Annotated in this window: 52 protein-coding genes (1 of these 52 only partly in view); 30 read left to right on the top strand and 22 right to left on the bottom strand. The window is 68.5% G+C overall.

All coding sequences use genetic code 11. The features are described 5' to 3' along the window. Window positions 1-975: the 3' portion of a type I glutamate--ammonia ligase gene (gene glnA, locus ACWICD_RS12455; protein ID WP_376126117.1), read on the top strand. The gene continues 363 nt to the left of window position 1, outside the view; 975 of the gene's 1,338 nt are visible here — the last part of the coding sequence; the start codon falls outside the window, past its left edge; its stop codon occupies window positions 973-975. Window positions 976-985: 10 nt separating this feature from the next. Next, window positions 986-4,009: a bifunctional [glutamine synthetase] adenylyltransferase/[glutamine synthetase]-adenylyl-L-tyrosine phosphorylase gene (locus ACWICD_RS12450; protein ID WP_454140355.1), complete on the top strand. Its 3,024-nt coding sequence runs from the start codon at window positions 986-988 to the stop codon at window positions 4,007-4,009. On the opposite strand, the gene ACWICD_RS12445 is transcribed toward ACWICD_RS12450, so the two are convergent. After that, window positions 4,000-5,055 carry an alpha/beta hydrolase gene (locus ACWICD_RS12445; protein WP_454140354.1) on the bottom strand — a complete coding sequence of 352 codons (1,056 nt, stop codon included), beginning with the start codon at window positions 5,053-5,055 and terminating at the stop codon, window positions 4,000-4,002. The two genes, ACWICD_RS12450 and ACWICD_RS12445, sit on opposite strands and share 10 nt — an antisense overlap. A gap of 98 nt (window positions 5,056-5,153) precedes the next feature. Further along, window positions 5,154-6,578: a type I glutamate--ammonia ligase gene (gene glnA / locus ACWICD_RS12440; protein WP_376125738.1), complete on the bottom strand. Its 1,425-nt coding sequence runs from the start codon at window positions 6,576-6,578 to the stop codon at window positions 5,154-5,156. 134 nt (window positions 6,579-6,712) lie between these two features. Between glnA (ACWICD_RS12440) and ACWICD_RS12435 the strand changes: the two genes are divergently transcribed. Then, on the top strand, window positions 6,713-7,147 hold the full coding sequence (locus ACWICD_RS12435; protein WP_454140353.1) for an RDD family protein: 435 nt from the start codon (window positions 6,713-6,715) through the stop codon (window positions 7,145-7,147). A gap of 6 nt (window positions 7,148-7,153) precedes the next feature. Here the strand turns inward: ACWICD_RS12435 and ACWICD_RS12430 are convergent, their stop codons facing one another. Further along, window positions 7,154-7,861, bottom strand: coding sequence for a DUF4191 domain-containing protein (locus ACWICD_RS12430; protein WP_376125747.1), 708 nt, complete (start codon window positions 7,859-7,861; stop codon window positions 7,154-7,156). Between the two features lie 122 nt (window positions 7,862-7,983). On the opposite strand from ACWICD_RS12430, the gene ACWICD_RS12425 reads away from it, so the two are divergent. Further along, window positions 7,984-9,327, top strand: a complete 1,344-nt coding sequence (locus ACWICD_RS12425; protein WP_376125750.1) for a hypothetical protein — start codon at window positions 7,984-7,986, stop codon at window positions 9,325-9,327. 12 nt (window positions 9,328-9,339) lie between these two features. Here the strand turns inward: ACWICD_RS12425 and sucB are convergent, their stop codons facing one another. From sucB to ACWICD_RS12410, 3 genes are all read right to left on the bottom strand, one after another. Then, the gene (gene sucB / locus ACWICD_RS12420; RefSeq protein ID WP_454140352.1) at window positions 9,340-11,031 is read right to left on the bottom strand and encodes a 2-oxoglutarate dehydrogenase, E2 component, dihydrolipoamide succinyltransferase; all 1,692 of its coding nucleotides are present in this window, start codon (window positions 11,029-11,031) and stop codon (window positions 9,340-9,342) included. Between the two features lie 64 nt (window positions 11,032-11,095). Next, complete coding sequence (gene lpdA, locus ACWICD_RS12415) at window positions 11,096-12,469, bottom strand: dihydrolipoyl dehydrogenase (protein WP_376125755.1); 1,374 nt, start codon at window positions 12,467-12,469, stop codon at window positions 11,096-11,098. Continuing rightward, window positions 12,466-13,938: a leucyl aminopeptidase gene (locus ACWICD_RS12410; protein ID WP_454140351.1), complete on the bottom strand. Its 1,473-nt coding sequence runs from the start codon at window positions 13,936-13,938 to the stop codon at window positions 12,466-12,468. Before ACWICD_RS12410 ends, lpdA begins: the two co-directional genes overlap by 4 nt. Before the next feature lie 84 nt (window positions 13,939-14,022). Between ACWICD_RS12410 and ACWICD_RS12405 the strand changes: the two genes are divergently transcribed. The 4 genes from ACWICD_RS12405 to ACWICD_RS12390 all read left to right on the top strand — a co-directional run bounded on the left by ACWICD_RS12405 (window position 14,023) and on the right by ACWICD_RS12390 (window position 18,568). Next, complete coding sequence (locus ACWICD_RS12405) at window positions 14,023-14,943, top strand: proteasome assembly chaperone family protein (protein WP_376125760.1); 921 nt, start codon at window positions 14,023-14,025, stop codon at window positions 14,941-14,943. A gap of 231 nt (window positions 14,944-15,174) precedes the next feature. Beyond that, complete coding sequence (locus ACWICD_RS12400; RefSeq protein WP_454140350.1) at window positions 15,175-16,512, top strand: RNA polymerase sigma factor; 1,338 nt, start codon at window positions 15,175-15,177, stop codon at window positions 16,510-16,512. After that, window positions 16,509-17,816 (top strand): MurT ligase domain-containing protein, encoded by a 1,308-nt coding sequence (locus tag ACWICD_RS12395; RefSeq protein WP_376125766.1) that lies wholly within the window; start codon window positions 16,509-16,511, stop codon window positions 17,814-17,816. Before ACWICD_RS12400 ends, ACWICD_RS12395 begins: the two co-directional genes overlap by 4 nt. After that, window positions 17,813-18,568, top strand: a complete 756-nt coding sequence (locus tag ACWICD_RS12390) for a type 1 glutamine amidotransferase (protein WP_454140349.1) — start codon at window positions 17,813-17,815, stop codon at window positions 18,566-18,568. Before ACWICD_RS12395 ends, ACWICD_RS12390 begins: the two co-directional genes overlap by 4 nt. A 13-nt stretch (window positions 18,569-18,581) precedes the next feature. On the opposite strand, the gene ACWICD_RS12385 is transcribed toward ACWICD_RS12390, so the two are convergent. Continuing rightward, a complete protein-coding gene (locus ACWICD_RS12385; protein WP_376125771.1) occupies window positions 18,582-18,806 on the bottom strand; it encodes a DUF7455 domain-containing protein in 225 nt (74 codons plus the stop codon). 169 nt (window positions 18,807-18,975) lie between these two features. On the opposite strand from ACWICD_RS12385, the gene ACWICD_RS12380 reads away from it, so the two are divergent. Beyond that, window positions 18,976-21,069 (top strand): DNA gyrase/topoisomerase IV subunit B, encoded by a 2,094-nt coding sequence (locus ACWICD_RS12380; protein WP_454140348.1) that lies wholly within the window; start codon window positions 18,976-18,978, stop codon window positions 21,067-21,069. Between the two features lie 305 nt (window positions 21,070-21,374). After that, window positions 21,375-21,665 (top strand): GIY-YIG nuclease family protein, encoded by a 291-nt coding sequence (locus ACWICD_RS12375; RefSeq protein ID WP_454140347.1) that lies wholly within the window; start codon window positions 21,375-21,377, stop codon window positions 21,663-21,665. Between the two features lie 543 nt (window positions 21,666-22,208). Here ACWICD_RS12375 and ACWICD_RS12370 read toward each other — a convergent pair. After that, a complete protein-coding gene (locus ACWICD_RS12370; RefSeq protein WP_376125780.1) occupies window positions 22,209-24,668 on the bottom strand; it encodes a DNA gyrase/topoisomerase IV subunit A in 2,460 nt (819 codons plus the stop codon). A gap of 69 nt (window positions 24,669-24,737) precedes the next feature. On the opposite strand from ACWICD_RS12370, the gene ACWICD_RS12365 reads away from it, so the two are divergent. Then, the gene (locus tag ACWICD_RS12365) at window positions 24,738-25,856 is read left to right on the top strand and encodes an alkaline phosphatase family protein (RefSeq protein ID WP_376125782.1); all 1,119 of its coding nucleotides are present in this window, start codon (window positions 24,738-24,740) and stop codon (window positions 25,854-25,856) included. Between the two features lies 1 nt (window position 25,857). Here ACWICD_RS12365 and sepH read toward each other — a convergent pair whose 3' ends face one another. Then, window positions 25,858-26,898, bottom strand: coding sequence for a septation protein SepH (gene sepH / locus ACWICD_RS12360; RefSeq protein WP_454140346.1), 1,041 nt, complete (start codon window positions 26,896-26,898; stop codon window positions 25,858-25,860). A gap of 210 nt (window positions 26,899-27,108) precedes the next feature. Here sepH and ACWICD_RS12355 point away from each other — a divergent pair, with 210 nt between their 5' ends. Beyond that, complete coding sequence (locus ACWICD_RS12355; protein WP_376125788.1) at window positions 27,109-27,402, top strand: DUF4193 domain-containing protein; 294 nt, start codon at window positions 27,109-27,111, stop codon at window positions 27,400-27,402. A 34-nt stretch (window positions 27,403-27,436) separates the two neighbouring features. Here ACWICD_RS12355 and ACWICD_RS12350 read toward each other — a convergent pair whose 3' ends face one another. Further along, window positions 27,437-27,922: a DUF3093 domain-containing protein gene (locus ACWICD_RS12350; protein ID WP_376125791.1), complete on the bottom strand. Its 486-nt coding sequence runs from the start codon at window positions 27,920-27,922 to the stop codon at window positions 27,437-27,439. An 18-nt stretch (window positions 27,923-27,940) separates the two neighbouring features. On the opposite strand from ACWICD_RS12350, the gene dut reads away from it, so the two are divergent. From dut to dxs, 5 genes are all read left to right on the top strand, one after another. Continuing rightward, on the top strand, window positions 27,941-28,390 hold the full coding sequence (gene dut / locus ACWICD_RS12345) for a dUTP diphosphatase (RefSeq protein ID WP_376125793.1): 450 nt from the start codon (window positions 27,941-27,943) through the stop codon (window positions 28,388-28,390). Beyond that, on the top strand, window positions 28,387-28,992 hold the full coding sequence (locus ACWICD_RS12340; RefSeq protein WP_454140345.1) for a DUF3710 domain-containing protein: 606 nt from the start codon (window positions 28,387-28,389) through the stop codon (window positions 28,990-28,992). The genes dut and ACWICD_RS12340 overlap by 4 nt, the downstream gene beginning before the upstream one ends. Beyond that, entirely contained in the window at window positions 28,989-29,771 is a 783-nt protein-coding gene (locus ACWICD_RS12335) for a DUF3159 domain-containing protein (protein ID WP_454140344.1), read from the top strand. The genes ACWICD_RS12340 and ACWICD_RS12335 overlap by 4 nt, the downstream gene beginning before the upstream one ends. 134 nt (window positions 29,772-29,905) lie before the next feature. Then, complete coding sequence (locus ACWICD_RS12330) at window positions 29,906-32,758, top strand: aconitate hydratase (protein ID WP_376125801.1); 2,853 nt, start codon at window positions 29,906-29,908, stop codon at window positions 32,756-32,758. 123 nt (window positions 32,759-32,881) lie between these two features. Next, a complete protein-coding gene (gene dxs, locus ACWICD_RS12325) occupies window positions 32,882-34,831 on the top strand; it encodes a 1-deoxy-D-xylulose-5-phosphate synthase (protein WP_376125804.1) in 1,950 nt (649 codons plus the stop codon). A gap of 71 nt (window positions 34,832-34,902) precedes the next feature. Here the strand turns inward: dxs and ACWICD_RS12320 are convergent, their stop codons facing one another. The 4 genes from ACWICD_RS12320 to ACWICD_RS12305 form a co-directional block, all read right to left on the bottom strand. Next, entirely contained in the window at window positions 34,903-37,047 is a 2,145-nt protein-coding gene (locus tag ACWICD_RS12320; RefSeq protein ID WP_454140343.1) for a 3-hydroxyacyl-CoA dehydrogenase NAD-binding domain-containing protein, read from the bottom strand. A gap of 13 nt (window positions 37,048-37,060) precedes the next feature. Beyond that, on the bottom strand, window positions 37,061-38,266 hold the full coding sequence (locus tag ACWICD_RS12315; RefSeq protein ID WP_454140342.1) for a thiolase family protein: 1,206 nt from the start codon (window positions 38,264-38,266) through the stop codon (window positions 37,061-37,063). A 77-nt stretch (window positions 38,267-38,343) separates the two neighbouring features. Next, window positions 38,344-39,543: a ribonuclease D gene (locus ACWICD_RS12310; protein ID WP_454140341.1), complete on the bottom strand. Its 1,200-nt coding sequence runs from the start codon at window positions 39,541-39,543 to the stop codon at window positions 38,344-38,346. Next, window positions 39,536-40,126 carry a DUF3000 domain-containing protein gene (locus ACWICD_RS12305; RefSeq protein WP_376125814.1) on the bottom strand — a complete coding sequence of 197 codons (591 nt, stop codon included), beginning with the start codon at window positions 40,124-40,126 and terminating at the stop codon, window positions 39,536-39,538. The genes ACWICD_RS12310 and ACWICD_RS12305 overlap by 8 nt, the downstream gene beginning before the upstream one ends. Window positions 40,127-40,151: 25 nt before the next feature. Here ACWICD_RS12305 and ACWICD_RS12300 point away from each other — a divergent pair, with 25 nt between their 5' ends. Further along, a complete protein-coding gene (locus ACWICD_RS12300; RefSeq protein ID WP_454140340.1) occupies window positions 40,152-41,363 on the top strand; it encodes an alpha/beta hydrolase family protein in 1,212 nt (403 codons plus the stop codon). A gap of 7 nt (window positions 41,364-41,370) precedes the next feature. On the opposite strand, the gene ACWICD_RS12295 is transcribed toward ACWICD_RS12300, so the two are convergent. After that, a complete protein-coding gene (locus ACWICD_RS12295; protein ID WP_454140339.1) occupies window positions 41,371-41,814 on the bottom strand; it encodes a SufE family protein in 444 nt (147 codons plus the stop codon). After that, entirely contained in the window at window positions 41,811-42,716 is a 906-nt protein-coding gene (locus tag ACWICD_RS12290) for a sulfurtransferase (RefSeq protein WP_454140338.1), read from the bottom strand. Before ACWICD_RS12290 ends, ACWICD_RS12295 begins: the two co-directional genes overlap by 4 nt. A 118-nt stretch (window positions 42,717-42,834) precedes the next feature. Here ACWICD_RS12290 and zapE point away from each other — a divergent pair, with 118 nt between their 5' ends. The 3 genes from zapE to ACWICD_RS12275 all read left to right on the top strand — a co-directional run bounded on the left by zapE (window position 42,835) and on the right by ACWICD_RS12275 (window position 45,843). Further along, window positions 42,835-43,863, top strand: coding sequence for a cell division protein ZapE (gene zapE, locus ACWICD_RS12285; RefSeq protein WP_454140337.1), 1,029 nt, complete (start codon window positions 42,835-42,837; stop codon window positions 43,861-43,863). Window positions 43,864-44,026: 163 nt separating this feature from the next. Then, complete coding sequence (locus ACWICD_RS12280) at window positions 44,027-45,268, top strand: ammonium transporter (RefSeq protein ID WP_376125827.1); 1,242 nt, start codon at window positions 44,027-44,029, stop codon at window positions 45,266-45,268. A 26-nt stretch (window positions 45,269-45,294) separates the two neighbouring features. Then, the gene (locus tag ACWICD_RS12275) at window positions 45,295-45,843 is read left to right on the top strand and encodes a type II toxin-antitoxin system PemK/MazF family toxin (RefSeq protein ID WP_454140336.1); all 549 of its coding nucleotides are present in this window, start codon (window positions 45,295-45,297) and stop codon (window positions 45,841-45,843) included. Between the two features lie 31 nt (window positions 45,844-45,874). Here ACWICD_RS12275 and ACWICD_RS12270 read toward each other — a convergent pair whose 3' ends face one another. The 3 genes from ACWICD_RS12270 to ACWICD_RS12260 form a co-directional block, all read right to left on the bottom strand. Further along, window positions 45,875-47,251: a CoA transferase gene (locus ACWICD_RS12270; protein WP_454140335.1), complete on the bottom strand. Its 1,377-nt coding sequence runs from the start codon at window positions 47,249-47,251 to the stop codon at window positions 45,875-45,877. Beyond that, window positions 47,248-47,484 carry a PLDc N-terminal domain-containing protein gene (locus ACWICD_RS12265; protein WP_454140334.1) on the bottom strand — a complete coding sequence of 79 codons (237 nt, stop codon included), beginning with the start codon at window positions 47,482-47,484 and terminating at the stop codon, window positions 47,248-47,250. The genes ACWICD_RS12270 and ACWICD_RS12265 overlap by 4 nt, the downstream gene beginning before the upstream one ends. Before the next feature lie 64 nt (window positions 47,485-47,548). Next, complete coding sequence (locus ACWICD_RS12260) at window positions 47,549-48,286, bottom strand: thermonuclease family protein (RefSeq protein WP_454140333.1); 738 nt, start codon at window positions 48,284-48,286, stop codon at window positions 47,549-47,551. Between the two features lie 63 nt (window positions 48,287-48,349). Between ACWICD_RS12260 and ACWICD_RS12255 the strand changes: the two genes are divergently transcribed. The 5 genes from ACWICD_RS12255 to ACWICD_RS12235 all read left to right on the top strand — a co-directional run bounded on the left by ACWICD_RS12255 (window position 48,350) and on the right by ACWICD_RS12235 (window position 52,319). Continuing rightward, entirely contained in the window at window positions 48,350-48,991 is a 642-nt protein-coding gene (locus ACWICD_RS12255; RefSeq protein WP_454140332.1) for a nitroreductase family protein, read from the top strand. Window positions 48,992-49,062: 71 nt separating this feature from the next. Next, window positions 49,063-49,332 (top strand): hypothetical protein, encoded by a 270-nt coding sequence (locus tag ACWICD_RS12250; protein WP_454140331.1) that lies wholly within the window; start codon window positions 49,063-49,065, stop codon window positions 49,330-49,332. A 197-nt stretch (window positions 49,333-49,529) separates the two neighbouring features. Further along, on the top strand, window positions 49,530-51,158 hold the full coding sequence (locus ACWICD_RS12245; RefSeq protein ID WP_454140330.1) for an ABC-F family ATP-binding cassette domain-containing protein: 1,629 nt from the start codon (window positions 49,530-49,532) through the stop codon (window positions 51,156-51,158). Window positions 51,159-51,459: 301 nt separating this feature from the next. Continuing rightward, window positions 51,460-51,714, top strand: coding sequence for a hypothetical protein (locus ACWICD_RS12240; RefSeq protein WP_454140329.1), 255 nt, complete (start codon window positions 51,460-51,462; stop codon window positions 51,712-51,714). A 35-nt stretch (window positions 51,715-51,749) separates the two neighbouring features. Next, on the top strand, window positions 51,750-52,319 hold the full coding sequence (locus ACWICD_RS12235) for a hypothetical protein (protein WP_454140328.1): 570 nt from the start codon (window positions 51,750-51,752) through the stop codon (window positions 52,317-52,319). Window positions 52,320-52,329: 10 nt separating this feature from the next. Here ACWICD_RS12235 and ACWICD_RS12230 read toward each other — a convergent pair whose 3' ends face one another. Continuing rightward, entirely contained in the window at window positions 52,330-52,488 is a 159-nt protein-coding gene (locus tag ACWICD_RS12230; RefSeq protein WP_454140327.1) for a hypothetical protein, read from the bottom strand. 108 nt (window positions 52,489-52,596) lie between these two features. On the opposite strand from ACWICD_RS12230, the gene ACWICD_RS12225 reads away from it, so the two are divergent. From ACWICD_RS12225 to ACWICD_RS12210, 4 genes are all read left to right on the top strand, one after another. Further along, complete coding sequence (locus ACWICD_RS12225) at window positions 52,597-53,091, top strand: hypothetical protein (protein ID WP_454140326.1); 495 nt, start codon at window positions 52,597-52,599, stop codon at window positions 53,089-53,091. A gap of 50 nt (window positions 53,092-53,141) precedes the next feature. Next, complete coding sequence (locus ACWICD_RS12220; RefSeq protein ID WP_454140325.1) at window positions 53,142-53,768, top strand: hypothetical protein; 627 nt, start codon at window positions 53,142-53,144, stop codon at window positions 53,766-53,768. A gap of 87 nt (window positions 53,769-53,855) precedes the next feature. Beyond that, the gene (locus tag ACWICD_RS12215) at window positions 53,856-54,347 is read left to right on the top strand and encodes a DUF6932 family protein (RefSeq protein ID WP_454140324.1); all 492 of its coding nucleotides are present in this window, start codon (window positions 53,856-53,858) and stop codon (window positions 54,345-54,347) included. Then, on the top strand, window positions 54,344-55,300 hold the full coding sequence (locus ACWICD_RS12210) for a hypothetical protein (RefSeq protein ID WP_454140323.1): 957 nt from the start codon (window positions 54,344-54,346) through the stop codon (window positions 55,298-55,300). The genes ACWICD_RS12215 and ACWICD_RS12210 overlap by 4 nt, the downstream gene beginning before the upstream one ends. Window positions 55,301-55,314: 14 nt before the next feature. On the opposite strand, the gene ACWICD_RS12205 is transcribed toward ACWICD_RS12210, so the two are convergent. Next, window positions 55,315-55,908 (bottom strand): hypothetical protein, encoded by a 594-nt coding sequence (locus ACWICD_RS12205; protein ID WP_454140322.1) that lies wholly within the window; start codon window positions 55,906-55,908, stop codon window positions 55,315-55,317. A 143-nt stretch (window positions 55,909-56,051) separates the two neighbouring features. Then, a complete protein-coding gene (locus ACWICD_RS12200) occupies window positions 56,052-56,723 on the bottom strand; it encodes a protein NO VEIN domain-containing protein (protein WP_454140321.1) in 672 nt (223 codons plus the stop codon). Between the last annotated feature and the right edge of the window lie 295 nt (window positions 56,724-57,018).

Raw genomic sequence — 57,018 nt, 5'->3', positions numbered from 1 at the left:
GGCTTCACCTTCTACACGCACCCCGAGATCGAGTTCTACCTGCTGAAGTCCTCGTCCTTCGGGCCGGAGGGACCGGTTCCCGTCGACTCGGCGGGCTACTTCGACAACGTCCCCGGCGGCACGGCGCACGATTTCCGTCGCCGCTCCGTGCGCATGCTCGAAGACCTCGGCATCTCGGTGGAGTTCAGTCACCACGAGGGCGGCCCCGGCCAGAACGAGATCGATCTGCGCTATGCCGATGCCCTCGCGACCGCCGACAACATCATGACTTTCCGCACCGTCGTGAAAGAGGTCGCGATCGAGCAGGGCGTCTACGCGACGTTCATGCCGAAGCCCCTCGGCGGCAAGCCCGGCAGCGGCATGCACACGCACATGTCGCTGTTCGAGGGAGACCAGAACGCCTTCTACGAAGAGGGAGCGCAGTACCAGCTCTCCCAGGTCGGCCGACAGTTCATCGCGGGCCTGCTGCGTCACGCCAACGAGATCTCCGCCGTGACCAACCAGTTCGTCAACTCGTACAAGCGGCTGTGGGGCGGTGACGAAGCGCCGAGCTTCATCTGCTGGGGTCACAACAACCGGTCCGCACTCGTGCGGGTGCCGATGTACAAGCCGAACAAGGGTCAGTCCTCGCGCGTGGAGTATCGCGCGCTCGATTCGGCGGCGAACCCGTACCTCGCGTACGCGCTGCTGCTGGCCGCCGGACTCAAGGGCATCGAAGAGGGATACGACCTTCCGCCCGAGGCCGAAGACAACGTGTGGTCGCTGACGGACGCCGAGCGACGCGCGCTCGGATTCGCGCCGCTGCCGCAGAGTCTCGACCACGCCCTCAGCTACATGGAGGAGTCCGAGCTCGTCGCCGAGACGCTCGGCGAGCAGGTGTTCACCTACGTGCTTCTCAACAAGCGCAGGGAATGGCAGGAGTATCGCGCCCAGGTGACGCCGTTCGAGCTCAAGAACAACCTCGAGATGCTCTGACCGGTCACGCATGTCCGCGAGCGCACGCACATCGTCTCTGACCGCTCTCGCCCGGCAGGGGTTCGCTCGGCTCGCCGAGACGGATGCGCTGCTGCGCGAACTGCAGGCCGAGACGGGTCTCACGCGCGACGCGCTCACCTCGGCGGCGTCCGCCGCGGCCGATCCGGACGCCGCGCTCGCGGCGATCGCGAGCATCGGGCGCCGTGATCCCGACTCGGTGCGCGCGCTCATCGTCGACGAACCCGGCTGGCGTGCGCTGTGGGCGGTCGTCGGGGCGTCCGCGGGCTTCGGGGACTTCTTCTTCCGGCATCCCGAAGAGATCCTCCACCTGGCCGGGGGCGCATCCGCTCTGCCGACGGCGGGCGAGCTGCGTGCGGATCTGCTCGATTCCGTCGGAGACGTCGACGGCTTCGCGGCCGACGGCGACGAGGCGTCGTGGGTCGCGCTGCGCGTGCGCTACCGCCGGCAGCTCGCCCGGATCGCCGCATTCGATCTGCTCGACGAGAGCCCCGTCGATGCGGTTCCGGCGGTCGCGGCGACGCTGGCGGATGCCGCGGGTGCAGCGCTCGAAGCATCACTGTCCGTTGCCCGCACGCGGATCTCGACGGGGATCGCCGGTGCCGGGCTCTTTCCGCGCGAGCAGGTCGCCGCGACAGCGCTCGCGATCATCGGCATGGGCAAGGCCGGTGCGCGTGAGCTGAACTACGTGAGCGACGTCGATGTCATCTTCGTCGGCGGTGCCGACGACGACACGCTCGCCGAAGCGGGGGAGAGCCGCGTCGTCGACATCGCGACGCGGCTGGCCGTGCAGACGATGCGCGGCATCTCGGGCTTCGAGATGGAGCCGCCCCTGTGGGAGGTCGACGCCAATCTGCGCCCCGAGGGCAAGCAGGGGGCACTCGTGCGCACGCTCGAGTCCCACCTGTCGTACTACGACCGCTGGGCCAAGAGCTGGGAGTTCCAGGCCCTTCTGAAGGCACGCCCACTCGCGGGCGACGCGACGCTGGGCCAGGCCTACGTCGACGCCGTGCTGCCGAAGGTGTGGACGAGCGCTGCGCGCGAGAACTTCGTCGACAGCGTGCAGCGCATGCGCGAGCGCGTGACCGAGCACATCCCGCCCGCCGAAGTGCCTTTTCAGCTCAAGCTCGGGCCCGGCGGCATCCGCGATATCGAGTTCACGGTGCAGCTGCTGCAGCTCGTGCACGGGCTTGCGGATGATCGCATCCGCCAGCGCGGCACGCTCGAGGCGCTCGAGGCCCTCGTCACGGAGGGCTACATCGGCCGGGCCGAGGCCGCCGCGTTCTCTCGCGACTATCGCGAGCTGCGCTTGCTCGAGCACCGCATGCAGCTGCGCCAGCTGAGCCGCACGCACCTCATGCCCGATGACCCCGACGATCTGCGCATCCTGGCACGATCATCACGCCTGGCCGCGAGCGGTGACGCGCTGTGGAAGCGCTGGGAGGCCATCAAGCGCGAAGTGCGCGACATCCACGTGCGGTTGTTCTACCGGCCGCTGCTCTCGGCCGTCGCCGCACTGCCGGCAGACGAGCGGATGCTGCCCGAAGAAGGGCGCGCACTCTCGATCTCCCAAGCACACGACCGTCTTGCCGCGATCGGCTTCGCCGACCCCGCGAGTGCCCTCCGCCACATCACGGCGCTCACGAGCGGGCTCAGCCGCAAGGCGACGATCCAGCGTCACCTCATGCCCGTCATGATCCGGTGGTTCGCCGACGGCGTCGACCCCGATTACGGCCTGCTCGCTTTCCGGCGCCTGAGCGAAAGACTCGGGTCCACGCACTGGTTCCTGCGGATGCTGCGCGACTCATCGGGGGCGGCAGAGCATCTCACACACGTGCTCTCGGGATCGCGCTACGTGGCCGACCTCATGGAGTGGATACCGGAGTCCGCCGCGTGGCTGGACGACGCCGCTCTGCTGCGCCCGCGTTCGGCAGCGGTGCTCTTCGAGGAGGCGCGAGCGATCCAGACGCGACACGGCACGATCGCTGCCGCGATGCGCGCCGTCCGGGCGCTCCGCCGCCGAGAGCTGCTGCGCACCGCGATGGGCGCTCTCCGAGCCGATTCCGACGTCGCCGACGTCGCCGCGGCGCTCACGAACATCACCGACGTGACGATCCAGGCGACCTTGCGCGCCGTCCGTCGCGAGGTCGTGTCCGACGAGGACGACGCGTTCGAGTTCGCCGTCATCGGGATGGGACGCTTCGGCGGGGGTGAGCTCGGCTTCGGCTCCGACGCCGACATCATGTACGTCTACCGGGCCAACGGCGTCGACCCGCAACGCGCCCAGTCCCTGGCCGTGCGGATCGTCACGGCGCTGCGTGAGCACTCCGAGGATCACCGCATGCCCCTCGATCTCGACGCGGGCCTGCGACCGGAGGGGCGCAAGGGGCCCGTCGCGCGCTCCCTCGACTCGTACGCCGAGTACTACCGGCGCTGGTCGCTGTCGTGGGAGGCCCAGGCCCTCCTGCGCGCGCGCGGTGTGGCAGGCAGTCCCGACCTGCTGGCGGACTTCATGACGCTGGCCGACGACGTCCGGTATCCGGCATCCGCGGATCCGCAGGGTATGCGCGAGATCAAGCGGATCAAGGCGCGCGTCGAAAGCGAGCGGCTGCCTCAGGGAGCCGACCCCGCGCGGCATCTCAAGCTCGGTCCCGGCTCGCTAAGCGATGTCGAGTGGCTCGTCCAGCTGTTGCAGCTCGAGCACGCGCATGCCGTTCCCGGCATGCAGACGACGTCGACGCTCGGGGCGCTCTCTGCGGCGCGAGAGGCCGGTCTCGTGAGCGCGGTCGCCGCAGAACGACTCACTGCGGCCTGGCGACTGGCGAGCCGCCTGCGCTCGGCGAACACGCTGCTGTCAGGACACACGAGCGATCTGCTCCCGACCGACCGCAAGAAGCTCGACGGGATCGGCCGTCTGCTCGGCTACCCGCCCCGCGCGGCGACCGAGGTCGAAGAGGACTACCTGGGCGTCACGCGCCGCGCGCGCCGTATCTTCGAGAAGCTCTTCTACGGCTGATCCGACGCCGTGAGCTTGGCGAGCCACGCGATCGTGTCATCCAGCGCCTGCTGCGCCTCGGGCATGTCGAGATGGAACTGGTACTCGTGGGGGAGCGCCGGAGTGTGATCGGCGGGCCAGAACAGCTCGGTGACCTCGACACCGGCATCCTGCAGTGCCGTCGACATCGGGATCGACTGCAGCCACGTGAGGCCGTCGCCGTTGCCTCCGCTGATGTACGTCGGCGGAAAGTCCTCGGTGACGAAATCGATCGTCGACATCGTGGCGCCTTCGTAGGTCGCCGACCAGCTCTTCGTGCCCGTGTAGGCCCATAGGGAGACCTGCAGGCCCCACGCGATCAAGCCGTCGAGCTCGGCCATCGCCGGCATGTCATAGACGCCGCAGTTCAGGATGACCCCGATCAGCTGCGACGCGTCGAGCGAGGGCTCGATGCCCAGCAGCTGGGCATAGCGGTCGTTCGTCGTGAGCGTCGTGAGCTGGCTCGCGAGCTGGGCGCCGGCGGAGTCACCGGCCAGAATGATGCGGTCGGGATCGATCCGCAGCTCGGCCGCGTGCTCGTCGAGGTAGGCGAGCGCGTCATTGAGCTGCCTCACGGCCGTGGGGTAGGTCGCCTCCGGGCCGAGCCCGTAGTTCAGGGCGACGGCCGTGTAGCCCTCGTCGGCGAGGATGCGCAGGTAGGGGTCGACGTTCGCGGAGGATCCCGAGATCCATGCGCCACCGTGGATCCAGACGATCGTGGGAAGGGCCTCGCCTTCAGCCGCGACCGTGAAGACGTCGAGTGTCGTCGTCTCATCGCCCGGCTCGCCGTAGTGGATGTCGAGTGTCTCGTCGACGGGGCCGACGGGCTGGTGCCGCTCCATCTCTGCCGCGGTCGCTGTCCCGCCGCGCTCGAACACGGCGCGGATCAGCATGGCCGAGGGCCACGGTGTGATGGAGCCGACGACGCCGACGACGACAGCGATCCCGACGATGACCGAGAGCGTGATGAGGACGATGCGTCGGCCCCGCCTGCGTGGACGCGTCGGGGCAGCGGCGACGTCTGTCATTGTTCCTCCGGAGTAGGCTCCGGTCAGTCTGGCAGAGCCGAACGCACGAACCCGCCTTCCCCGGCCGTGTCAGGCGGGAAAGGCGGGTTCGATGACGTTCAGACGCCGAAGTACAGTTCGAACTCGAACGGGTGCGGCCGCGCGCTGATCGGGCGGATCTCGTTCTCGATCTTGTATTCGATCCACGTCTCGATGAGCTCGGGCGTGAAGACGTTGCCCCGCGTCAGGAATTCGTGGTCGGCGCGCAGCGCCTCGAGCGAGTCCAGCAGCGAGTTCGGCACCTGCGGGATGTTGACGGCCTCCTCGGGCGGGAGCTCGTAGAGGTCCTTGTCGACCGGCTCGTGCGGCTCGATGCGGTTCAGGATGCCGTCGAGACCGGCCATGAGCTGTGCCGCGAAGGCGAGGTAGGGGTTGCTCGACGCGTCGGGCGCGCGGAACTCCACGCGCTTGGCCTTCGGGTTCGCACCCGTGATCGGGATGCGGATCGCGGCGGAGCGGTTGCCGGCGGAGTACACGAGGTTGACGGGGGCTTCGTAGCCCTTCACGAGTCGCTTGTACGAGTTGAGCGTCGGGTTCGTGAACGCCAGCACCGCGGGTGCGTGCGCGAGCAGGCCGCCGATGTACCAGCGAGCCGTGTCCGAGAGCCCTGCGTAGCCCTTCTCGTCGTAGAACAGCGGCTTGCCCTCGAGCCACAGCGACTGGTGCGTGTGCATGCCCGAGCCGTTGTCACCGAACAGGGGCTTGGGCATGAAGGTCGCGACCTTGCCCCATTCGAGCGCCGTGTTCTTGACGATGTACTTGAACTTGAGGATGTCATCCGCCGAGCTGACCATCGTGTCGAACCGGTAGTTGATCTCGGCCTGACCACCCGTGCCGACCTCGTGGTGTGCGCGCTCCAGGTGCAGACCGGCGTCGATGAGGCGCAGGCTGATGTCGTCGCGCAGATCCGCCTGCTTGTCGACGGGGGACACGGGGAAGTACCCGCCCTTGTAGGGGGTCTTGTTCGCGAGGTTGCCCCCCTCTTCGACGCGGCCGGTGTTCCACGCACCCTCTTCGGAGTCGACGTGGTAGAAGCTCTGGTTCGCCGTCACGTCGTAGCGCACGTCGTCGAAGATGTAGAACTCCGCTTCAGGTGCGAAGAATGCCGTGTCGGCGATACCGGTCGATGCGAGGTACTTCTCCGCCTTCTTGGCCACCTGACGCGGATCCTTGCCGTACACCTCGCCCGTGCGCGGGTTGTAGATGTCGAAGACCATGATGAGCGTCTTCGCCTCGCGGAACGGGTCGAGGTACGCGGTCCCGACGTCCGGGATCAGCTGCATGTCCGACTCATGGATGCTGGCGAAGCCGCGGATCGACGAGCCGTCGAACAGCTGCCCCTCGGTGAAGAACTCCTCATCCACCGTCGAAGCGGGGATGTTGAAGTGCTGCTGCACACCCGGGAGATCCGTGAAACGGATGTCGAGGAACTTGACGTCCTCATCCTTGATGAAAGTCAGGACCTCGGATGGATCTTTGAACATTGACGCTCCAGAGTTAGGGCTTCGTTTCGTACCGCGAACGGGCCGGGCACGTCTGGCACGGTACCGCGCAGGAGTTGCCCTGCCATGACACCGGTGTTTCCGGCATGTTACGCGGTGCTCGGTAGGCTGGGGGCATGCCCGACGCACTTCCTGCCACTTCCTACCCCGGCGAAAGGCTCGGTCTTCCCGCCACCGGGCCCGGCAGTATCGCCAAGCTCGGTCGCCGCGTTCTCGCGCTTCTCATCGATTACGTCACGGCGACGATCATCGCCATCGCGTTCTTCGGATACGACCAGTTCGCACTGCCCGCCGAAGCCGGACTCACGATGTTCGCCCCCATGATCGTCTTCGCCGCCGTGCAGGTGCTGTTCATCCCCACGATCGGCGGCAGTCCCGGACACCGACTGCTGGGCATGCGCCTTCAGCTCGCGACGGGCGGGTGGACCGGACTGTGGCGTCCCATCGTGCGCACGCTGCTGCTGCTGCTGGTCATCCCGGCAGCGATCTGGGATGCCGACAATCGCGGGTTGCATGACAAAGCAGCGGGCACGGTGCTGGTCCGCGCCTGACGCTCGTCAGCGCGGGCGCGGCGCCCGGGCCTTCGTGGGGTCGATCCCCTTGGGGATCGGCAGCGAGGCGAGCGACTGCGACACCGAATCGACACGCTTGATGACAGCGGCCATCGTCGCTCGATCGATCGACTTCGGCAGCGACTTGATGGTCGGCGCCAGCTTGCTGATGGGCACTTCGTCTTCACCGTGGCCCACGTAGAGCACCGTGATCGGCACGCCCGAGGCGACGCGCTGCACCTTCATGCGCTCGTCGTTCACAAGGCGCGTGAGGCGCCCGCGGGCACCTTCGCCGATGATGACGACGCCTCCGCGGCCGATCGCGCGGAACACGGCCTCCTGCGTCTTCGGGTTCACTCCGACGGGCATCTCGCTGGCCTGCCACTTGCGCCCGAGCGACGTCGAGATGACGTGGCCCGCGGCCCCCGGCATCCCGTCGAGTCGCGTGTACATCGCGCGTGTCGACAACCGCGTCATCACCATGAGCGAGCCCAGGATGCCGAACATGAGTCCCGTGACACCCCACAGGATGACACTCCAGACTGCCGTCGGAGGGATGAGGAGTCCGACGGTGACGCCGATTCCGATGCCCACCAGCAGAATGCCGACGAGGAGGAAGGGAAGCCACCGGAACGCCTTCTGTGTGAAGACGTAGAGGGTGCGGATCTGCGAGAAGAAGCCGGGCCGCTTCTCGGGAGCGGTACTGCGGGCCATGAGACCCAGCCTACCTTTTCCGCTCCTGTGACCGTTCCTCCCCAACCCGATCGACCGGCGCATCACCCACAGATGCTCCGCTCGCCCCTCGGCGTCATCCGATCGCAGGACACACTTCTCGTATGCCGACCGCCGCGAACGAGCGCCTGCTCGAGCCCTACCGCGTCGTGCGACGTGTGACGGCGGGCGTGGACGCGCCGTGGCCGGGTACCCTCGTGCGTCTTGCCGACGGACGATCGCGCGTGCTCACCGATGCCTCGGTGTTCGACGACTCGTGGCCGGGGTGGCATGCCTCGGAAGGCGGTCACGTGCTCGCCTGCCTCGATATCGCGCGCCGCACGGATGGCCATGACGTCGTCCTTCCGGCGTGCCCGCGCCGCGTGGCGGACGCGCTTCGTCGCCGACGCGAAGCACGTGTCGAGCTCACGAACGGCGAGCGGGTGACGATCGCCGTCAGCGTGCTGCGCGGTATCGCCGAGCTTGCTCGGATCCCTCGCACGCTCGACGAAGCGTCGGTGACAGGGGAGTGGTGGCTGACCGACGCCGGCAGGCCCGTGCTGGCGACCGGGCTCTCCTCCGACGACGCGGTCGAGGCCTCGACCCGACTGCTCGACGAGCTCGCCGAGCCGTCGTCCCCCGTCTGGCACGACCTGATCGAGACCATCACCACCCGCGCGCTCACCGATCCCGCCGTCGCACGGCTCGAAGACGAGCTGTTCGCACTGGCCCGACCCGAGCCGCTCGGCGACGCGGTCCTCGCTGCGCCGTCCGCGTCGTGGCGTTCGGAAGCGTCATCGACAGCGCGCGAGCGCTCCGTCACGACACCGGCCGAGGCACGTGAGCGAGGCACCCTCTTCGACAGTCTCGCCCGACACGTCGACGCCGACGTCTCCGACCTCGTGTCGCGCACGACGACGCGAGTATGGCGGCGATGGCGCGAACGCGGCACCCGCACGCACGGGCGGCCGTGGGCCGTTGCCGCCGGCGTCGCGGGCCTTGTCATCGCCGTCGGTGCCTTCTGGCCCGGTGACGCCGAGCCCGTCGCGGCGAACACGCCCGCGGCAGAGATGGCCGACGTCATCGAGACGGGCGAGGTCGTCGAGACGGCCGATACGGGCGAAGCCCCGTCTCTCGAGAGCGCGCCGCCGTCAGAAGAGAGCACATCACCGCCCGAGAGCGCGGGCGACGATCACGCCTCGGTCCTGGCCCGCCTTCTGACCGCGCGCGACGCCTGCGGCTCGTCGGTGGAATGCCTCACCGAGGTGCAGACGGATCCGCGCGCGACGTTCTCCGCCGGGCCCATCGACCGCAACGCGAGCGATCGCAGCGTCACGCTGCTCGACGACTTCGGAGGTGTGGCCGTGCTGAGAGTCGACGCACCGGACGAGGCGTCTCAGCTCGTGGTCATCCAGCGCACAGACGACTCATGGCTGTTGCGCGACGTCTACGCCGCGCAACAGCCATGAGGATGCGTCAGATCAGGCGCCGAGCTGGCCCTCGAAGTCCGCCGCCTCGAGCCGGGACTTGACGGCCCCGAGGAAGCGGGCGGCGTCGGCTCCGTCGATGATGCGGTGGTCGTACGACAGCGCGAGGTAGACGTACGAGCGGATCGCGATCGCGTCCTTGCCGTCGACCGTCACAAGGCCGGGGCGCTTGACGACGATTCCGGTGCCGAGGATCGCGGACTGCGGAAGGAACACGACGGGCGTGTCGAAGAGCGCCCCGCGCGATCCCGTGTTCGTCAGCGTGAATGTGCCGCCGGCGAGCTCGTCGGGCTTGAGCTTGTTCTCGCGCGTGCGGGCTGCGAGATCGGCGATCTCACGAGCGATCTGCGCGATGTTCTTGCTCGCGGCGTCGCGCACGACGGGCGTGAGCAGGCCCCGCTCGGTGTCGACGGCGATCGAGAGGTTCTCGGACGCCGGGTACACGATGTCGGTGCCGTCGACCGTCGAGTTGACGACGGGGTAGGCCTGCAGCGCCTCCGCGGCCGCCAAGGCGAAGAAGGGCAGGAACGACAGCTTGTCGCCCGTCTTGGCGAGGAAGTCGGCCTTCGTGCGATCGCGGAAGGCGGCGAGCTTCGTCACGTCGACCTCGACGACCGTCGTCAGCTGCGCCGTCTGCTGCATCGAGGCGACAGCACGCTCCGAAAGCACCTTGCGCAGACGAGACATCGGCTGCGTCGTTCCGCGCAGAGGCGAGACCTCGAGCGGAGCGGGTGCGGCTGCGGGCGCCTCGGCGGCCGGCTTCGACGCAGCTTCGGCAGCCTTGAGCACGTCTTCCTTGCGGATGCGTCCGCCGACGCCCGTGCCGGTCACCGTCGAGAGGTCCACGCCCTGCTGCTGCGCGAGGCGGCGGACGAGCGGTGTCACATACGCGGGTGCATCGGCCGTGCTTGCCGCGGGGGCAGGCGCGGCGGGTGCCGGAGCAGCGGCCTGCGCGGCCGGTGCCGCTGCGGGCTCGGGCTTCGCCTCAGGTTCGGGCTTCGCCTCGGGCTCGGGGGCGGCAGGCGTCTCGGCCTGGGCAGCGCTCCCACCGTCGCCGATCTCGGCGAGCACGGCGCCCACCTCGACTGTCTCGTCCTCTTCCGCGAGCACCTTCTGCAGCACGCCGGCGTAGGGGGACGGGATCTCGGTGTCGACCTTGTCGGTCGAGATCTCGAGCAGCGGCTCATCGACGGCGACCTCGTCACCGACCTGCTTGAGCCAGCGGGTGACGGTTCCCTCGGTGACGCTCTCGCCGAGTTCCGGCAGCACGACCTGCTTGCCTTCGGATGCCGCCTGGGCGGGGGCATCCGACTGCGCGGGAGCCTCCGTGGCCGGGGCCTCAGCGGGTGCGGCCTCGGCGGGTGCGGCTTCTTGTGCGGCCGGCTCGGGCGCGGGCTCCTCAGCCGGCGCAGCGGCTTCGGGTGCGGCATCCGAGGATCCCGCTCCTGAACCGTCGCCGATCTTCGCGAGCACAGCGCCCACCTCGACGGTGTCGTCTTCTTGCACGAGGATCTCTTCGATCACGCCGCTGACGGGGGAGGGGATCTCGGTGTCGACCTTGTCGGTGGAGATCTCGAGCAATCCCTCGTCCGCCTCTACGGTGTCGCCGACGTTCTTGAGCCAGCGGGTGACCGTTCCCTCGGTGACGCTCTCGCCGAGCGCGGGGAGGACCACGGAAGTGCTCATGGGCTTGTCTCCTTCAGGATGACTGATGTCGTATCTAGCTTAGTGATGCCGATGCGCGCGCAGGTCAGAGCGCGTGCAGCGGTTTGCCCGCGAGAGCCAGGAACGCTTCGCCGAGCGCCTCGCTCTGCGTCGGATGGGCGTGGATGAAGGGGGCGATGTCTTCGGGGTGCGCCTGCCAGCCCACCGCGAGCTGACCCTCGGTGATCAGCTCGCCGACGCGGTCGCCGAGCAGGTGCACGCCGACGATGGGGCCGTCCTTCTGGCGGACGACCTTCACGAGGCCGCCCGTGCCGATGATCTCGCTCTTGCCGTTTCCGGCGAGGTTGTAGTCGTACGACACGATCCCGTCGGCACCGTGCGCCTCGACCGCCTGCGCTTCGGTCAGACCGACCGAGGCGACCTCGGGGTGCGAGTAGGTCACCTTGGGGATCTGCACGTCGGGGATCACTTCGGGTTCGAGCCCGGCGATCTCCTCGGCGACGAAGATCCCCTGCTGGAATCCGCGGTGCGCGAGCTGCAGGCCCGGCACGATGTCGCCCACGGCCCACACGTTCGCCACCCCCGTGCGCAGACGCTCGTCGGTCACGACGAAGCCGCGGTCGACCGTCAGTCCTGCCTCTTCGAAGCCGAGCCCCGCCGTTGCAGGACCGCGTCCGACGGCGACGAGCAGGTAGTCGGCCTCGAAGCTCTTGTCGTTCTCGAGCGTCACCGTCACGGCGTCGTCGGTCTGCGTCGCGGACTGGAAGCGGACGCCCAGCGAGTAGGCGATGCCCCGGCGACGGAACGCACGCTCGAGGCCCTTGCTCAGGGCGATGTCCTCGTTGGGCACGAGGTGGTCCAGCGCTTCGATGATCGTCACGTCGACGCCGAACGAGCGCCACACGCTCGCGAACTCGACACCGATGACCCCGCCGCCGAGGATGATGACGCGGTCGGGGATCACATCGAGCGCGAGAGCCTGTTCGCTCGTGAGGATGCGCCCGCCGATCTCGAGACCGGGAAGCGTGCGGCTGTAGGAACCGGTGGCGAGCACGACATCGGTGCCCCGGTAGAGGTCATCGCCGACTCGGACCGCCGGTCCTGCCTCGAGGCGTCCTTCTCCCGGGACGACCGTGATGCCGCGCGCCTTGATGAGGCCCTCGAGCCCCTTGAACTTCTTCGCGACGATGCCCTCGCGGTAGGCGCGCACGCCCTCGGGGTCGATGCCGTCGAGCGTCGCGCGCACGCCCATGCTCGCGGCATCCCGTGCCGTGTCGGCCACTTCGGCGGCGTGCAGCAGCGCTTTGGTGGGGATGCACCCGCGGTGCAGGCACGTGCCGCCCACCTTGTCCTTCTCGATCAGGGCGACGGTCTTGCCGAGCTCGGCAGCCCGAAGCGCTGCGGCGTAGCCGCCGCTGCCGCCACCGAGGACGACGAGGTCGAAAGTGTGGTCAGTCATCGTGTTCCCTCTCCCGCGATGAAGCGGATGAGCGACCGCACGGTTGCGGCGGTCGGTCCCTTGTCAGTGAATCCGTAGCCGGAGCCCTTGTTCATGCCGACGCCGGCGATGTCCAGGTGCACCCACGGAATGCGCGGCGCATCCGCGTCGTCGCCGACGCGTCCGACGAAGCGCTGCAGGAAGAGTCCTGCGAACATCGACCCACCGGCGGGGTCTCCGATCTTGGCGTTCTGCATATCGGCGATGGGGGAGTCGAGATCCTCGGCCATGTGCGCGGGCAGCGGCAACTGCCACGCGGGCTCGCCCACGGCCGCGGCGGCCGCGAGGTAGTCCGCCACCGCCTGGTCATCGCCCATCACGCCGGTGTGGCGCGTGCCGAGCGCGACGATGATCGCCCCGGTCAGCGTCGCGACGTCGACGATCACGTCGGGCTGGGTGCGGCTGGCGGCGACGAGCCCGTCCGCGAGGACGAGACGGCCCTCGGCGTCGGTGTTGGTGACCTCGACGCTCGTCCCGTCGAGCATGCGCAGCACGTCGCCCGGGCGCGTTGCCCTGCCGGACGGCATGTTGTCGGCGATGCAGAGCCACGCGCTGACTCGAACGGGAAGACCGATCGCCGCGACCGCGCGCAGCACCGCGAGCACCGTCGCCGCGCCGCACATGTCGTACTTCATACCCACCATGGACGCGGGCGGCTTGAGCGAGAGACCGCCGGTGTCGAACGTGATGCCCTTGCCGACCAGCGCCACGTGGCGCTCGGCGCCCTCGGGCGCGTACTCGAGCCGGACGAGGCGGGGCGGACGATCGGATCCCTGTCCGACGCCCAGGATGCCGCCGTACCCGCCTTCGGCGAGCTGCGTTTCGTCGAGCACGTCGACCGATACGCCGAGACCTTCCACGGCGGCGACGGCGCGCTCCGCGAAGTCAGCGGGACCGAGCCATTCCGCGGGGATCGAGACGAGGTCCTTCACGAGGGCCGCGGCATCGGCGATCGCCGTGATGTCGGCGATCTCTCCCGGTTCCGCCTCGGCCGTCCCGTGCACGACCACGCGCGACGCACGCGGCTTGGGCGCCTCGGACTTGTATCCCTTGAAGCGGTAGCCGCCCAGTCCGGCGCCCTCCGCTGCCGCGGTCCACAGCTGCGGGTCGGCGAGAGGCGCGGCGACGGCGACGTGCTCGAATCCGACGAGAGAGCGGATGCCGGTGCCCACCGCATCGCGCAGCGCGGCGGCATCCGGATCAGACCCGGTGCCCACCAGCGCGAGCGGCAGGCTGGTGCTCTCGGGAGCGGAGACCCGGGCGTACGAGCCCGGAGCGCCCGTGAAGCCGATGGACGACAACGCCTGCGCGAGCCCCGGCCAGTCGGAGAGCACATCGTCGTCCTCTATAGGAGGAAGTGCGAGGAGGAGGGCGTCGGCGTCGGCCTCTCGGATCGGATCGGTGCGGTATTCGAGGTCGGGGAACGACATGTCCTCCATCCTAGAGATGGCGGCGTTCGCTGTGAGCGGGATCGGCGCGACCCGCGCGTCGGACGCGACTCGTAGCATGGACGCATGCCCTCGCACGGTCCGCTCTTCGAGCGCTCGGTATCGGCGCCGCCGGTTCCGGCGAGCCTGCCGCTCGTCATCGCGCTGACCGGCTTCACCGACGCAGGCGGAGCGGTCGGTCAGGTCGTCGACCACTTCCGCGACACCCTGCAGCCGATCCCGATCGCGGTGTTCCTCAACGACGCGCTGCTCGACTACCGGGCGCGGCGCCCCATCATCTCGTTCGAACAGGACCATCTGACGGACTACCGTCCGGCGCGGCTCGAGCTCTCGCTCGCGCATGACACGCTCGGCCAACCGTTCCTGCTGCTTTCGGGCTACGAGCCCGATTTCTCGTGGGAGGCCTTCGCGACGGCCGTCGTCGCGCTGGCGCACGAGTACTCCGTGGCATCCGTCACCTGGGTGCACGCGATCCCCATGCCCGTGCCGCACACGCGCCCGATCGGCACGACCGTGAGCGGCACGCGGAAAGATCTGACGGAGGCGCACTCGGTCTGGCAGCCGCACACGCAGGTCCCGGCGACGGCCGGGCACCTGTTGGAGTACCGGTTCGCCGAGGCCGGGGCCCGCGTCGCCGGCTTCGTGCTGCTCGTGCCGCACTACCTCGGAGATACGGAGTACCCCGCCGCGGCCCTGGCGGCACTCGACAGCCTCACCGTCGCGACGGGCCTCGTCTTCGCCGGCGACGATCTGCGCGACGAGAACCGCGACTATCTCACGCGCGTGCAGGAGCAGGTGGCCGCGAGCGACGAGCTGTCCCGCATGCTCCAGGCGCTCGAGGAGCGCTACGACGCCTATATGGCCGGTTCGACCCTCGCCGCGCCCATGGTTCACACGGGCGATCTGCCCAGCGCCGACGAGCTCGCCGCCGAACTGGAGCGCTTCCTCGCAAGTAGGCCGAGCGGCGACGACGACACACGCGGCTGACGCGGGGAATGCTTCGGGGCCCCTCGGGGTTGACCCAAGGGCACCCTGTTGCACACCCCTATCACGGCGGACGAATGTCGTGGGATGAGTATGCGATACTGGATGCATTGACCCGTTGTCAACCGTCCCACAGGCGCACCCTGTCGGGCCGCGGACTTGACAAGGGTCTTACTAGTGTCCGAAATCTACCGGCGCCGGACCCCTCCGGGTCTCACCGGTGAAAGGCAGAACGTGACTCCAGGCACGAACACGAAAGCCCGCTCGAGTGCCGCCAAGGCGGTCGAGTCGGACGAGACCACTGCTGCCGAGCAGGAGGCTGCGGCGAAGAAGCCCGCGGCGAAGAAGCCGGCGGCGAAGAAGCCCGCGGCGAAGGCACCCGCGACCAAGGCTCCCGCGAAGAAGGCGGCTCCCAAGAAGGCCGCGCCGAAGAAGGCGGCCAAGACCGAAGACGAGATCGACGAAGAGACCGAGGTCGACGTCGACGCCAAGCTCGCCACCGGCAAGGGCAAGGCTTCGGAAGACACCGACGACGTCGACGACGAAGAAGAAGAGACGAAGACCCCGGCGTTCACCGAGCCGCTGCCCACGGGCGCGATCGTCATCTCGTCCTCCGACGACGAGGACGTCCCGGTCTACTCGACGCAGATCACCGGCGCGACCGCCGACCCCGTCAAGGACTACCTCAAGCAGATCGGCAAGGTGCCGCTGCTGAACGCGGCCGAAGAGGTCGAGCTCGCAATGCGCATCGAGGCGGGTCTGTTCGCCGAAGAGAAGCTGTCGCACATGTCGGCGGCCGAGAAGTCGGCGCAACTGGGACTGGACCTGCAGTGGGTCGCCCGCGACGGACAGCGCGCCAAGAGCCACCTGCTGGGTGCGAACCTGCGACTGGTCGTCTCGCTCGCGAAGCGCTACACGGGCCGCGGGATGCAGTTCCTCGACCTCATCCAGGAGGGCAACCTGGGCCTCATCCGTGCCGTCGAGAAGTTCGACTACACGAAGGGCTTCAAGTTCTCGACCTACGCGACGTGGTGGATCCGTCAGGCGATCACCCGCGCGATGGCCGACCAGGCGCGCACCATCCGCATCCCCGTGCACATGGTCGAGGTCATCAACAAGCTCGCCCGCGTGCAGCGGCAGATGCTGCAGGACCTCGGTCGCGAACCCACGCCCGAAGAGCTCAGCCGCGAACTCGACATGACGCCCGAGAAGGTCGTCGAGGTGCAGAAGTACGGCCGTGAGCCGATCTCGCTGCACACCCCCCTCGGCGAAGACGGCGACAGCGAGTTCGGTGACCTGATCGAGGACACCGAAGCGGTCGTCCCGGCGGATGCGGTGGGCTTCACGATGCTGCAGCGTCAGCTCGAGTCTCTCCTCGACTCGCTGTCCGAGCGCGAAGCGGGCGTCATCCGCATGCGCTTCGGACTCGGCGACGGCCAGCCCAAGACCCTCGACCAGATCGGCGACACCTTCGGCGTGACGCGCGAGCGCATCCGTCAGATCGAGTCCAAGACGATGGCCAAGCTGCGCCACCCGAGCCGTTCGCAGTCGCTGCGGGACTATCTCGAGTGAGCCCGCGCCACGGCAGCGGCCTCCGGTACGTTCCGGCGATCGTCGCCGGCAAGCTCGCGCGGTTCGCGACGCGCTTGCGCGGCGGCGGGTCGGCGTTCCCCGGATACGTCGCGAATCGGCTGGCGCCGACGCTTCTGAACACGCTGGGCGGGCAGTTCCCGTACGGCGTCGTCTTCGTGCTCGGCTCGAACGGCAAGACGACCACGACCCACATGATCAGCGAGATCCTGCGGGCTCACGGACTGACGGTCTTCACCAACCCGACCGGCGCGAACCTGCCGCAGGGCGTCACGAGCGCCCTGCTGGCCGATGCGACGCTCACCGGCAAGGTGCGCGCCGATGTCGCCGTGCTCGAGGTCGACGAGGGCTTCGCGTCCGAGTTGGCGGACATCCTCGGCCCACGCGTCATCCTGGCCCTCAACGTCCAGGTCGACCAGCTGTACCGCTTCTATGAGACCGAACGCGTCGCCGACATGATGCTCGACGCCGCGACGCGCGCCTCGGTGCGCGTCGTCGTCAACGGCGACGATCCCTACCTGAGCAAGGTCGACGAGTCCTCGCTGCGGGCACCCGCATCGTTCTTCGGCGCCTCCGCCGAGGTCGTCGCCGCATCGGCCCACGGGCTCGTGAACGCGATCGACACGCGCAGCGGCGTCGCCGGCACGCACCAGCGCGTGTACGAGTCCGAGGTCGTGTCCATCGCAGGGCGCGACGTCGAGCTGGATCTCGCGGGCGAGCGCATCCGCATCACGCTCCCCGCGCGCGGTCTGCACTACGCCGTCGACGCAGCGGCCGCCGCGAGCGTCGCCCTGCACGTGCTCGGCGATCGCTTCCACGCGGATGCCGCGTCGGCGGGCTTCGCGCGGATGGCACCCGCCTACGGGCGCGGTGAGCTCGTGCCGCTGCGTCGCGACCCGGCAGGCGAGCAGGTCGAGTTCGTCATGTTCAAGAACGGACCGAGCCTGCAGCTCAACGTCGACGCCCTCGACGGGGCGCCGGAGCGCGTCCTGATGGCGATCGACGAGGGCACACCGGACATCTCGTGGCTGTACGACGTCGATCTGTCCGCGTTCGACCACGTCGATGTCGTGACGGGCGAGAAGGCCCACCAGATCGCGACCCGGCTCGCCTATGCGGGTATCCCGATCGGCGTCGTCGAGCCCGACATGGAGAAGGCGGTGCAGCTCATGCGCGCATTCCCCGAAACGGCGACGCGACGTCAGGTCTGGTTCGTCAACTACGAACTCATGATGAGCGGTCGCCGTGTGCTCGGCTACGGCGACCAGGAAGTGGCCCGGCGATGACGACGCTCACGATCGTGCAGCTGTATCCCGATCTCCTCGGTGTGACCGGAGACCGCGGCAACGTCGACGTGCTCGCGACACGTGCGCGCTTCGCGGGTCTGACACCGGAGGCGACGCGCGTCGGCATCGGCGACCCCGCCCCCGAGCACGCCGATGCGATCGTGATCGGCAACGGTCCGCTCTCCGCCATGCGCACCGTGCATGCCGACCTGCTCGCCCGACGCGAGTGGATCACGGCGCAACACTCCGACGGCACGGCGATCCTGTGCGTCGGCGGCGGCGCTGAGCTGCTCAGCGACGGGATCGACCTGCTCGATGACTCGCGGCTGGAAGGCCTGGGCCTGATTCCTGCCCGCGTCGCGCGCACGCGCACCCGCCGCGTCGGGTACATCGTGGCGGACACTCCCGATGGTCGTCTCGTCGGATTCGAAGACCATGCGTCGGAGTGGACGCTGCTCCCGGCAGCACCGGCGGATGCGCGTTACGGAACCGTCGTGTCAGGTCGGGGCGGTGTCGCGGGCGGCGGCGAGACGCTCCGCGTCGAGGGGCTCTATGCCACGAACGTGCAGGGCCCCGTGCTGCCGCTCAATCCGCAGCTCGCCGACGCGCTCCTCCGCCGTGCCGCGGCGCGTGCGGGAGCGGAATACGTCGTCGCTGCCGAACACGCGACCCTCGATCGGCATGCCGATCTCGCCCGTGCAGCGATCGAGCGTCACGCGCGGAACGCTCAGTTCACAGCCATCCAGCTCTGAACCGAGCGCGTCCTCAGCGGGTTTCGTCGAGCCGCGCGGTCTCGTCGTGCCACGATGTGGCGACGGCGCGCAGCTTCTCTTCGTACTTGCGCCCGTGGTGGGCGCAGAAGAGCATCTCGGTGCCGTTCACCTCGGCGGCGATGTAAGCCTGGGCGCCGCACGAATCACACCGGTCGATCGCAGTGAGGCGGTGCTCGAGGACGGCCGTGTTCTCGGCAGGTGTCGAAAGCGTGGTCATCTCGGTTCCTCCTCGGGTATGCAGAGCCGACAGCTGGTCTGAGAAATACAACCATGGGTTCCGCCAGGGAATGCCCGGAACCGGTCGTCGTTCGCTGTCCGCGTACGGACCGCGGGGCTGCCGTGTGTCCCGGGCCCGCTGTCGCCGGGCGCGGATACCCTTGAGGATTGTGACTGCTGAGTACTCCGCCCATCACCTCCAGGTGCTCGAAGGCCTCGAAGCAGTCCGCAAACGGCCCGGCATGTATATCGGCTCGACCGACTCGCGCGGTCTCATGCACTGCCTGTGGGAGATCATCGACAACTCGGTCGACGAAGCCCTCGCGGGGCATGGCTCGCACATCGAGATCGTGCTGCACGCCGACGGCAGTGTCGAGGTGCGCGACCGCGCACGCGGCATCCCCGTCGATATCGAACCTCGGACGGGACTGTCGGGCGTCGAGGTCGTCTTCACGAAGCTGCACGCCGGCGGCAAGTTCGGCGGGGGGTCGTATTCGGCCTCGGGTGGGCTGCACGGCGTCGGCGCATCGGTGGTCAACGCCCTGTCCGAGCGTCTCGATGTCGAAGTCGACCGCGGTGGCAAGACGTGGGCGATGTCGTTCCACCGGGGCGAGCCCGGTGTCTTCTCGGGCCCCGAGCCGACCTCGGTCTTCACGCCCTTCGAGAAGAGCTCCGAGCTGCGTGTCGTCGGACGCGCACCCAAGGGCGTGACGGGCTCCCGCATCCGCTACTGGGCGGACGGCCAGATCTTCACGAAGGACGCCGCGTTCAACCTGGTCGAGCTCGAGCAGCGCGCGCGACAGACCGCTTTCCTCGTCCCGGGGCTCGAGATCGTCATCCGCGACGAGCGCCCGTCGACCGTCGCCGCCACCGCCGACGGCCAACCCGTCGTGACGTCCTATCGGTTCGACGGCGGCATCTCCGAGTTCGCCGATTTCCTCGCGCCCGACACACCCATCACCGACACGTGGCGGCTGACCGGTGACGGTGAATTCACCGAAACCGTGCCGGTCCTGCAGAAGACCGGCGCGATGGTGCCCACCGAACTGCAGCGCACGTGTCACGTCGACATCGCACTGCGGTGGGGCACGGGCTACGAGACGGTGAACCGATCGTTCGTCAACATCATCGCGACGCCGAAAGGCGGAACCCACCAGGCGGGATTCGAAACCGGACTCGTCAAGGTCCTCCGCTCGCAGATCGAGCAGAACGCACGTCGCCTCAAGGTCGGCAACGACAAGATCGAGAAGGACGACATCCTCGCGGGCCTCACGGTCGTGCTGACGGTGCGCCTGGCCGAACCGCAGTTCGAAGGTCAGACCAAAGAGGTGCTCGGCACGCCGGCCGTGCGGCAGATCGTGGCGAACGTCGTCACGAAGCAGCTCACCGCGAAGTTCTCGTCGACCAAGCGCGACGACAAGGCGCAGAGCGCGCTGCTGTTGGAAAAGGTCGTTTCCGAGATGAAGGCGCGCCTCTCGGCGCGCGCACACAAAGAGACCCAGCGACGCAAGAACGCGCTCGAGTCGTCGTCACTGCCGGTCAAGCTCGCCGATTGCCGCACGAACGACGTCTCGGCATCCGAACTGTTCATCGTCGAGGGCGATTCCGCGCTCGGCACGGCCAAACTCGCCCGCAACAGCGAATACCAGGCGCTGCTGCCGATCCGCGGCAAGATCCTCAACGTCCAGAAAGCCTCGGTCGCGGACATGCTGGGCAACGCCGAATGCGCCGCCATCCTGCAGGTCATCGGCGCCGGGTCCGGCCGCTCGTTCGACATCGACGCGGCACGGTACGGCAAGGTCATCCTGATGAGCGATGCCGATGTCGACGGCGCGCACATCCGCACGCTGCTGCTGACGCTGTTCTTCCGCTACATGCGTCCGCTCATCGACGAGGGCCGCGTCTATGCCGCGGTGCCACCGCTGCACCGTGTCGTCGTCGTCAACCCGGGATCGAAGCCGAACGACACGATCTACACCTACTCCGAGCAGGAGCTGCACGCGCTCCTGTCGAAGCTGACGAAGTCGGGCAAGCGCTGGCAGGAGCCCGTCCAGCGCTACAAGGGCCTGGGCGAGATGGACGCCGACCAGCTCGCGACGACGACGATGGACCGCGCCGGGCGGACGCTGCGTCGCGTGCGCATGGAAGATGCGGAAGCGGCCTCGACGGTGTTCGAACTGCTCATGGGCAATGATGTCGCACCGCGCAAGGAGTTCATCATCGACTCGAGCGGCAGTCTCGCCCGCGAGCGCATCGACGCCTGACCCGCCGCGCCCTGGCCCCTGACCCCGCCGAAGCGTCGTCGCCGTTCGGTCCCTCAGCCTGCCGAAGCGTCGTCACCGTTCGGCCCCTGAGCTTGCCGAAGCGTCGTCGCCATTCGGTCCCTGAGCTTGCCGAAGGGTCGTCGCCGTCCGGTCCCTGAGCTTGCCGAAGGGTCGCCACCATTCGGTCCCTGAGCTTGCCGAAGGGTCGCCACCAGCGGTTCCTCCCCACCCCCGGCATCCTGCTCTTCGTCCACCGGCCTTGACCCGCAGCATCCGCCCACGGTGATCCGCGGCACGATCGACACATGCCGCACGTCTACATCGTGAAATGCCGCGACGGCCGCCTCTATGTCGGCAGCACGAAGAAGAAGCCCGAGGCCCGCGTCTGGGAACACAACAATGACGAGGACCTCGCCGCTCGGTACACGATCAAGCGGCGACCGGTCGTGCTCGTGTACGCCGAGCACCACGAACGAATCGACGACGCCCATCGACGCGAGCGCCAACTGCACGGCTGGAGTCGCGCGAAGAAGATCGCTCTCATCGAGGGGCGCCTCGATGATCTACCCGCGTTGTCGCGGAAGCGGTCGAGGTAGAGGAGCGACCCTTCGGCAGGCTCAGGGACCAGACCGGCGACGACCCTTCGGCAGGCTCAAGGACAAGGCGAGGGACGACCCTTCGGCAGGCTCAAGGGACCAGACCGGCGACGACCCTTCGGCAAGCTCAGGGACCAGACCGGCGACGACCCTTCGGCAAGCTCAGGGACCAGACCCGCGACGACCCTTCCGCAGGCCCAGGGACCGGGCGAGGGACGACCCTTCGGCAAGCTCAGGGACCGGACGAGGCACGACCCTTCGGCAAGCTCAGGGACCAGACAGGCGACGACCCTTCGGCAAGCTCAGGGACCAGACCGGCGACGACCCTTCGGCAAGCTCAGGGACCAGACCGGCGACGACCCTTCGGCAAGCTCAGGGACCGGACCAGGCACGACCCTTCGGCAGGCTCAGGGACCAGACCAGGCACGACCCTTCGGCAGGCTCAGGGACCGGACGAGGGACGACCCTTCGGCAGGCTCAGGGACCGGGCGAGTGAGGGACGAACCCGTCGACGGGGTCGGGGAGCGAGGGGTGGGGGAGCGGTCAGCGGATGGGGAATCCCACGGCGCCGACGACGCCGTCGAGCGGGATGCCCGAGGCGTCACGTTTCGCACCGGACGGCGGAAGCGCTCGCACGCCGCCGTCGGAGCCCACCGCGCGCGGGTCTTCGCCGGCCCACGCGAGAGTGAGCGCGTCTTCGCCCTTGAGGAACCGCTGCGCGCGCACGCCCCCGGTTCCGCGACCCTTGGCGGGGTACTCCTCGAACGATGAGACCTTGCCCGTGCCGGATTCGGCACCGAACAGGGCGTCGTTGCTTCCGGCGATCGTCACGACGCTCACGTCGGATGCCGCGGCATCGACGACGCCGAAGAACACGACGCTCGCACCGGCCGAGACCCGGATGCCGGCCATCCCACCGGCACCACGACCCTGCGGCCGCACGGAAGACGCCTCAAACCGCAGCAGCTGTGCATCGCTCGTCACGAAGACGAGTTCGGCGTCGTCGGGCGCCGGCGCCGCGCCGACGACGCGGTCACCCGGCTTGAGCGCGATGATGTCGATGTCGGGCTTGTTCGCGAGTTCGCTCGCGGCGACGCGCTTGACGACGCCCTGCGCGGTCCCGAGAGCGACGGCGGGGGAGTCCACGAGCGGCACGATCGCGATGACGTGCTCACCCGATGCGAGGCCCAGGTACTGATCCGCCTTCGTGCCTGCGGCGAGCTGCACCGAGTTGCCCGGGACGGACGGCAGGTCGACGGGAGAGAAGCGCACCAGACGACCGGTGCTGGTGACCGCGCCCAGGTCGCCGCGGGTCGTCGCATCGACGGCTGAACGGATCGCGTCGTGCTTCGAGCGACGCCCCGGCGGCACGATGCCGCCTCCGGGAGTCTCGGCAGCCAGCTCGGCGCGCACCATCCGGCCCGTGGCGGAGAGGAGGACACGACACGGGGCATCCGCGATCTGAAGGTCCGCCGCCGCGGCGGCCGACCGGGATCGCGGGGCCACCGGCCCACCGTTGAGCAAGAGGGTGCGCCGCGGCGTGCCGAAGGTCTCGGCCGCCGCATCGAGCTCGCGCGCCACCTGCGCGTGCAGCAGAACGTCGCTCGCGAGCAGCTCTTCCAGCGCGGCGATCTCGGTCTTGAGCGCGTCGCGCTCGCCCTCGAGCTCGACGCGCGAGAACTTCGTGAGGCGACGCAGACGCAGCTCGAGGATGTATTCGGCCTGCAGCTGCGACAGGTCGAAGACCTCTTGCAGACGCGTGCGCGCCTGCTCGCTGTCGTCGGAGGCGCGGATGACCTGGATGACTTCGTCGATGTCGAGGATCGCGATGAGCAGACCCTCGACGAGGTGCAGCCGCTCCTTGCGGCGCTCGAGCCGATACCGGCTGCGTCGCGTGACGACCTCGATGCGGTGATCGAGGTACACCCGCAGCATCTCCTTCAGCCCGAGCGTCTGCGGCTGCCCTTTGACGAGCGCGACGTTGTTCATGCTGAACGAGTCCTCGAGCGGCGTCAGCCGGTAGAGGTGCTGCAGCACGGCGTCGGGATCGAAACCCGTCTTGATGCTGATGACCAGACGCAGGCCGTTGTGCCGGTCGGTCAGGTCGGTGACGTCGGCGATGCCCTGCAGCTTCTTGGCCTGCACGGCATCCTTGATCTTCTCGATCACGCGCTCCGGGCCGACGAGATACGGCAGCTCGGTCACGATGAGGCCGGTGCGACGCGGGCCGAGCGACTCGACCGAGACCTTGGCGCGCGTGCGGAAGCTGCCCCGGCCCTTGGCGTAGGCGTCTTTGATGCCGTCGAGTCCGACGATGATCCCGCCGCCGGGCAGATCCGGCCCGGGGACGAACTCCATGAGGTCCTCGACGCTCGCATCGGGGTTGTCGAGCAGGTGGACCGCGGCCCCCACGACCTCGATGAGATTGTGGGGGGCCATGTTCGTCGCCATGCCGACGGCGATGCCGGTCGTGCCGTTGACGAGCAGGTTCGGGAACGCGGCCGGCAGCACTTCGGGCTGCTGGAACTGGCCGTCGTAGTTCGGGATGAAGTCGACGACGTCTTCGTCGAGATTCTCGGTGAGGGCGAGGGCCGCGGGTGCGAGGCGCGCCTCGGTGTACCGCGCGGCGGCGGGGCCGTCATCGAGCGAGCCGAAGTTGCCATGCCCGTCGACGAGCGGGACGCGCAGCGAGAACGACTGCGCGAGTCGGACGAGGGCGTCGTAGATGGGCGCGTCACCGTGCGGGTGGAGCTTGCCCATGACCTCGCCGACGACACGCGCGCTCTTGACGTGTCCGCGGTCCGGGCGCAGCCCCATGTCGGCCATCTGATAGAGGATGCGGCGCTGCACCGGCTTGAGACCGTCGCGGGCGTCGGGCAGGGCCCGCGAGTAGATCACCGAGTACGCGTACTCCAGGAACGACGTCTGCATCTCGGTCGAGACGTCGATGTCCTCGATGCGTCCGTGATCGGCGGGGATGGCGGCGGAGCGGGATGCGGGCATGGTGCGGGTGCGACCTCGGGTGACGGCGGTCCGGAGAGGGCCTTCTGCGCATGTGCGAGACTGACCCGGATGTCACTCAGCCTACCCGCGGACCCGCCCCACGCTCGAAGCCTCACCGGTGTCGTGCCGCAGCTTTTCGCTTCGCTCGAAAGTCGATCTGAGTGGTTCGCTCCGGCGACGAGTGCCATCGTCTTCGTCGTCGACGGCCTCGGTGCGTCCTCTCTCACCGCGCGGGCGGGCCACGCGCGGTTCCTCGCGCAGTCCGGCACGAAGAAGGACGTCGCTCGCACCGTGTTCCCCTCGACGACGGCGACAGCGCTCACGAGCCTGCTGACGGGCGCACCGGCGGGGGTCCACGGCATCGTCGGCTACCGTGCGCGCATCCCCGGCACGGACGACGTCGTCAATCAGCTGCGCGGCTGGGACACCGACGAGCTGCCGCAGAGCTGGCAGCGCGCGGAGCGCCTCGTCGCCCGCCACGCCGACCGCCCCTGCTTCGTCGTGTCGAAGTCCGAGTACGCCGGCACCGGATTCACCGAGGCCACGATGGGCGAGGCGCAGTTCGTCGGCGAGAACGATCTGACGGCGCGGGTCGAACGGGCCACCGACCTTGCGGCGCGGCATCCCGGCTCGTTCATCTACCTCTATGCGAATGACCTCGACGCCATCGGTCATAAACGCGGATGGCAGTCCGACGAATGGATCGGCGCCCTCGAACGCGTCGACGCCGCCGCGCGGACGCTCGCCGCGGCGGCGGACCCGCAGACGGGGATCGTCGTGACAGCCGACCACGGCATGGTCGATGTGCCGCGGCACCGTCAGATTCTTCTGGCCGACGGCGACGCGCACCTCGACGGCGTCCGCCTCATCGGCGGAGAGCCGCGGATGCTGCACCTCTATGCCGAAGACGGTGCCGCCGCGGACGTGCTCGATACCTGGCGGCAGGCCGAGGGCGGACGCTCGTGGGTGCTCTCACGCACCGAGGCGATCGACGCGGGACTGTTCGGCAGCGTCTCGCCCGACGTCGCGCCGCGGATCGGCGATGTCCTCGTCGCCGCACGGTCCGGCATCGCGTACTACGACGACCGCGTCGACGACAAGGCGCCGCAGAAGATGGTGGGACAGCACGGCTCGCTCACGAACGAAGAACGCATCGTGCCTCTGCTGAAGCTCGGCGCGTACGCCTGAGTCAGTCGTCGCCGCGCGCGCCGAAGACGATCTCGTCCCACGAGGGCATCGACGTGCGCCCCTTGCGGCGCCCGCCGCCCTCGCCCACGACGGCTTGCGTCGACTCGGCACGGTCATCGGGGCGGTCTTCTTCGCCCGGCGCCTCGTCGTATCCGGGCTCGAGCGCATCGAACAGCGCGACGGGGGCGTGCGCGCGAGGCGTCTCGACTTCGGGCTCGGCCTCGGGGAGCGGTTCGCGCTGACCGCGACGGCGGCGCAGCGCCTCGAGCAGATCAGCCGTCTCGGCCGAGGTGACCGAGGTCTCGGTCGCGCGCTTGATCGCGGCCTGCTGCACGGCCGGCGTCGCGGGTGCCGGCAGGTCGGGGGTCTCGAGGTCCGCATCGGGCAGACGGCGCGGCCCGAACGCGCCGCTGTCGAACCGCGACTCGTCCTTGGGCGCCACGACGTCCAGCGCGCGCAGGCGGGGGATGAGTCCTTCGGGCAGCGACCCCTGACGGGAGAGCTGAATGGCATCGGAGTTCAGCGGCGAGAGCGTGCTGCGGCGTGGATCGAATCCCCAGCGCGCGTCGTGGTCGACCTCGCTCGCCGTGAACTCGAGCTTGACGATCCACCCCGTCTGCTCTTTCCAGCTCGTCCAGCGCTCGGCGCTGGCCCCCACACCGGCGAGCTTGGCGCGCACGGCTGCGCCGAACGTCGGGTTGGCATCACCGTCGAAGTCGCCGCCCAGCAGCACGGGTACCGCGAGGGCCTGACCCACGACGTGCTCACGCTCGGCGAGTACGGGCCCTTCGAAACGCACGATGTCTTCGACGCGGGCGCCGAGAAGCGTCGCCACCTCTTGCGCCGACAGTCCGGCACGGATCTGAGCCTGGATGTCGCGCGGGCTCGGACGATCGGCGCGCTGATCGGGCTCCCGGTCGCGCCGTGCCTTGCGCAGCTCGGCCCGCAGCGCCTCGTCGAGCGGCAGCGCGAATCGCTCGCCCGACTCGGTCGCCAGCACGAGCATGTCGTCCTCGGTTGCGATGACTTTGAGCTGTTCCATGCGAAACGCCCTCCGATCAAGATCTCTGCGGCCCATCGTGTCACGCGACATCGACATCGCCGGGAATATCGTGCGCGCGCCGTGAGTTTCACGCTCACGCATGCGGAGGCCGCCGATGGCATTTGCGAAATGGCCACCCGTCGTGCAAACTATCGCCGCCCCATGAGGTCGAGGCGCCCCCCACATACCCGGAAGTCGAGAAGTTCACGCATGGCCACCGATTACGACGCCCCCCGCAAGACCGAGGATGACAGCGAATCGATCGAGGCTCTGAAGGAGCGCGTTCCCGACAAGCTCTCAGGCTCGGTCGACGTCGAAGACGCCGACAACCCGACCGGATTCGAACTGCCCGGCGCGGACCTGTCCGACCTCGAGCTCGACGTCGTCGTGCTGCCTCCGCAGGAGGACGAGTTCACGTGCATGAGCTGCTTCCTCGTGAAGCACCGCTCTCAGGTCGATCACGAGTCCTCCGACGGACCCATCTGTCTCGAGTGCGCGGCCTGAACCGCATCCGCTGACATCCCGAAGGCGAGCGCTGCTACGAAGCGCTCGCCTTCGCCGTGTCCCGGCGCAGCGCCGCCCGCAGGCGATCGGGGGTGCGAGTCGAGATGACCCAGTTCGGAGCCGGGTCGTCGATGTCGAGGATCGGCACGACGACGACGCCGTCGATGCCCCCTCGGATGACGTGCCACGCACGGGGATCCAACCCCGAGCCGCGTGCATGGCGAGCAGCCTCGCCCGCGTAGGCGACCGGTTCGCCCGTGAAGCCGATCTCGATCCGCGCCCGCCCGGCGCGCAGCATCCCGTCACGAACCTCGATGACGGGGGATGCCACCACGAGCAGTGCGACCAGGAGCACCGCCACGGCGATCCCGATCGCCAGTGCGAGCGTCGTGTCGACGGGCGAGAAGATGAGCGCGGCCATCGGCCCGCACAGCGCTGCGGCGACGAGCAGCCACAGCGAGGGACTGAGTCTTTCGCGGTAGACAGGCGCGCTGGCCGCTCCGCCGTGCGTGGATGCCATCTGCATTACCCTCGATGAGTGACCGAAACCGTGGACGTCCCCATTATCGCGCCCGTCCTGCCGGTGTACGCCCATCCCGGCGACGCCGGGGCGGATCTCGTCGCGAACGAGAGCGTGCGACTCGAGCCGGGGCGGCGCGCGCTCGTCGGCACGGGGGTGCGGATCGCGCTGCCCGACGGGTACGCCGCGTTCGTCGTGCCGCGCTCGGGCCTCGCCGCCAAACACGGCATCACGATCGTCAATGCACCCGGTACGGTCGACGCGGGATACCGCGGCGAGATCAAGGTCGCGCTGCTGAACACCGACATCGACAACGCCTACGACATCGCCATCGGCGACCGGATCGCCCAGCTGATCCTGATGCCGGTGCCGCGGGCGCGCTTCCTTCCGGTCGACGACCTGCCCGACAGCCCTCGCGGCGACGCCGGCTTCGGCTCGACCGGCTACCAGAACGGAGTCACGTCATGACTGACGCCACACCCACACCCACACCCACCCCCGCGGGCAAAGTCGCCCCCGACAATCGCTCCACGACCGGACCGTTCGACGAGTCCGAGGCCAACCCCGTGCGCCCGTACATCGACCTCGGCGGCATCAAGGTGCTTCCGCGCGAGGGACTCAACCTGCGTCTCGAGGTGGAGGAGCAGACGAAGCGCATCGTCGCCGTGGGCCTCGACTACGCCGGTTCGACCCTGCAGGTGCAGCCGTTCGCCGCACCGAGAACGGCCGGGCTGTGGGAAGAGACGCGGGAGCAGATCCGCGAACAGGTGAGGCAGCAGGGCGGCCGCGTCGAAGAGCGCGAGGGTCCGCTCGGCCCCGAGCTGCTCGCTGAGGTCCCCGTGGCGACGGCCGAGGGCGAGCCGGGCAAGCGCTTGGCACGATTCGTCGGCGTCGACGGCCCGCGCTGGTTCCTGCGCGGCGTGATCGGCGGCGCCGCGACCGCCGATGTCGAGGCCGCCGAGAGCATCGAAGACCTCTTCCGCTCCATCGTCGTCGTGCGCGGGGGCACGCCCATGCCGCCGCGTGACCTGATCCCGCTGCGGATGCCGGCGACCCCGGGCACCGCGTGAACGACCGCCCCGACCTGACGCCGCCCGACCCCGGAGCGCCGGCGTCCGCCGATGCGGCACCCTCGGCGTCCGAGATCTTCGGGGCGGCACTCGGGGGCGCGGCGCGCCGGGCGGGCCTGGACCCTTCCGAGGGCAAGAGCACGGGACACGTCGTGTGGGGTGCGATGGGCGGCTGGCGCGGCGTGCTCGAATCCGTGCTTCCGGGCCTCATCTTCGTCGCGGTCTACACGGTCACGATCGACCCCGCGACCGGTGACGGCAACCTGTGGCTGTCGCTCGGACTCTCGGTCGGGATCGCCGCCGTCTTCACGATCGCGCGGCTCATCGCCCGCCAGCCCGTCACCGCCGCCGTCGGCGGGCTCGTCGCCGCCGGCGTCGCGGCCGCCTTCGCCGCGTTCACGGGTGAAGCCAGCAACAACTTCATTCCCGGGTTCATCACGAACGTCGTCTACGGCTCGGCGCTGCTGATATCGGCGCTCATCGGATGGTCGATCATCGGCCTCGCGGTGGGGTTCCTGATGGGGGAGGGCACCGCCTGGCGCCGGGACAAGCGCAAGCGCCGCGTCTTCTTCTGGCTCACGATCGCGTGGGCCTCCCTGTTCGCCGCCCGGCTGATCGTTCAGGTTCCCCTCTACCTCGCCGACAACGTCACGGCCCTCGGAACCCTCAAGCTCGTCATGGGTCTGCCGCTGTTCGCACCGCTCGTCGCCGTCACCTGGCTCGTCGTGAGGGCCGTGTATCCCCGCAGCGAGCCAACGCCGGATCCCGCCGCCGAGTGATACATTTATCTTGACATCAAGATAAAACGTTCCTCTCCGCGTTAGGTGAACCTCACTAGCCACAGGGCTCTCGCGGGGGAAAGATGGGGGAGCGCGCTGTGCGTCGCGCTCCGCCGCCGATGAAGGAGACCCACGTGTCCACGGTTGACAGCTTCGGTGCGAAAAGCACCCTGACGGTCGGCAGCACCGACTACGAGATCTTCCGCCTCGACACCGTTCCCGGTTACGAGAAGCTCCCGTTCAGCCTGAAGGTGCTGCTCGAAAACCTTCTGCGCACCGAAGACGGTGCGAACGTGACGAAGGCCCAGATCGAGGCGCTCGGCGCCTGGAACCCGGGCGCCGAGCCTGACACCGAGATCCAGTTCACGCCGGCGCGCGTCGTCATGCAGGACTTCACGGGAGTGCCCTGCATCGTCGACCTCGCCACGATGCGCGAAGCTGTGGCCGGCCTGGGCGGCGACGCCGACAAGATCAACCCGCTCTCGCCGGCCGAACTCGTCATCGACCACTCCGTCATCGCCGACCTGTTCGGCTCGGAGAACGCCCTCGAGCGCAACGTCGAGATCGAGTACGAGCGCAATGGCGAGCGTTACCAGTTCCTGCGCTGGGGCCAGACGGCGTTCGACGACTTCAAGGTCGTCCCCCCGGGCACCGGAATCGTTCATCAGGTCAACATCGAGCACCTCGCCAAGGTCATCTACGACCGTGCTTCGACGAGCTCGGCAACCGGCGAAGCGGTGCTCCGCGCTTACCCCGACACGTGTGTCGGCACCGACTCGCACACCACGATGGTCAACGGCCTCGGCGTGCTCGGCTGGGGCGTCGGCGGCATCGAGGCCGAGGCCGCCATGCTCGGCCAGCCGGTGTCGATGCTCATCCCGCGCGTCGTGGGGTTCAAGCTCACCGGCGACATCCCCGCCGGCGTCACCGCGACCGATGTCGTACTCACGATCACCGAGATGCTGCGCCATCACGGCGTCGTCGGCAAGTTCGTGGAGTTCTACGGCGCCGGTGTCGCGTCCGTTCCGCTGGCCAACCGCGCCACGATCGGCAACATGAGCCCCGAGTTCGGCTCGACCGCCGCGATGTTCCCCATCGACGATGTGACGCTGGACTACCTGCGCCTCACGGGCCGCAGCGAGGATTCCGTCGCGCTCGTCGAGGCGTACTCGAAGCTGCAGGGCCTGTGGCACGACCCCTCGGTCGAGCCGGTCTTCAGCGAGTACATCGAGCTCGACCTCTCGACGGTCGTGCCGTCGATCGCCGGACCGAAGCGACCGCAGGACCGCATCCTGCTCTCCGAGGCCAAGACCCAGTTCGAGAAGGACATCGTCAACTACGCCGACCCGTGCGTGACGGACGACATCGTCGACCTCGAGTCGAAGCACTCATTCCCCGCGTCGGACCCGGGCGCCGTGCCCGGCGAAGAAGACGTCGACACGCGCGACGTGCACATCTCCAGCGGCGGGCCCGCCGCGGCATCCAATCCTGTCAAGGTCACGACGCCCGAGGGCCTGAAGTACACGCTCGACCACGGCGCGGTCACCCTCGCCGCGATCACCTCGTGCACCAACACGTCGAACCCGTCCGTCATGCTCGCGGCCGGCCTCCTGGCGCGCAACGCGCTGCAGAAGGGCCTCAAGCAGAAGCCGTGGGTCAAGACGACACTCGGCCCCGGCTCGAAGGTCGTCACCGACTACTACGAGAAGTCCGGCCTCGACAAGGCGCTCGAAGGTCTCGGCTTCTTCACGGTCGGCTACGGCTGCACGATCTGCATCGGCAACTCCGGCCCGCTCATCGACGAGGTCTCGCACGCCGTCAACGAGCACGACCTCGCGGTGACGGCCGTGCTGTCGGGTAACCGCAACTTCGAGGGCCGGATCAGCCCCGACGTGAAGATGAACTACCTCGCGTCGCCGCCGCTCGTCGTCGCCTACGCCCTCGCCGGATCGATGCACTTCGACTTCGAGACCGACCCGCTCGGGCAGGACCCCGACGGCAACGACGTCTTCCTGAAGGACATCTGGCCCTCGCCCGAAGAGGTGCAGGCCACGATCAACTCCTCGATCTCGCGCGAGCAGTTCATCAAGCAGTACGCCACGGTGTTCGAGGGCGACGAGCGGTGGAAGAGCCTGCCGACCCCGGATGACTCGGTCTTCCAGTGGGATGAGAACTCGACCTACGTGCGCAAGGCGCCCTACTTCGACGGCATGACGATGGAGCTGACCCCCGTCACCGACATCACGGGCGCCCGCGTCATGGCGACGCTGGGTGACTCCGTCACGACCGACCACATCAGCCCCGCGGGCAACATCAAGATCGGCACGCCCGCCGCGAAGTACCTCGAGGAGCACGGCGTCCGCCAGAAGGACTTCAACTCCTTCGGCTCGCGTCGCGGCAACCACGAGGTCATGATCCGCGGCACGTTCGCCAACATCCGTCTGAAGAACCTGCTCGTGAGCGCCGTCAACGACGGTGCGGTCGTCGAGGGCGGCTACACGCGCGACTTCACGCAGGAGGGCGGCCCGCAGTCGTTCATCTACGACGCGTGCATGAACTACCAGGAGCAGGGCACTCCGCTCGTCGTGTTCGGCGGCAAGGAGTACGGCTCCGGCTCGTCGCGCGACTGGGCGGCCAAGGGCACGAGCCTGCTCGGGATCAAGGCCGTCATCACCGAGAGCTTCGAGCGCATCCACCGCTCCAACCTCATCGGAATGGGCGTCGTCCCGCTGCAGTTCCCCGAGGGTCAGAGCTGGGAGTCGCTGGGTCTGGACGGCACCGAGATCGTCTCGATCACGGGCCTCGAGCAGCTGAACGAGGGTGTCACGCCCAAGACGGTCAAGGTCACGGCCACTCCGAGCGAATTCTCGCCCGAGGGCAAGCAGACCGTCGAGTTCGACGCGGTCGTTCGTATCGACACGCCCGGCGAGGCGGACTACTACCGCAACGGCGGCATCCTGCAGTACGTGCTGCGCTCGCTCGTCTGACATCTCGCACAGAAGGTCCCGTGCCCGCAAGGGTGCGGGGCCTTCTGCTCTTCTTCAGCCGGTCGGCGTAGAATCGAGGGATGCCGCGCGAGCGGCGGCATCCGCTGACGAAGGGCATACGGAATGGGTCTTCTCCAGGCGATCCGCGGGCCTCGCGACCTCGACGCCCTCTCCACGGAACAGCTGGAAGAGCTCGCCGGCGAGGTTCGCGCGTTCCTGATCGAGAACGTCGCCCGCACCGGGGGGCACCTCGGTCCGAACCTCGGCGTCGTCGAGCTCACGATCGCGTTGCACCGCGTCTTCGATTCGCCGAACGACCCCGTCATCTTCGACACAGGCCACCAGTCGTACGTCCACAAGCTGCTCACGGGCCGCCAGGACTTCTCACAGCTGCGCACGCGGGGCGGGCTCGCGGGCTATCCGCAGCGCTCGGAGAGCCCGCACGACGTCGTGGAGTCCTCGCACGCGTCGAGCTCTCTCAGCTGGGCCGACGGCCTGTCCCGAGCCTTGACCCGCACGGGCCACGACGATCGCCATGTCATCGCCGTGGTCGGCGACGGCGCTCTCACGGGGGGCATGACGTGGGAAGCGCTCAACAACATCTCCGACGACAACGAGCGCAATCTCGTCATCATCGTCAACGACAACGGTCGGTCGTACGCCCCCACGATCGGCGGCATGGCGAGGTACCTCAACCGCGTGCGCACCGCGGAGCCCTACCGCCAGCTGCACGAGGGATCGGCGACGCTGTTCCGCAAGCTCGGACCCGCTGCCCGCGCACTGTATCGGGGTGTGCGCGGCGGAACGCACGGCTTCCTCTCCCGCTTCACGAACAACACCGAGCTGTACTCGAACCTGGACATCAAGTACCTGGGACCCGTCGACGGACACAACCTCGAGACGCTCATCGAGACCCTCGAGCTCGCCAAGTCGTACGGTGCCCCGGTCATCGTGCACGCCATCACGGAGAAGGGTCGCGGCTATCAGCCCGCGCGCGACGACGAAGCCGATCAGTTCCACGCGGTCGGTCGCATCGATCCCGTCTCGGGCCGGCCGGTCGGCTCGTCATCGACCCTCGGCTGGACGGATGTCTTCGCCGACGAACTCGTCGCGCTCGGCGAAGCCCACGACGACATCATCGGCATCACGGCGGCGATGCTGCGGCCCACGGGCCTGCTGCGCTTCGCGCAGCGCTTCCCCGACCGCGTCTACGACGTCGGCATCGCCGAGCAGCACGCCGTCACCTCGGCGGCGGGTCTCGCCTACGGCGGATTGCATCCCGTCGTCGCCGTCTACGCCACCTTCATGAACCGCGCGTTCGACCAGGTGCTGATGGATGTCGCGCTGCACAAGGCCGGCGTGACCTTCGTGCTCGATCGGGCGGGCGTCACGGGCCCTGACGGACCGAGCCATCACGGCATGTGGGATCTCGCGATGCTGCAGATCGTGCCGAACATCCGCATCGCCGCCCCGCGCGACGAGACGACGCTTCGCGAGGAACTGCGCGAAGCGGTCGCCGTCGATGACGCGCCCACCGTCATCCGCTACCCCAAGGGCTCGGTGAGCCCCGATCTGCCCGCTCTCGAGCGGCTCTCCGACGGGGTCGACGTGCTCGCCCGCGACGACGCGGAAGACGTGCTGATCGTGGGCATCGGCACCATGGCGCACCTCGCCGTCGACGTGGCCGAGCGCCTGCGGGCGCAGGGGATCGGCGCGACCGTCGTCGACCCGCGATGGGTCGTGCCGGTGCAGCCGTCGCTGGTCGAACTCGCGGCATCCCATCGCCTCGTCATCACGATCGAGGACGGCGTCCGCGTCGGCGGCATCGGCACGCGCGTGCGACAGGTGCTGCGCGAGGCCGGAGTCGACACGGCCGTCGACGAGCTGGGGCTTCCGACCGAGTTCATCGACCACGCATCACGCGAGCAGATCCTCGAGGATGCCGGGCTGACGCCCGCGAAGATCGCGCAGGACGTCGTGGCGCAGGTGCTCGGCACCCGCATCCCCATCGCGCGCGCCGCGACGACGGAGATCCCGACGCTCACCGACTGGGAGCGTTCGCCCCGCGCCTGACCGGGAGCCTGTCCCGGGCGGGGCCGGGAACGGGAGCGGCCCCGAGCCGAAGCCCAGGGCCGCCGTCCGTCTCAGGCGTCGATCCCGCGGATCGGCGGGTGATGGAACGTGTCGCCGAAGACCCGCTCCGACGCCCCCTCGCGATCGAGGTACGGCGACGCGCCGCCATCGATGAAAGGCCAGCCGGCGCCGAGGATGAGGCACAGATCGATGTCTTCGACCTCGGGCACGACGCCCTCGTCGAGCATGATCTTCATCTCCTGCGCAAGACCGTCCTGCACGCGCCGGAGGATGGTGTCGGCCGACGCGGGCGAGGAGCCGACGTGGCCCTTGATCGTCTTCTCGGCGGCCTTCGTGAACCCCGTGACTCGGCCGCCCTTGTCCTTCTCGACGACGGCGGACAGCTCAGCCAGCGCGTGGAAGTTGTCGTTGGCGTAGAACCGGTCGGGGAAGGCGCGCACCATCGTGTCCTGCACGTGGGCCGCGACCTTCCAGCCGACGAGGTCGATGAGCTGGAAGGGCCCCATCGGCAGGCCGAGCGGGCCGAACGCCTTCTCGACATCGGCGATGGGCGTTCCCTCGTAGACGGCGCGTGCCGCTTCGCCCATGACCTTCGCGAGGAGCCGGTTGACGACGAAGCCCGGTGCGTCGGCGGTGAGCACGGCGTTCTTGCCGAGCCCCTTCGCCACGACGAACGCGGTCGACAGCGCGGCATCCGCGGTCTGGGGGGTCTTCACGATCTCGATGAGCGGCATGACCGCGACCGGGTTGAAGAAGTGGAAGCCGACGAGACGCTCGGGATGCTTCAGCTTCGCGCCGATCTCCTCGACCGACAGCGACGACGTGTTGGTGGCGAGGATCGCGTCTTCGGCGATGATGCCCTCCAGTTCGGCGAAGACGGCCTGCTTGACGCCGACCTCTTCGAACACGGCCTCGATGACGAAGTCGCAGTCGGCGTACTGGCTCTTGTCGACGGTTCCCGTCACGAGCGCCCGCAGCCGGTTCGCGGTGTCTCCGTCCAGGCGCCCCTTGGCCTCGAGCTTCGCGATCTCGTCGTGGATGTAGGCGATGCCCTTGTCGACGCGCGCCTGGTCGAGGTCGGTGATGAGCACCGGCACCTGCAGTCTGCGCACGAAGAGCAGCGCGAACTGGCTGGCCATGAGACCCGCGCCGACGATGCCGACCTTCGTGACCTTCTTGGCGAGCGCCTTGTCCGGTGCTCCGACGGGCCGCTTCGCTCGCTTCTGCACGAGATCGAAGGCATACATGGATGCCGCGAACTGGTCGCCCGTCGCCAGTTCCGCCAGCGCGTCCTCTTCGCGCGCGAAGCCCTCGGCCTTCGTGCCGCTCTTGGCCTTGTCGAGAAGGTCCAGCGCGACGTAGGGCGAGCGGGGGACCGTGCCGATCTTGGACTCGAGCATGCCGCGGGCCATCTTGATCGCGATGGGCCACTTCGTCAGTCGTTCGATCTTGCCGGGTTCGTTCTTGCGGTCGACCTTGATGGTGCCGGCGAGCACACCGTCGGCCCAGCGGAGGGAGTCCTCGAGGTAGTTGCCCGCGGGGAAGATGGCGTCCATGATCCCCAGGTCGAAGGCCTGCTTCGGCTTGAGCATCCGGTTCTGCTTCAGGGGGTTCGAGATGACGACCTCGAGCGCGTTCTCGATGCCGATGAGGTTCGGCAGCAGGTACGCCCCGCCCCAGCCCGGGATGATCCCGAGGAACACTTCGGGCAGGGCGATCGCGGCCGCGGACGCGTCGACCGTGCGATAGGTCGAGTTGAGCGCGATCTCGAGCCCGCCGCCGAGCGCGAGCCCGTTGACGAACGTGAACGACGGCACGCCGAGGTCACCCAGCATCCCGAACACCTTGTGCCCGAGCTGAGCGACCAGACGCGCGTTGTCTTTCGATCCGACCCGCGAGATGTCCGACAGGTCGGCGCCCGCCGCGAGGATGTACTGCTTGCCCGTGATCGCGACAGCGTGGATCTCGCCCGCCGCAGCACGGGCTCTGAGGCCCGCGAGGGTCTCACCGAGCTCGGTCAGCGTCGCGGGGCCGAGCGTGTTGGGCCGGGTGTGGTCGCGCCCGTTGTCGAGGGTGACCAGGGCCAGCGTCTTGCCCGAGGGCAGGGTGATGTCGCGGACGAGGGAGTGGGTGACCACCTCGTCGCCGGCGAGGGCCACGAGGGGAGAGAAGTCGATGTCGTCGTAGTTCGTCATTGGTCCGCGTCCCTTACTTGCGCTTCTTGCCGTCGTAGTGGGGGTTCTCCCAGATGACCGAACCGCCCTGGCCGAGACCGACGCACATCGCGGTCAGGCCGTAGCGCACGTCGGGTCGCTCGGCGAACTGCGCCGCGAGCTGGATCATGAGACGGACACCGGATGCCGCGAGCGGATGGCCGAACGCGATCGCGCCGCCCCACTGGTTGACGCGCGGGTCGTCGTCGGCGATGCCGAAGTGGTCGAGCAGCGAGATGACCTGGACGGCGAACGCCTCGTTCAGTTCGAACAGCCCGATGTCGCCGATCGTGAGCCCGGCCTTCTTGAGGGCCTTCTCGGTCGAGGGGATGGGTCCGATGCCCATGATCTCGGGCTGTACGCCGGCGAAGGCGAACGACACGAGTCGCATCTTGGGAGCGAGGCCGAGCTCCTTGACGGCGCCGCCTCCCGCCAGCAGCGACATCGTCGCGCCGTCCGTGAGCGGCGACGACGTGCCGGCCGTCACGCGCCCGTGCGGGCGGAACGGCGTCTTGAGGGCCGCGAGGTCGTCCATCGTGGTCTGCGGACGGCGTCCCTCGTCTTCGGTCGCGAGCGCCCAGGCTCCGTCGGCGTCCTTGACGGCCACCGACACGAGGTCGGGCTGGATCTTGCCGGCATCGTAAGCCGCCTGCACCTTGTGCTGGCTGAGCATGCCGAACCGATCGGAACGCTCCTTCGTCAGGTGCGGGAACCGATCGAAGATGCGCTCGGCCGTGACACCCATGTTGAGCGCGCCCGGGTCGACCATCTTCTCGGCGACGAATCGCGGGTTGGGGTCGGCGTTCGTGCCGATCGGGTGGTGCCCCATGTGCTCGACACCGCCCGCGAGGGCGATCTCGTACATGCCGACGCCGATCGAGCCGGCCATCGTCGTGACGCTCGTCATGGCGCCCGCGCACATGCGGTCGATCGCGAAGCCGGGGACGGTCTGCGGCAGTCCCGCGAGGATCGCGACCGAACGACCGAGCGTGAGCCCCTGATCGCCCGTCTGCGACGTCGCCGCGATGGCGACGTCATCGACGCGGTCGGCGGGAACGCCCGGGTTGCGTTCCATGAGTCCGATCGTCGCCTTGACGGCGAGGTCATCCGAGCGTGTGTTCCAGTACATGCCCTTCTCGCCGGCGCGCCCGAACGGGGTGCGCATTCCATCGACGAAGAAGACGTCTGAGATTTCGGCCACTGAAGCCTCCAAGAGAGTGTGGGATGAGTTCAGCCTACGAACCGGCCCGCTCCCGCGGGCAAACGGGTGGGGAGAATCTACGAAGCCGCTTCCGGGCCCGACGAGCCCGATTGCACGGAACCGACAAAAGCATCGGTGATCCGCTGTGCGGTTTCCTCAATTTGCCAGCGACGTGCGCCGAGGGCCTCGAGCGCGGTGGAGATGGATGCCGCATCCCATGACTCCGGCGGCGCCCACGCGATCCGGCGCAGCGTATCCGGCGTCAGCAGATTCTCCATCGGCATGTTCAGCTCTTCGGCGCGCGCTTCGAGAGTCGGGCGCACCGCCTTGAGTCGTGCATCCGCTTCGGGGTTGCGGTCGGACCACGCGCGCGGCGGCGGCAGCGAGTCGCCGCCACGAGCGCGTTCGAGGGGCAGCTCGGTCGCCGCGCGGCCCTCTTCGATCGCGGCCCACCAGCGGTCGAGCTGCGACCGGCTCGCGCGACCGGTGAACTCCTTGATGGCGGCCAGGGCCTGCTTGCTGTCGGGCTCGGCGAGAACAGCGGCCACGAGCGCTCGATCCGGCACGAGCCGACCCGGGGAGACGTCCTCGGCGCGGGCGAAGTCCTCACGCGCGGTCCACAGTGCGCGCGCGACGGCGAGGTTGCGGCGCCCGCGCACCGTGTGCAGGCCGCTGAGCCGACGCCACGGCTCTTCGCGCGGCGGCTTCGGCAGGCGTTCGAGCGTCGCCTGGAACTCCTCGGCGGCGATCGCGGTCTTGTCCTGGGCGATGAGCTCTTCAACGAGGACGTCACGCACATCGACGAGGTGCTCGACGTCGAGGGCGGCGTATTCGAGCCAGGACTGGGGGAGCGGCCGTGTCGACCAGTCGGCGGCGGAATGCGCCTTCGCGAGCGCGATGCCGAGCGTGTCTTCGACGAGGGCGCCGAGACCGACCCGTTCGTGACCGAGCAAGCGGGCAGCCAGTTCGGTGTCGAACAGCTGCGCGGGCTCGAGCGCCGCTTCACGCAGGGACGGCAGGTCCTGACTCGCGGCGTGCAGAATCCACTCCTCGCCGCCGATGAGCTCCTGCAGTGGCGTGAGGTCGCCGATCGCCGGCGGGTCGAAGAGGAACACCCCCGCCTGACGACGGAACACCTGCACGAGGTAGGCGCGCTGCGAGTATCGGAACCCGGAGGCGCGTTCGACATCGACCGCGACCGGACCGGACCCCCCGGCGAGTGTGTCAAGGGCGCGGGACAAGCCGGCGGCATCCTCGATCACGACGTACTCAGTCACGTGTCGACCTGCGATTTGCGAGCATCGCAATCCCTTCCGATCCAGGTGGCAGCCCGGCGAGCATGCAGACGAGCTCAGCCCACGCTTCGATGTGCGGGCCGAGAGGTCCTTCCGGCGACCACGAGGCACGCAGTTCGATCTGCGCGCCCTCTCCCTCGGCGGCGAGCGAACCGAAACCCTTCGAGATGATCTTGGTCGCCGTGCCCGACTCGGAGTGGAAGCCGGCGCGCCGGGATGCAAGCGCATCGGTGAGCCACGCCCACGTGACATCGGCGAGCAGCGGATCGACGCCGATGTCGCGCTCGAGCGGGGCCTGCGCGAAGCACACGATCCGCCACGGGCCCTTCCACGGATCGGGTTCGTCGGGGTCGTGGAGCAGGATGAACCGCCCCGTCCCGAAGGGCGATTCCTCCGCGCCGGGCTCGGGTCGCACATCGCCCGCAAAGGCGATCGCGTCGGGAGCGAGACCTGTCGGCGCGGGAATCTCACGCACCGCCAGGTCGTCCCGGAATCGGGTCTCGCGCACCTCGTCGGCCGCACGGGCGAACGACGATGTGGACGCGGGAGAACGCTGGTCTGCCACGCGGACAGACTAGAGTGAGGCCTCGATGCACGCTCCCAGGCGCGCCGCGATCCGCGGCGCCTCACCTCGCTACATCCCCGGCATCCGCATCGGTCTGCTGCTGTTGACGGGCGCCGTCGCCGCGGCCGCGGCGATGCTGGGCGCCGTCGCCGCGCGCGTGGCACGCCTGGTCGTGACCCCCGCACCGCGCGTGGCGGACACGCGGATCCTGTCGCTGGACACGGCGGCGCAGACCATCACGCTCGAGCGCACGCCCGACACGGCGCTGCCCGGGCGCTACGGTCTGTTCACCGCCGACCCTGCCGGCTACGTCAAGCTCGGCTCGGTGCTCTCCGAGGATGCGACGAGTGTCACCCGCAAGCTCCTCACCCATGTCGGCGCCGGCGCGACGCCGGCTGCCGAGGCCGCCTTCAGCGGCTGGTACTTCGAGCGACCCGATGAGCTTCATGTGCCGTTCACTCCCGAACTCATCGGCTCGACGATCGGTCCCTGCCCCGCATGGCTGTTCCCCGGCGGCGACGGCGACGTCTGGGTCATCCAGATCCACGGTCGCGGCACGACCCGGTCGGAGTGCCTGCGGGCCGTTCCCGTCTTCCACGCGCTCGGCATCACGAGCCTCGTCGTGTCGTATCGCAACGACGGCGAAGCACCCCGCAGCCGCAGCGGCACGTATGCGCTCGGCGCGACCGAGTGGCGCGACATCGACGTCGCGATCGGCTTCGCGCGGCGCCGCGGCGCGAAACGGGTCATCCTCATGGGCTGGTCGATGGGCGGTGCCGTCGCACTGCAGGCGTCGCTCACCTCGGCGCATCGCGACATCATCGCGGGCCTGGTCCTGGAATCGCCCGTCATCGACTGGCGGGTCGTGCTGGCCTATCAGGCGAGGCTGCAGCGGATCCCCTCAGCGGTGGCGGGGCTCGCCCTGGAAGCCCTGGGACACGAGTGGGCGACGCCGGTGACGCGGACGGGCTCGGCCATCCCGTTCGATCGGCTGGATGTCGTCGCCCGCGCGGCCGAGCTGCGGCATCCGATCCTCATCCTGCATTCGGACGATGACGGTTTCGTGCCCTCGGATGCCTCGCACGACCTGCTCGTCGCGCGGCCCGATCTGGTGGAACTCGAGGTCTTCGACGTCGCGCGGCACGCGAAGCTGTGGAACTACGACCAGGAGCGCTGGAGCACGCGTATCCGCGCCTGGCTCGCCGCGCGGGACCTGTCGTCCGAGAGCGCGGACTGACGAAGGCTCACTGCGCCGCGCGCTTGGCCCGAACCTGGCGCTTCGCGCGCAGCAGCATGCCCGTCATGCCGGCGATGCGCAGCGGCGAGACGGCGCGCGTGAGTCCGATGCTCTGCGGGTAGTCCTCGGGGATCGCGAGCACGTCGTCGGCGCTCAGACCCGTGATGCCCTGCGCCAGGATGCTCGCGAAGCCGCGCGTCGTGGGAGCCTCAGGGGGCGCCGTCGCATGCATCGCGACGATGTCGTCCTCGTCGACGTCGACGACGATGTACACGGGGGACTGGCACTCCGCGACGCGCTCCTGCAGCTCGGGATGACCTTCGTACTTCGCAGGCACGGCGCGCAGCTCGTGCGAGAACTCCAGCAGCAGCTGCAGCCGGTCGGCTTCGGGCAGCTCGAGGAACTCGTCGCGGATCTCGGCGAGGGCGGCGGGCAGCATCGCGTCGCTCATCGTCGGACGGGAGCCTCACCCGGCTCGGCGCCGGTCACGATCGGCACGCGCACGGCGCTGCCCCACTCGGTCCACGACCCGTCGTAGTTGCGCACGTCGTCGAAGCCCAGCAGATGCTTGAGCACGAACCACGTGTGGCTCGAGCGTTCGCCGATCCGGCAGTACGCCACGATCGGCTCGTCGTCGGTGAGGCCGGCCTCGCCCCGGTAGATCGCGTCGAGTTCGGCGCGCGAGCGGAAGCCGCCGTCCTCGGCGACGGCGCGGCCCCACGGCACGCTCTGCGCCGATGGGATGTGGCCGGCGCGGAGGGCCCCCTCTTCGGGGTAGGCGGGCGCCGTCGTGCGCGTGCCGTCGTACTCCTCGGGGGAGCGCACGTCGATGAGGGGGTGGCCGAAGTGCGCCAGGACGTCGTCCTTGTATGCGCGAAGCACGGTGTCGTCGCGCTCGACGACGGGGTAGTCGGTGACCGCGGGCGCGGGCGCGTCGGTCGTGAGCGGGCGGCCCTCGGCGATCCAGCGGTCGCGCCCGCCGTCGAGCAGTCGCACGTCCTCGTGTCCGAAGAGCGAGAAGACCCACAGCGTGTACGCGGCCCACCAGTTGCTCTTGTCGCCGTAGATGACCACGGTGTCATCGCGCGAGATCCCCTTGCGGCTGAGCAGTTCGGCGAAGCCCGCCCCGTCGACGTAGTCGCGCACGACCGGGTCGTTGAGCTCGGTGTGCCAATCGATCTTGACGGCGCCCGGGATGTGGCCCGTCTCATAGAGCAGCACGTCTTCGTCGGATTCGACGACGACGAGCCCGGGACGGCCCAGGCGCTCTTCGAGCCAATCGCCGCTCACCAGCCGTCCGGGCTCGGCGTACTCGGCGAACTTGGGGGATGACGTGTCGAATTCGACGGCCACGGAGTCTCCTCGGGTCGGGGATCGCGGAAGGGACGGCGTAGGGTTGAACCGCCCTTCGACCCTATAGATTCCCGGGCGAGGGAGCGCATCCGTCCGTCACACTCCCACGAGGACCCGCATGACCGCGCCCGCCACCGGGATCATCCGCCTCACCGAACGTTCGCCGCAGCTGACCGGCGCCGAGATGGTCGCGGCGCTCGTGCCACCGCCTCAGTTCGCCGACGCGACCTTCGAGACGTATCGCACGGATGCCGCCTACCCCTCGCAGCAGGAGGCCAAGGAGCGTCTCATGTCGTTCTCGGGCGTCGACGCCCCCGCGGCGAAGGGCGGCCTGTTCCGCCGCGCGAAGCGGGCGCCCGCGCTCAAGCCGGGCGTCTACCTCGACGGCGGCTTCGGTGTCGGCAAGACCCACCTGCTGGCATCCGTCTTCCACGCTCTCCCGGCCCGCCGGAAGTACTTCGGGTCCTTCATCGAGTACACGGCGCTGGTCGGCGCGATCGGCTACCAGAACACCGTCGAGCTCTTCCGCGGCGCCGATCTTCTGTGCATCGACGAGTTCGAGCTCGATGATCCGGGCGACACGATGGTCATGACGCGTCTGCTCGGCGAGCTCGTGTCCTCGGGCACGCGTCTCGCGGCCACCTCGAACACGCCCCCCAACGCGCTCGGCGAGGGGCGCTTCGCGGCGCAGGACTTCCTGCGCGAGATCCACGCGATGGCATCGAGCTTCGACACGCTGCGGATCGACGGCGTCGACTACCGCCACCGCGCGCTCGACGGGCATGCCGCTGTACTGGACGAGGCGCAGTACACCGCGGCGATCGCGGATGCCGCGACGCAGAGTGTCGCCGCCGACGACGGCTTCGATGAGCTCGTCTCGCACCTGGCTCGCGTGCATCCGTCTCGCTACATCCGCCTCATCGACGGCGTCTCGGTGATCGGGCTGCGCGATGTCGCGCCGTTCACCGACCAGTCCTCGGCGCTGCGCTTCGTCGCCTTCATCGACCGCGTATATGACGCGCAGCTGCCGATCAGGGCGACGGGCGTGTCGCTCGACCTCGTCTTTCCCGACGAGATGCTCGCGGGCGGCTACCGCAAGAAGTACCTGCGGGCGATCTCGCGCCTCGTCGCCTCGACGCTCGCCTGACGCGAAACGTGATGTTCACACCCGCACCGACGGTGTAACCAGCCCGAAACGCGCGACGCACGTCGCCGGAAACGCGCACTGGTCACACTGACGTCAGTGCGAGGCGATCTCGACGTCGCGATCGCCTCGCCTCTTCGTCACCCGATCGATGCGAGGTAACACCATGGATGCACCCGGCAACATCGCGTGGGCGGTCACAGCGACCGCCTTCGTCCTTCTCATGACGCCGGGAGTGGCGTTCTTCTACGGGGGACTCGTCAAAGCCAAGAGCGTCGTCAGCATGATGATGATGAGCTTCGGCGCCATCGGCCTCGTGGGCGTGCTGTGGATCCTGTTCGGGTTCAACATGAGCGCCGTCGACTCGCCCACCGCGTTCGCGGGCAACCCGTTCAGCGATTTCGCGCTGTCGGGGCTCGCGTCGGGGGAGGACGCGAACGTGGGCCTGCTGGGCGTCGCGTACAGCGCGACATTCGCCATCATCACGGTCGCGCTCATCTCGGGTGCGATCGCCGACCGGGCCAAGTTCGGATCGTGGATGATCTTCGCGGGCCTGTTCGCAACGCTCGTGTACTTTCCCGTCGCGGCGTGGGTGTGGGGTGGCGGCTGGGTGTACGAGCTCGGCACGACGCTCTTCGGTGAAGACAGCGGCATCGCCGTGATCGACTACGCCGGCGGCACGGCGGTGCACATCAACGCGGGCGCCGCGGCGCTGGCCTTGGCGCTCGTGCTCGGCAAGCGGATCGGGTTCCAGAAGGGAATCCTCAAGCCCCACAACGTTCCGCTCACGCTGCTGGGCGCCGCGCTGCTGTGGTTCGGCTGGTTCGGCTTCAACGCCGGTGCCGAGTGGATGTCTGAAGACATGGGCGGCGTCGGGCTCATCGCGATCAACACGCTTGGTGCGACGGCGGCATCGGTCATCGGCTGGATCGTCGTCGAGAAGCTCAAGGACGGCAAGCCCACCTCGGTCGGCGCCGCGTCGGGTGCCGTCGCAGGACTCGTCGCGATCACTCCGGCCTGCGCGAACCTGACGCCCGGCTGGGCGCTGCTGCTCGGCGCGATCACCGGTGTCGTGTGCGCTTTCGCGATCGAGCTCAAGTTCCGCCTCGGCTTCGACGACTCGCTCGACGTCGTCGGCATCCACCTCGCCGGCGGACTTCTCGGCACGGTGTTCCTCGGCTTCTTCGCGACCGAGACGGGCCTGCTCGTCGGCGGAGGGTTCGAGCAGCTGATCGTGCAGGTCATCGCCGTCGTCGGCGTGCTGCTGTACTCGCTCGTCGTCGCCTTCGTGCTGGGCTTCGCGATCGAGAAGACGATCGGCTTCCGAGTGAAGGACGAAGACGAGATCGCCGGTGTCGACACGGTCGTGCACGGTGAGGAGGGCTACCTGCTCGAAGAGCGGGTGTGACGCACACGCAGAAGTAGGGTGGGCGGATGGCACCGCGCTCCGGCATCCTCGGCACCCTGTCCCGACTTCTGCGCACGGTCACCTCGACGAAGACCCCGACGCGCGTCGCCGCGTCGGGGTCTTCGTCGTCGAGGGGCACGGAGGCGCGGGGCCGCGGCGGTTCGACCGCGACGATCGAGATCGTACCGCCTCCGGCTTCGAAGCTGCGCATCACGTATGCGCCCGAGATGGACGGCGATCCCGACGCCGGCGAGATCGTCTGGACGTGGGTGCCGTACGCCGAGAACGACGGTCGCGGCAAGGACCGCCCCGTGCTGGTCATCGGCCGCCAGAGTGCCGAGCGCGTCTATGCCGTGCGTCTGACGAGCAAGGCGCGTGACGGCGACCGCGACTACCTGCCGATCGGCTCGGGCCCGTGGGACTCGAAGGGACGCCCGTCGTGGGTCGACATCGACCAGCTGTACAGCGTGCACACGACGGGCATGCGCCGCGAGGCATCCGCTCTCGATCTGGACCGATTCGCCCGCATCGCGCAGGCGCTGCAGCACCGCTACGGCTGGAGCGTCGGGAACTGACGCGAGGCGATGGACGCCGCGCCGGGGACGTTCAGGTGATCCACTCCGCGGGGTCGCTGCCCCAGGTTCCTCCGACGCGCCCGTAGTCCGACGCCGCCCCCGAGAACGCGAGCGTCGGGGGCGCGTAGGTCAGCGAGATCGGCCGCGGTTCGGTGAGGTCCCGCTTCACGACGGGCAGCACGGGCATGTCGGCCACGGTGAGAACGGAGTCGGTGGATTCGAGCAGTGCCTGCCCGGTTCCTGCGATCGAGATCCGCACGTCGGGCGACCCGCCCCAGCGACGCTGTTCGATGAGGGCGAGCACGATCGCCGCGGCCAGGAGATGACCGGTGGCGTGGTCCAAGGCCTGCACGGGCAGCACCCCCGGCGTGACGCCGTCTGCGCTCTCGGCGATGGATATGCCGCTCACGGCCTGCACGATGCTGTCGAAGCCTCGTCGCAGCGCCCACGGGCCTCTGGATCCCCAGGCCGACACGGATGCGGTCACAAGTCCCGGGTGCCGCTGCGCCAGGGTGTCGGCGTCGATGCCGAACCGGCTCAGCGCCTCGGGGCGGTACCCGGTGAGCACCACGTCAGCGCGGGACAGGAGCGCGTCGAACGTCGCACGATCTCGGGAATCGCCGAGGTCGAGGAGCGTCGAGCGCTTGTCCTGACCGGTGTCGAGATACGTCCATCCGGCCTCCGCGAGCGCGGGCGGGTCCACTCGCAGCACATCGGCGCCGGCGAATGCCAGATCTCGGCTGGCCACCGGTCCCGCGAGAACCCGCGTGAGGTCGAGGATCCGAACCCCTGCCAGCGGCGCGTCACCCGGCCCCCACTCGCGGGGCCGTGCGCCCTCTGTGCGGCGCCGCTCGATGAGGGGCGAGGTGCGCACCGTCAGTCCTTGCGGATGCTGCGCCCAGGCCTGCGGCGTCCGTGCGGCGCCGACGACGGCGCCGCACTGGGCCGCGCGGTCTTCGAGCTCGATGGCGGTCCAGCTGAGGAGCGCGGCCGAGACCTCTGCCGTGCCCGCGTCTGCGGTCGCGCCCAGCAGGCTGCGCAGCGCCCGCTCGTGGTGAGGGTAGTTCGCGTGGGTCCGCACCCACCCGTCCTCGACCATCCAGAAGCCGGACAACGGTGACCATACCGACGGCGCCTGCCCGTTGATCCGGAGAAGCCGGTCGCTCCCGAAAGAAGCGGCGACGCGGACGCGCTCCACCTGCACGGGCGCCGCGTCCCGACCGGATCGCGCCGCCAGAGCGAGGTTCAGCGCGAGCGACGCCAACGCGACACTGTCGACGGCGAGCGCGGCGATCGGAAGCGACGAGGGCCACGACGGCGCCCCCGTGGGCGGCAGCACCAGGTCGGTGGCCGCGGCGGTCAGCCCGAGCGCGTCAGCTGCCCGTCGCCCGACCGCCCCGAGGCTCATCTCCGGTCCGCGACGAGCGCGCGACGGCCCACTGCGATCCAGCTGAGCGACCCCAGAACCGGGACCAACAGGATCACCGCTGTCCAGACGACCGCTTGAGTCGTCGAGAGGCGCGAGGCGGCGCGGGCCAGGAGGACCAGCCCGACGATGGTGAAGACGATCACCGCGGCGACGGTCACCGACCAGGCGATGTCGTACCACACGGGGATCAACGGGTTGTGCTCGGAGCCCATGCACTGAATCTACTGGGCCGGTGGCCGGCAGCGGGCAAGAGATTTCGGTCGCCCGTGGTGACGATCACTCGCAGGCGAGCCCGTCGCCGTCGCCATCCCCACGATGTCCGGTGCCGTTCTGGAACCAGTCGTACAGCGCAGCCTCGTCCGGGTTGTCGACGTTGAACGGGCCGACCGGATGACCGTTGGCGTTCTTCTTCAGTTGTGAGCAGGACCCGTACTGCCGCCACCACTCATCGACGACAGGTGTCGCGGCATCCTCTGCGGCGCGCTGCTCAGCAGCGATCCGCTCTTGCTCCGCGGCGTCTGCCGCGGCCTTGCAATCGACCGTCACCACGGATCCGTCCGCGCCCGACGTCGCCGTCTGCGCGGCACGATAGGCAGACTCGCGGGGGTGCGCGGGGTACCCGTCGGTCGAGTCGTAGCGGGCGACGGCGAGACCCGCCTCAAGCAACGAGAGCCCCACGTCGACGCTCGCGGCCGTGTCGACGTATCGGATGAGCCGCCCATACTGGTCGGTGTCGTTCTGACCATCGGGAAGACCAAGATCGACGGGATCACCCGCTGTGAGGAGCGACGAGACGAGCGCGGAGGCTTCCTGGTACCCGCAGGCACCGCTCTCAGGCGCATCGATGCCGATCAGCCGAACCCTGCCCTCGCTCGTCTCGATCGTGTCTCCATCCACGACAGAGGCGAAGGTGACGGCGGCCGTCGGCGTCGGCGTGGCCGACGACTCCGGCGTGCACCCCACGAGAGCCGCCATCACGACGACGCCGAGCGCTGCAGCCAGAAACCTACCCATGCCCCGAGCCTAGGGGCGGCGAACACTGCCGCCGATCGCGCGAACGCCCGATATCGTCGGGCCATGAGCGACGTCCTTCCCCTGAGCCCCGACGAGCTGCTGACCACTACCCGCTCCGTGCGGCGACGGCTGGATCTCGAACGCTCCGTGCCGTTCGATGTCATCCGAGAAGCGCTCGAGGTCGCGCTCCAGGCGCCGACGGGAAGCAACGCCCAGACATGGCACTGGATCGTCGTCACCGACCCCGAGAAGCGCGCGGCGATCGCCGGGCTGTACGCGCGATCGTTCGCCCGATATCGCGCGTCCGGTGCCCGAACCTACGCCGACCCGACGCGCGAAGCGGTGCAGCAGCGGGTCTCGTCGAGCGCTGACTACCTCGCCGAGCACATGGCCGAGGTCCCGGTCCTCCTGATCGGCGCGATCTTCACGGGCGCCGAGGAGTTCGACCCCGGAAGTCAGGCCGGTCTGTGGGGGTCGCTGCTCCCCGCCGCATGGAGTGTGCAGCTCGCGCTACGGGCGCGCGGTCTCGGCAGCGCCTGGACGACCCTGCACCTCGCGTACGAGCGCGAGATCGCGCAGCTCCTCGGCATCCCCCCGACGGTTCACCAGGGCGTGCTCCTGCCCGTCGCCTACACCGTGGGAACGGACTTCCGACCCGCGCACCGCGCGCCGCTCGACGACGTACTCCACATCGACGGCTGGTGAGAGCCCGGTGCCGTATAGCTCGACAGCTGGGGGACACGGACCTGTCGTTCGCCGCGTCAGGGGAAGAGCCGATGCTGACGTTCGATGACGCGCGAGAGATCGCTGCTGCGCACTACGGCGAGCCTTTCGCGGGCGAGGGCATGCAGGACGACGGCGTGTGTCTCGTGACGCCGCAGCGTGTGCGCGATGAGGAGGCTCGCGGACTCATCACGGTCGGCGGCGCGTGGATCGTGGTCGACAGGGAGACGGGTCAGGTCGCCGAATGGCCGCATCTCGATCATCTCGATCGCGTGCAGCAGATGGATCGCGCGAGCGCTCGACGGTTGGAAAGTGGGGGCTGAGCTCCACCGTCGTGTTTCCGGTTAGAATCGTCCGGTGCATTTGTACTTCCTGTGACGGCTGAGTAGGCGCGTCGTGCTCGTTGAGTCATCCGAGTTCGCGACGGCCGCTCATTCCTGACCCCGCACGGGGTCGCCGTCATCTGTGTGCCTCCGGCCCTCGCGGGCTCCGTTGAGGTGCGCCGCCCCGAAGGAAACGAATGCTCACGCCCACGAACCCTCAACCCGCGCGCCATAACGCGCAGCTCATCGCGTCTGACGTTTCGGTCATGCGCGGGACGACACCCGTCCTCAACCACGTCGACCTCACCGTCACGCCCACCTCGCGCATCGCGATCGTGGGCGAGAACGGGCGCGGAAAATCGACGTTGCTTCATGTCTTGGAAGGGTCGCTCGAGCCCGACGCCGGCACGGTGCAGCGAATCGGAACCCTCAGCATCGCGGAACAGGAACTGCCCGCCGATGACGGTCAAACCGTCGGGCAGGCGGTGGCCGACACGATCGCAGTGCCCCTGGCGGCACTTGCCACGCTCGACGCAGCCGCGCTTGCGCTGTCGACCGGCGACGCCGGAGGTGCAGACAGGTATGCCGCGGCGCTGGAACACGCAGAGACCCTCGACGCCTGGAACGCGGAACGGCGCGTGCACATCGCGTTGGAAGCCCTCGATGCCGAGACCGATCCCGACCGTCGCCTCGCCGACCTGTCGGTGGGACAGCGGTATCGCGTCCGGTTGGCCTGCCTGTTGGGGGCCGACGACGACTTCCTGCTGCTCGACGAACCCACCAACCACCTTGACCGCGGCAGCCTCGACTTTCTGACCGCGCAGCTGCGCGACCGCAAGGGCGGCATCGTCGTCGTCACGCATGATCGGGCGTTGTTGTCCGACGTGGCGGAGACGATCGTCGATCTCGATCCGACGCCCGATGATCGCGTGCGCGTGTACCGCAACGGGTACGCGGGTTACCGGGAGAGCCGGGAAGCCGAACGGGAACGGTGGCAACAGGAGTACGACCGTCAGCAGGGTGAGCTCACGCGGCTGCAGGACAGCCTCAGCGCGGCGCAGAACCGGCTCGTCTCGGGGTGGCGCCCCGAGAAGGGCACGAACAAGCACGGCCGCGCGACCAGGGCGGGCGGCCTCGTGCAGAGCGTGCACCGTCGCCGGGAACAGCTCGATGCGCACGCGGTCACGGTGCCCGAGCCCCCGCAGCGCTTCCGTTTCCCGGATTTGTCGACGCGTACGGGGGCGACGCTCCTTTCCGTCGACGACGTGAGTGTCGTGGGACGGTTGCCGCATCCGGTGTCGTTCTCCCTCTCACACCGGAGCCGGCTCGTCGTGACCGGACCGAACGGCGTCGGCAAGTCGACGCTGCTGAGCGTCGTCGCGGGAGAGCTGGATCCGGACACGGGTTCGGTGCGCCGACCGCAGAACGGCCGTCTCGGGTTCCTCCGTCAGGAATCTGCCCTGCCCATGCAGCGACGCGTGAGCGACGTCTATGCCGCCCGCGTGGAAGCACTCGTCGCCGCCGGCGCCGTCCAGCCGGCGGCGGCGGTGGGCCTGTCCGAGCTCGGGCTCCTGCGCCCCCGCGAGTCGAGCAAACGGGTCGGCGAGCTCTCGATGGGGCAGCAGCGCCGCCTCGACCTGGCGCTGGTGCTCGCGGCGAAGCCGCAGGTGCTGCTTCTCGACGAACCGACCAACCACCTCTCGATCGCGCTCGTGGACGAGCTCACCGATGCCCTCGGCACGACCCGGGCCGCGGTGGTTCTGTCGAGCCACGACCGGCAGCTGCTCCGTGACGTCGATGACTGGCCGTTCTTGCGCCTGTCATGAGGTGAAATCGCGAAACCCCCGGGATTCCGGGGGTTTCGCGAGTACTTCGGTGGGCGATACCAGACTCGAACTGATGACCTCTTCCGTGTGAATGACGATGCCCGCGTGATTGCGTGTGATGTCGAGTGCTGGGACGTAGTGGTCCGTTGGCGTCCCAGCACTCGCATATCCCGCCCTGTGACGTCCCGTGATGGTCGTTGCCGTGCAGTGTGCACAACGATCTGCACAACGAAGCGGACGCGGCGACACGAAACCCCTCCACGTTGCATGACCTATCGTTGCCATCCGGGGGAGGGACACGATGCTGTCGTTAGATGATGCGCGCGCGATCGCAGCGCAGCACTACGGCGAGCCGTTCGCTCGCGACGGGGTCGAGGACGACGGGTTCTGTCTCGTGACTCCGCAGCGGGTTCGCGACGATGAGGCGCGCGGGCTGATCGTGCTGGGCGGCGCGTGGATCGTCGTCGACAGGGTGACGGGTGAGATTGACGAGTGGCCGCATCTCGATCATCTCGACCGCGTGCAGCAGATGCGTCCTGTGGGTGGCCCCCTGTAGCGTCTCGATCACACGCCACACGGGGAGAGACACCAATGCACGTCGGCTACATCTATGTCACTCGCAGCAGTGTTGACGATTACCGCTACGTCGGTCAGTCGAGCCGGATGGACGAGCGCAGCATCGCGACCTACCTCGGCAGTGGTGACTACTTCGCTCAGGCTGTCGCCGAGTATGGGCGCGACAACTTCGAGAAGACGATCCTCGGCTACTACGACGATCAGGCCGACCTCGACTACGCCGAGGTGCTCACGATCGCACAGATGAGAGCGGACGGCTTCACTCTGTACAACGGCGGCGTCGGTGGCCCACGAGCGCAGAGGCAGTTCGTCCGCTCGATGTTCGACACTTTCGGGGTTCTGCCTCAGATGGTCGACGAGTGGCATCAGACCATCGCTGTGAACCGTGAAGACGTCATGGCGCTGATCGCGGCTGGCGCGGACGTTTCGACCGAAGACTTCGTGCGTGAACTCGAGGCGCAGTTGCTCCAAACACAGGATCTCTCGGGCACCTGTCCCCGGTGCGAAGCCGCGGCGGGCGCAGTCTGCCGATCGAAGACGGGCAATCCGACACGCAATCACGTCTCGCGTCCTGTCGGCGTCTGACAACCCGCCGCTACTTGCGAGCGCGCTCAATCCTTTCGGCCGTCCACGTCTCCTCGATCTGTCCTGACCGGATCAGTCGATCCTCTGCAAGCGCAGCCTCGAACCCCTCAACGATTCGCCTCGCAAGCGCCTGCTCCTTCATCGGCAATGCGGCGTCCTTGAATCCCATGCTGTATCTCCTGATCGTTCGGCCATGAGGGACTTCCACTCTGTCAGCCGAGCAGCGCGCGCAGCCGCCGCCGCGCGAGTGTCGGCACCGAGCGGTAGCGTCTCGCGCGTGGAATGGATCGCTACCGGCATCGCCGTCGTTGCAGCCCTCATCGCCGGGTGGCAGGCGTGGGAAGCGCGTCGCGCCCGTCTCGACGCGCGTTCGTCAGCGAGCGAGGCGCAAGATCACGAGGCTCGCGCGGTCGCGGCATCTGAGCGCATCGCGGCGGCGATCGAGGAGCAGAACGCACAGGAGCGCGCCGAGCGCGAGCGCTACCGGACACCGTGGAGCATGGTCTCGACGCGCGAGAAGAGCAGCCGCGTGTACAAGTTCACGCTGGGCGGCGATGAGCCCGTCACCGACGTACGCATCACCGTCGACGATGAGCACACCGAGCGCGAGAAGTTCCGTCTCGTGAAGCCCACCGCCGAGACGATGCGCCCCGGAGAGTCGATGACGCTGAGTTGGTGGCGGCACATGGGTTCGGCGTCGCAGATCACCGCCGACGTGCACTGGACGCGACCAAACGGCGAGCAGCACAGCGCCGCCATCACTCTCGACTGACGCGATCGCTCAACTTCGTCGACGTCGCGCGTGACGCTAGTCTCAGCGTCATGCCCACGCCCGCGCCTACGCCTGCGCAGATCGGCGATCTGCTGGCGCTACCCGCGTTCGTGATCTCGATCTTCGCAGCCGTGGTCGGCCTCAGCGCTCTGATCTGGAACATCGTCGCGTGGGTGCGCTCGGGGCATCGCGTCGTCGTCGCGATTGAGACGGTCGTGCGCAACCCCGGACGAGGCAGATCGTGGACGGGCAGACGTGGGTGGCTGCGGTGGCGCGCCGCGTCCGTCCCTCCGAGTCACGTTGACTACTCGATCGTGTTCGTCACCGTCATCGCGAGGAATCGAGGCCGTGCGCCCGTCGACATCGAACGGTTCTACCTCACGGTCGGGAGGTCGTCCCAGAATAAGGACATCTCTTGGACGATGGTCGACGATCCGCCGCTCCCGCAGCGGCTGGAACCCGGCTCTAGCGCTTCTCGCGAGTACATGATCAGCGAGGTTGAGGGGTTCGTTCGGCGTGAGCGACGACGTCGCTTCCGTGGCGCGGTCGCTCTCGGCGATGGGCGGCGGCGGCGATCGCGTCGCAGTTTCAACATCGACAAGCGCAAGCGCGGCGATGCGTTCCTCGCCTCCCCCATCGGACAGATCATGAAGACGCCCGCTCCGAGTGAGCAGTAGCGGAAAGCGACGCGAACGACGCTGGCGTCACGCATACGAAGTTCGGCCATGCGGTCTGGATAGACTCACGCGCATGGGGAACGACGCGTGATCCCGGCCTTCGAAGACGGGGCTTGGTTTCTCCCGCACGGGCTGCACGCGGCGACGCTCGACGAGATCGAGGAGCGCTTCGTCGACGCCGCGCCGTTCGCCGATCAGCGACGCGTCGTCTTCGACGGGTTCAGACTGTGGCACGGCATCGTGACAGGCATCGTCCCCGCCGCGCGATTCTGGGTCGACGGAGGATTCGTCACCCACAAGCCCTGGGCTGCGCCGTCCGACGTCGATGTTACGGTCATGCTCAGGCGGGACGATCTGAACAATCTGACGCCGGAAGAGCAGGCGCGGCTCGACCCGATGTTCACGAAGATCGGGCCACCGCGTCAGCAGCCGATGTCTGGTCTGGTCGACGCGTTCGTCTGCATACGCGGTGACGTGGACAACACGCTGTACTGGCGCGAGCATTGGTCTACGGTGCTTGACGAGAGCCGCGCGAAGATCGACGGCACGCTCAAAGGGTTCGTGGAGGTGAAGCCATGACGTTGACAGATCGAGCACTCGACGAGTTCCGCGACGCGTGGCACGCCGCTGAGGGCGACGACTTCGCGAGCCGTCTTCAGCGTCAGTCGCTCGAAGCGCTGGCAGCGGAGAACGACGCGCTGCGGCCCGTTCTCTTCGAACTCACCAACCGCGCTCAGTCGGAACTCGATCTCCATCTCGATGGGGAGACGGTGCACCACCACGAAGCGAACGCTGAGTCGTTTGCGCAGTTGGTGCGTGGGATCGCTGACGCGACGAAGGAGGTCGCGAAGCATATGCTCGGGCGTCAGCGTCGCACGTCGACGCTGCGCATCCTCGCGCCCAGCCCCGGCTCCGTCCGTGTTGTGCTGAAGGCAGCGACGCCTGAAGAGTCCACCGGGCGCACTGCGCAGAACACGCGCACGCCGTCTGTCGACTCGACGTCGCTCGACACCGTCGCTGTGCTGCTCTCACGCGCCCAGGAGCAGGGCGCGAAGGTGACCGACGACGTTCTCTCGGGTCTCGCCGCTGATCTGCCGCAGAAAGCGCACGCTGGGCTCAGGCGAGCCGCGAAGGCGATCGACGCGCAGGACTGGGACATCGCGGGCGAGTTGCGGTCGACGCACGGCTTCCAGCCCGTACACGTCGGCCCAGACGGCGCGAAGGCGCTGCTGCGGGTGCTCGACGAGCGTCAGGAGAGCAGCACCACGACGACGCTCTCGGGTGCGATCGACGGCACGCGTCGCTCGATCGGTGCGCTCTGGTTCACCCCTGACGGCGCAGCCGCAATCGAGGCGGCGGTGCCCAGCCCCGAACTCATGGAGCAGGCAGTGCAGCACGACGCCGCGAACCAGCGAGTGCGCGCAGAGTTCGACGTCGTGACGATCGTCGGCAAGGGCGCGAACCCGCGCCGGCGCCAGGTCTACACGCTTCGCTCGATCGAGCCGCTGCCCGACGCGCCGACGCTGATCTGAGTCGGGTTCGCCGGTTACCGGTCAAACGGGAACGGCGGCGGCTCTGGGAGCGGATGGAGGAGGGGGCTGTCGTCGAGGTCGCCTGTCGCGACCCAGTCGGACACCCGTCTGCGAACTTCATTAGGCCCGTAACTCGTGAGCGCTCGACCACCGAGTTCGCCGAGAGCGACATTCACCTTGTGATCAGCGGCAACCTGATCTTTCGCCTCGCGAAGCGCCTGGATGATCCACGCCGCAACGTTTTCCGCGCCAGAGGAAGCACCCGCTGCTTGCGCATTCAAGCGAGCCTCTGCCGTCACGCGCTTGTCCGCGTCCTGCGCGCCGCCCGTCTGCACCCAGAAGTCGAGATAATCCTCCACCGCTCCAACGAATGCCAAGCGATCACCGCGCTCCTGCGAGGCGCGTTGGAGTTGATTCGCACGAGTGGTCGCCTTCAATGCCCACCACGCGATGAGAGCGGTAGCGATTGCACCCACACCCGCGATGCCGAGGCCGATCGCGGCAAGCATGGAGTCGAGCGTCCATGCCCACGGGTCAGATGCGCAAACGAGCGCGACTGCCTCTGCACTCGGTGGCGACTGTGGGCAGACAGCATCGATCGTGAGCACACCCACAGTCTGTCCTCATCGGCGAGCAGCCGCCGAGATGACTCGCCCGCAAGATTCGTTCATAACGCGCTTCATCACGAGTGAAGCGCGCACCGCTCCGATCAGCGATTCCTTGGGGTGGTTGTGCGGGGATCGTGCACGCCTCAGTCGCCGCTGGGCAGCGTGTAGCGCAGGTGCGTCGGTCGCAAGGAGCGCTCAGACGGCGTCCACCCCGACCAGATGCGAACTTTGCCGCCCTTCGTCACAACGATTCCGTCTGCGGCGTAGGACGCGTGAATTTCGTCGACCACGAATAGGTCTGTTGGTTGGTGCCGGTTGGCGTGGTCCACTTCGCCCTGGGTGAGTTGTACATGCTCGACGCCGATGCCGATCGATCCCTTTACTTCTACGTGACGTTCGACACCGTCCAAGACCACAAGGAGATCGAAGGGCTTCCCTCGTTCCTCGATGTGCGATGCGCCCTCGCTCCGGTAGTGGTCGATCGCCAGCGCGACCGCGTGCTTCTCGAGCGCGACCCGCTTCGCCGCATCAGACATGTATCCCTGCGACTTGCCGGCACCGGTCGGCGACCGGGGCGTCGCCCCCGGCTCCGTCGCGAGGGATGGAGGGCCGAACACCCAGTGTGCGAGTGCTGCCGGGAACTTGAATAGATAGCCTTGCGCAGCACGCACATCGCCGTTGTCCCACAACTGGAAAGGCGGGTAGATGCTCCCGGTCGAGCGCTGCTCGATGTCTCTGAACGTACTGGCGATCTCCGGTCGACGACTGATCACCATCTCACGTGTGATCGGCTCGTCCAGTTCGACGTAGTTCACGAGCGGCAATCGCCACGCGGGACCGTCAGTCGCGACACCGCGCGCTCGTCCGCGTGAACCACGGGCTTGCCACGACCAGTCGATGGTTTCGAGTGGCCCAGCGGCCTCAGACCAGCCAACGAGGGCTGGTCGACTACCAGGCCGCTTGTCCCAGTGCAGCACGCGGTCGCCGGGCGCGACATACGACACCAGGGTGTACGACGGGACTGCTGCACGGTGAGGTGACAGTTCCTAGTCACGCCGCCAGTGCGACGGTCGTGTTCATGATGGTCTCGAACTCGATGGGGGTCAACCG

It is taken from the genome of Microbacterium sp. NPDC055357, from assembly GCF_053644835.1.
The sequence above is the reverse complement of the archived record's forward strand: the minus strand, read 5'-3'. Positions and strand labels throughout refer to the sequence as shown.

Coding starts and splice junctions, on each gene's coding strand:
- ACWICD_RS12240 (WP_454140329.1), top strand. CDS start 51,460: ATGCTGTCGTTAGATGATGCGCGCGCGATCGCAGCGCAGCACTACGGC.
- ACWICD_RS12430 (WP_376125747.1), bottom strand. CDS start 7,861: ATGGCCCGCAGTACCGCTCCCGAGAAGCGGCCCGGCTTCTTCTCGCAG.
- ACWICD_RS12280 (WP_376125827.1), top strand. CDS start 44,027: ATGGATGCACCCGGCAACATCGCGTGGGCGGTCACAGCGACCGCCTTC.
- ACWICD_RS12235 (WP_454140328.1), top strand. CDS start 51,750: ATGCACGTCGGCTACATCTATGTCACTCGCAGCAGTGTTGACGATTAC.
- ACWICD_RS12275 (WP_454140336.1), top strand. CDS start 45,295: ATGGCACCGCGCTCCGGCATCCTCGGCACCCTGTCCCGACTTCTGCGC.
- glnA (WP_376125738.1), bottom strand. CDS start 6,578: ATGTTCAAAGATCCATCCGAGGTCCTGACTTTCATCAAGGATGAGGAC.
- ACWICD_RS12390 (WP_454140349.1), top strand. CDS start 17,813: ATGACGACGCTCACGATCGTGCAGCTGTATCCCGATCTCCTCGGTGTG.
- sucB (WP_454140352.1), bottom strand. CDS start 11,031: ATGAGCACTTCCGTGGTCCTCCCCGCGCTCGGCGAGAGCGTCACCGAG.
- sepH (WP_454140346.1), bottom strand. CDS start 26,898: ATGGAACAGCTCAAAGTCATCGCAACCGAGGACGACATGCTCGTGCTG.
- ACWICD_RS12245 (WP_454140330.1), top strand. CDS start 49,530: ATGCTCACGCCCACGAACCCTCAACCCGCGCGCCATAACGCGCAGCTC.
- ACWICD_RS12350 (WP_376125791.1), bottom strand. CDS start 27,922: ATGGCATCCACGCACGGCGGAGCGGCCAGCGCGCCTGTCTACCGCGAA.
- ACWICD_RS12370 (WP_376125780.1), bottom strand. CDS start 24,668: ATGCCCGCATCCCGCTCCGCCGCCATCCCCGCCGATCACGGACGCATC.
- ACWICD_RS12320 (WP_454140343.1), bottom strand. CDS start 37,047: ATGACGAACTACGACGACATCGACTTCTCTCCCCTCGTGGCCCTCGCC.
- ACWICD_RS12410 (WP_454140351.1), bottom strand. CDS start 13,938: ATGTCGTTCCCCGACCTCGAATACCGCACCGATCCGATCCGAGAGGCC.
- lpdA (WP_376125755.1), bottom strand. CDS start 12,469: ATGACTGACCACACTTTCGACCTCGTCGTCCTCGGTGGCGGCAGCGGC.
- ACWICD_RS12230 (WP_454140327.1), bottom strand. CDS start 52,488: ATGGGATTCAAGGACGCCGCATTGCCGATGAAGGAGCAGGCGCTTGCG.
- ACWICD_RS12265 (WP_454140334.1), bottom strand. CDS start 47,484: ATGGGCTCCGAGCACAACCCGTTGATCCCCGTGTGGTACGACATCGCC.
- ACWICD_RS12210 (WP_454140323.1), top strand. CDS start 54,344: ATGACGTTGACAGATCGAGCACTCGACGAGTTCCGCGACGCGTGGCAC.
- ACWICD_RS12425 (WP_376125750.1), top strand. CDS start 7,984: ATGCCGACCGCCGCGAACGAGCGCCTGCTCGAGCCCTACCGCGTCGTG.
- ACWICD_RS12260 (WP_454140333.1), bottom strand. CDS start 48,286: ATGGGTAGGTTTCTGGCTGCAGCGCTCGGCGTCGTCGTGATGGCGGCT.
- ACWICD_RS12450 (WP_454140355.1), top strand. CDS start 986: ATGTCCGCGAGCGCACGCACATCGTCTCTGACCGCTCTCGCCCGGCAG.
- ACWICD_RS12435 (WP_454140353.1), top strand. CDS start 6,713: ATGCCCGACGCACTTCCTGCCACTTCCTACCCCGGCGAAAGGCTCGGT.
- ACWICD_RS12255 (WP_454140332.1), top strand. CDS start 48,350: ATGAGCGACGTCCTTCCCCTGAGCCCCGACGAGCTGCTGACCACTACC.
- ACWICD_RS12295 (WP_454140339.1), bottom strand. CDS start 41,814: ATGAGCGACGCGATGCTGCCCGCCGCCCTCGCCGAGATCCGCGACGAG.
- ACWICD_RS12365 (WP_376125782.1), top strand. CDS start 24,738: ATGTCACTCAGCCTACCCGCGGACCCGCCCCACGCTCGAAGCCTCACC.
- ACWICD_RS12375 (WP_454140347.1), top strand. CDS start 21,375: ATGCCGCACGTCTACATCGTGAAATGCCGCGACGGCCGCCTCTATGTC.
- ACWICD_RS12405 (WP_376125760.1), top strand. CDS start 14,023: ATGCCCTCGCACGGTCCGCTCTTCGAGCGCTCGGTATCGGCGCCGCCG.
- ACWICD_RS12355 (WP_376125788.1), top strand. CDS start 27,109: ATGGCCACCGATTACGACGCCCCCCGCAAGACCGAGGATGACAGCGAA.
- zapE (WP_454140337.1), top strand. CDS start 42,835: ATGACCGCGCCCGCCACCGGGATCATCCGCCTCACCGAACGTTCGCCG.
- ACWICD_RS12250 (WP_454140331.1), top strand. CDS start 49,063: ATGCTGACGTTCGATGACGCGCGAGAGATCGCTGCTGCGCACTACGGC.
- ACWICD_RS12340 (WP_454140345.1), top strand. CDS start 28,387: ATGACTGACGCCACACCCACACCCACACCCACCCCCGCGGGCAAAGTC.
- ACWICD_RS12270 (WP_454140335.1), bottom strand. CDS start 47,251: ATGAGCCTCGGGGCGGTCGGGCGACGGGCAGCTGACGCGCTCGGGCTG.
- ACWICD_RS12445 (WP_454140354.1), bottom strand. CDS start 5,055: ATGACAGACGTCGCCGCTGCCCCGACGCGTCCACGCAGGCGGGGCCGA.
- ACWICD_RS12220 (WP_454140325.1), top strand. CDS start 53,142: ATGCCCACGCCCGCGCCTACGCCTGCGCAGATCGGCGATCTGCTGGCG.
- ACWICD_RS12385 (WP_376125771.1), bottom strand. CDS start 18,806: ATGACCACGCTTTCGACACCTGCCGAGAACACGGCCGTCCTCGAGCAC.
- dxs (WP_376125804.1), top strand. CDS start 32,882: ATGGGTCTTCTCCAGGCGATCCGCGGGCCTCGCGACCTCGACGCCCTC.
- ACWICD_RS12300 (WP_454140340.1), top strand. CDS start 40,152: ATGCACGCTCCCAGGCGCGCCGCGATCCGCGGCGCCTCACCTCGCTAC.